A 55,096-nucleotide genomic window follows, 5' to 3' on the forward strand; every position below is an offset into this window, starting at 1 on the left:
ATGTCTCCCTGACGATGGCAATTTGCGCCGGTTGCTATTTCTTGATGTTCGGAGGCTGACATGCATGAATCCAGCCCACAGATCGACTACGTCAAGACCAAGCTCCTGCAGGTGCTCGCCGTCCATAACACAGGCGCAGCGAATGGCGTCAGTGCCCGGATCCTGGCCGCCGTCGTCGGCTGTGACGAGCGCACTTTGCGCAGCGTGATCAGCACCGCGCGCAATGAGGGCATCGCCATCGCGGGCACCCCCAGCACCGGCTACTACATCGCGGAGACGGCCGAGGAGCTGGAGGCCTGCTGCCAGTTCCTGCGGGCCCGCGCCATGCACAGCCTCGGTATCGAAGCACAGCTGCGCCGCATGCCCCTGGCTGATCTGCTGGGCCAGCTGCATTTGCCTACCTAAAGGACAACCATGCCCAAGCCATCCAGAGAACAAGTCTTGAAGGTCGGGGATCGGATCAACGATCTTCTCAATTCGCTTGATGTTCCGCATGAGGCAGTCCTATCGGCTCTGCTCAGCATCTACGTCAGCATCGCCGCCGTCCTGCCGTGCTGCCGGGATTCATGCATCGCCAATCTGGCCCGCGCGAAGAGCATTTTGGAAGCCTCATCCGACGCTCCCATCCATCCAAAACCTCACTGAAAGGAAATCTCATGAGCGAGATCAAAACAGACGTCCCCACTGGCTTCATGCGCGACGCGCAAGGCCGACTGGTTCCCGAGAGCATGGTCAAGCCGATTGACAAGCTGCGCGATCAGACCGTGCGCGACCTCATCGGCAAAGCCCTTGTGATCAACAAGGCGCTTGCTGAGTACAAAGCCCGCGCCTTCGCAGATATCGCCGCAATGGTGATCACCAGCGCCGAGCAGTTTGAAGTGAAGCTGGGCGGCGACAAGGGCAACGTCACGCTGTACAGCTTCGACGGCGAGTTCAAAGTCGTGCGCCAGGTGCAAGAGAACATCAAGTTCGACGAGCGCCTTAAAGCAGCCAAGGCGCTGATCGATGAGTGCATCACCGAATGGTCTGACGGCAGCTCAGACGAAATCAAGGTGCTGATCAATGACGCCTTCCAGGTCAATGCCGAGGGCGACGTCAACACCAATCGAGTATTGGGCCTGCGCCGCCTGAACATCCGCGCGCCCAAGTGGCTGCGCGCGATGGATGCGATTGGCGAGAGCTTCAGCGTGGTGGGCAGCCGCAGCTATGTGCGCCTCTACCGACGCGTCGGGGACACCGACAAATACCAAGCGATCACGCTGGACCTGGCTTCGGTTTAAACCCTCTTCAAACCATAGGAGACTTCGATGGGAACGCGAACAACGGAGATACGCAGGGCCACGCTGGCGGACTTACAGAACGCAGTTGTTTGGTCTGATGAATGCCCTGGACGCTTGCAGTTGGAAGATGTGCATCAGCTGGTTGGCATCACAGCTAAGCGCCTCGGCTTCAACGCTCTGGGCCAGGGCCTGGCCCTGGACCTGGGCAATGGTTTCACCTTGACTTGCACCACCAGCAAAACACCCGAGGTGAAGAAATGATCGCCACCCTCATGGAACAGGTGCGCGCCGCCTTCAAGGCCAGGCCGCCGCAGCCTACGCGAGTGGGCCTGCTCAACACGGGCGAGCTGGTGGTGCTGGACGCCAGCGGCGGCACGCTGGTGTTTGCAGCGCAAACGACACGGCTGATCCGGGAAGCAATCGTCGATTGCGAGTTGGTCCTGGACTTGGACAAAGTGGGGGCTGGCTGCAATGACTAACACGAATCAATCCACTCGCCCTGATTATCGGCTTGAGCTGATCAAATGGATCAGCCCAACAGTCAAGATGCCCCGGCACATGGCGACCGTTGAAATCGCCGTCATGTGCGATGACGGCATTCAACGAAAAGACCGAGGCTGGTACGACTCTGACGCGCGTCAGTGGTTTGACTGGAGCGGTTGGCCGCTGCAATACCCGCCGCTTTGGTGGGCTGATGAGTCCACCGAGCCAGTTTCCTCTGAAGTTCTAAGCGCCCTTGACCAGCTCAAGGTGGCAGTGATTGCCGCAGCGTTTGGTATCAACGCGCTTGATGAGCGAGCGTTGCTGGAGCGCCTGGAGGGACTCTGCCTAGAGGGCGTCAAGATAGGCGTGGCCGCATCAAACCAAGCGTTCGGAAAGATCCATGCCGCACGTGCCGAGGTGCCAGCGTGAGCCCCGCTGTACAGGCCACGACGGTGGTCAAAGTGTTCGACCGGTCCGGTGCTTACGTGACGGCCACGGTGCGCGGCAAACGGGCCAGCTGCACGGGTGGTGCCGTGGCAGCAGGTATGGCCCTGGCATGCAAGCTCTGGCCCGATCCGGGCAAGCGCCAGGCTGAGGCCCTGCCCGAGCACCGCGTGCCCGGCGAAACCCTGGTGCGGCTGACGTATGAGAGCGAGGCCCGCTCATGAATGCCGTGCGCGCCGCAAGGCCAGCGCAAAGCCGCAACAGCGGCCTGGCGCAAATCCACATTGCCAAGAAGCAGCTGGGCTGGGATGACGACACCTATCGCGCCGTGCTGTGGGCGCAGGCCCGTGTGAAGAGTTCGGCCGAGCTGGACCACGCGGGTCGCTCCAAGGTGCTGGCCTACATGGCAGCCAGCGGTGCCGTGCTGGGTCATGCCGCAGGCAAGCCAGGCAAGCACCCTGGCCGCCCCGCAAAGCCGCCTGCTGACCGCGCGGCACAGGTCGGCAAGGTAGAGGCGCTGCTGGCCGACGCAGGCCGCCCCTGGGCCTATGCACATGGCATGTGCAAACGCATGTTCAAGGTCGACCGAGTGGAGTTCGCCAACGCTGAGCAGCTGCAAAGCCTCATCGCGGCGCTGATGTACGACCAGAAACGGAGGCAAGAGAAATGAAGCCCCAGCAACCCAGCACCCCAGCACCCCGGCCGCCTGACCCCTCCGACGATGCCTACACCCACGCGGCCGGGGACGCGGCTAACAAGCGGTCGCAAGAAGATGCGCGCGCCCGTGGCAAGGCCTGGCCCTTTCCTTTTTGAGCCGAGGAACCATATGGCAACCCGACAAACCAAACCGCTGTGCTGCCTGACTATTGGTGGCATTGACGAATTCATCATGCCCGCCGAACTTGGCATGAAAGTGGCCCAGTTGCTGCAGCAAGCGCAAAAGGCCACCCGTAACTACGCTGGGGCTGGGGCCTATCTCTACACCTTGACTGGTGAAGTGGAAGTGAGTTGGGCCAGCGTCAAGCCTAGCCAAATTCGAGCCCCTCTCGCCGAGCCTGATGGCAAGTCCAGCCGTACCAAGCGCGTCGCCTTGACTGCCCCGGAGGCCCCATGATGCAGCTGACCTGCCCTTGCTGCCATGCCCACCTCCCGCTTGAGGCTGCACTACAAGATGATGCCGGTCGCGAACTGATCGGCATGATGGCGGCAATGCCCGCTGAGCTGGCTCGGCCGCTTGTTCATTACTTAGGTTACTTTCGACCGGCGAAGCAGCAGCTCGGGTGGGGTCGGGCCTTGCGGATGGCCCGTGAAGTACTTGCCCTGGAGTCCGATCAAGGGGCGCTGGCATTCGGCCTGCTCGAAGCTGCACGGGGCCTAGATGAAAAACGGGCTCAGGCGGGCTGGAAGCCTCTGGGTAACCACAACTACCTGCGCCGTGTTTTGGAGAGCACTGCAGGCCGATTTGAGGCCATGCCTGCCCCCCAGCAAGCAAAGGTCAGCAAGGTACCTCAAAGCAAGACTGGCAGCGCCCTGGTTGCGCTGGAAGGCATGCGCAAATGAGCAGCTGCAGCACCGAGGCGCCAGCCTGGTTTCACAACCGCATCGTGGATGGTTTGCAGATGCTTTACGCACTGAGTCTCCAAGGCTGCCCATCTGCTGAGGTGCTGCCTCTGACCTTCGTGAGCTGGGTTCAGGTTTTGTGGGCTGGTCGGCCCTGGGTTGAGGAGCTTGATAGCGAGAGGCTTCCTGCGGCCTTCATTGAATTGGCTCGCCGTGCTGAGCGTTGGCCCGCTCCCGGTCAGTTGGTTGGCCATCTTCCGCCCAGACCGCCTGCACTGAAGCTGCCAGAGCCACAGCGAGCCGCATCGGCTTCAGTGCGTGCGCCAACGCTGGCGGCGCGCGATCGCATCAAAGCGCGGGCGTGGAACAAAGGCGACAAGTTTCCGATTGCAAAGTCATCGGATGGCGAAGGAGTTTGATGTGAAAAACACCAAATCAAAGGTAATAGTCACCATCAGGGATTTGGAAGGGGTCAGGTCTTGCTTGTCCCATTTCAAATCAAACAAAGGCTGCGTGAAAAGTACCGAGCCAGCCAAAAATAATGTAGGAGGTATAGACCATGAATAAGGAGCTGCCGCAAAGCCAGGGGTTGCTTGTGTCCCAATCGGCAACATCAATCAAACCTTTGAGTTTGGATGCCGACTATCCCCCGCTTTTGCGCGAGCTGGCCGAGGTTGTTGAGGGTGAGCTGAAGAATATCGGTATCGAACTTAACTACGCCTCTGCAGTCGCGGAAACGGTAGCCGAGCATGTGCGCGAGCGATTTGGCGGCCAACCAAACTACTGGCCCAAGGGCAACACCCTGCGCCAGCGCCAACGCCGAGCAGCGATGTGGGCCGACTTCACCGGCAACAATCACGTTGAACTCGCAACGAAGTACGGGGTATGCGTTCAGCAGGTTTACCGGATGCTGGCGACCGCCCGAGCTGAGTCGACCGCCAGAACTCAACGTGGCCTGTTTGAAGACGAGGCGGGCTAGACTCCTGCTTTGGAGGGCTGCAACATGCCGAATCGCTTCATACCGTTTGCTCTAGCCCTGGCTATTGCCGGGCCTGCCTTGGCCGCTGGTGAAGACTTGGCAGCTTGTCGCTGGGCTAACGGCGCACCTATAGACCCGGTCGTTTGTGATGGTCTGCGCGAATTAGCCGCCCGGGATGCCGAGAAGGCCAAGCGCGACGCTGACACAAGGGCGAGAGGCGAGCGAGACGAGGCTTCACGCGAAGCCCAGCAGCTTGCGCTGAAGGCCGAAGCCGAGGAGCGTATGCAGGCCGCCAAGGCACGCAAAGAAGGTGATGCCTACTGGCTGCAGCAAGGCAATGAAAAGATGGCTGCAGAGCAAAAGAAGTACGACAGCCAGCTGGCCGAGCAAGCACGGCAAGACAAAACACGGCGCCAGGTGTGCGGCGCGGACTATGCAAAGCCCACCGTTGGCATGCCGCTCGCCAGGGCGCGCAGCTGTGTGGGTGAGCTGACGCTGGTGAGCCAGGTGAATCGCAATGACGGTGTGGCCTCGGTCTACCGCGCCGGACGTTTGCAGCTCGTGGTGATGAACGAGAAGGTAGTCGCCTGGCAGCGCTGGTGATCTAATCTCGGGGCGAGCGAATCACCCAGATTCAGCCCCTTCAAACGACCTTTGAGGCCCACAAATGTGGGCCTTTTTGTTTTCGCACAAGCGAAAAGACATTGCAGGGTGCGGCGGCCAACATGGCCGACATGAACCGCATCAAGTCATCCCTCGCATTTGTTGTCGCCTCAGCTGGCTTGCTAGGCGCAAGCATCAGCCTACAGGTCGGGAATAGTCTGCAAAGACTCTCGCACGTTTCTAACGGGCAGGTACTCCCGGCAGACCAGGCTGCAGCGAAGCCGTTCAAAGGCCCAGGCAGCAGCTTTGAAAAGCGTCTCGACCGCCTGATCGGCGGTGGCGGTGGCTTCAGGCGCAGCTTCAACTACCCCGCACCTGGTTGGTCCGTTGCGCATGACCGGCGCCAGGCCCGCAAGCGGCGCAATCAACTGCGCAACAAGCGCGCACATCGGAGCTGAGCCATGCTGCCCCTACTGCCTATCGTTATGGGCCTGGCCCAGTTTGCGCCGAGCTTGATGCGCTACTTCGGCGCAGGTGCAACCAGCACGGCCGTTGCCGAACAAGTGGTGGGCATCGCCCAGGCTGTGTCGGGCGGGAAGACGCCCGAGGAAGCACTGGCCGCGATCAGGCAAGACAGCGAAATGCAGCTCGCATTTCAAGCGAAGGTCTTGGCGTCGAACGATGCGATGGAACAGGCCTACCTAGCCGACGTCCAAAACGCCCGGGCCCGGGATACGGAGTTCATCAAACGCGGCATGCATAACGTTCGCGCTGATGTGATGGTGGCAATGGATGTGGTTGGGCTGATCGCTTGCTTGGCTGTCCTGACTTTCTTCAGAAAGGACATTCCTGGCGAAGTGGTCGGGCTGCTGTCCACCATTGCCGGGATCTTCGGGCTGTGCCTTCGTGATGCCCACCAGTTTGAGTTTGGATCCTCTCGCGGTAGCCGCGATAAGGACCAGATCCAGGCAGAGCAGCTGAAGCAGCTGCGTGGCCCTGCAGCATGAGCGACCTCATCGACCGCGCCAACGATCAAAGCGAAATGTTGCTGCGCCTCGCCCTCGAACACCAGCGTCGGACTTCTGAGAGAAACCGACGGCCAGCAACTGGGGGCGGACGAATGGTCAGCGCCGAGACCTGCACAGGCGACCGTTGTGGCGAACAGATACCCGAAGAGCGCCGCCGCCTTTTGCCAGGCGTGCAGCTTTGTGTTGACTGCCAGGCCCGCCTGGAACTTTTGGAAAAGGGCCAAGGCCATCATGAAGTTTGAACTTGACGCATGGCAGCTGGTGCTCATGTTTTCGATGATCTGCGGCGCGTTCTGGGGCATCGCCAAGATGCTGATGGCCGCGACGCAGAAGAGCATCGACGAGAAGTTCCAGGCTGTCTCGCAGGGGCTGAAAAGCCAAGACGAAACAAACCGGCGCTTGGAGCGCGACTTGATGGAGTTGAAGGCCGAGCTGCCCCGCGACTACGTGCGGCGCGAGGACTACACGCAGGCCATCGCCACCATCATGACCAAGATTGACCACGTGGCGATGCGCATGGAGCAGGCTATTCGTGAGGCCTACACCAGCAGCAATAACAAGGGGAGCAGCAGCAAATGAGCGCTGAGATGGAAATGCAGATGGCTCGCCTGCGGCGAGAACAAATTCGCTGGTACTTGCTGGTTGCGCTGAACGTGGCCCGGCCTGCTGGGGCAGTGAGCCCAATGCTTTTGTCGGTGATCCAGGCGACCTATCCTGACGCGACAGAGAAGGAGATTCGGCGCGAGCTGGACTACCTGCTGGACCGCGTTCTGGTGACGATCAGCAAGAGCCCCACCGATGTTTGGCACTGCGAGCTAACGCGCTATGGCGTTGACGTCGTTGAGTACACGGTAGACGTTCAGCCTGGCATCGCTCGGCCCAAGTTCTCTGCAGGCTGAGCGGACCTATGGGCGAGCGCAGCAAGATTTTGGACTTGCCTGAAAGCACCCGCCAGGCGCTGGACCAGCGCCTGATCCAAGGTGGATTCAGCGGCTATGTGGAGCTGGAAGCCTGGCTGCGTGACCAGGGCTATGAGGTGGGCAAGAGCAGCATTCACCGCTACGGCAGCCAAATGGAGCGCCGCCTGGCCGATCTGCGCCGCAGCACCGAAGAGGCTCGCGCCCTGGTCGCCGCCGCGCCTGATGACACAGACGCGATGGCCAGGGCCACGATGCAGATGCTGCAGCAGCGTCTGTTTGGCTTGCTGCGGGACATGGACGATATCGACCCGGAGAGCGTCGATATCGCAAAGATTGCCAAGGCGATGGCGCCGCTGGTTCGGGCCAGCATCGCGCAGCAGCAGTTCATGCGTGAAGTGGCGGAGCGCGCCCAACACGCGGCCGAAGCGGCAGACCGCATCGCACGAACAGGCGGCCTCTCGGCCGACTCAGCGGCTGAGATTCGCCGGGCTATTTTGGGCATTGCCCAGTAATTGATTCGCCCAAATCCCATGCCTTGCCGACGCCCCTCAACCAATAAGGACTGACATGAACGACCAAGCCATTGAACAAGAAATTCAGACCAAGGGCCTGACCGCGCCCCGCGTCACAAAGGAACATATCGACTTCATGATGGGGCGAGTTACCTATGTCGGAGGCCGTGTGGAGCAGACCACCAGCACCGTCGTGCATGCATTCTTGGACGGTAACTTCCTGCTGGCTAGCGGGCAAAGCGCGTGCGTGAGCCCCGAGAACTTCAATGCCGAACTGGGCTTCAAGATGGCGCAGGCCCAGGCCGAGGCGAAGGCCCGGGATCAGCTTTGGCTGCTGGAAGGGTATGCCCTGCGCACCCGGCTGGCTGGCCCTACGCAGGAGCAGGTCAGCCGCTTCCTGACCTGGCCTGTTCCGGCGCATGTCCACCCGGACGGTGCGTCTGGCCAGCCAGGCCGCACGGGCACCAACCTGCTGGATGCGCCTACCGCTCAGGCGATGCTGCAGCACGTCCTGCACGGCTGATTTCCGAGCCCCTGCTGGTGATGATCGAACTTGCCCCAAAAATTCCAAACACAGCGGGCCTGAATGTGCCCGCTGTTTTGCTGCCCTATCAGCAGCGGTGGATTGCCGATCAAAGCGCCTTCAAGGTCGCTGAAAAGAGCCGCCGCACGGGCCTGACCTGGGCCGAGGCTGCCGACGATATTTTGACGGCGAGCAGCTCGCGTGAAGCGGGCGGCCAAAACGTGTACTACATCGCCTACAACCAGGACATGACGATTGAGTACATCCAGGCCTGCGCGATGTGGGCCAAGGCCTTCAATCGGGCGGCGGGTGAGATTGAAGAAGGCTTTTGGGAAGAAGCCGACGAAGACAAGAACATTAAGACCTACACGATCCGTTTCCCGGGAAGTGGGTTTCGCGTCGTCGCGCTGAGCAGCAGGCCCAGCAATTTACGCGGTCGCCAGGGCATCATCGTGATTGACGAAGCGGCCTTCCATGATCAGCTGGACGAGTTGCTGAAGGCAGCGATGGCCATGCTGATTTGGGGCGGCAAGGTGCGGGTGATCAGCACGCACAACGGGGTGGAGAACGCGTTCAACACGCTCAAGACGGATATCGCGGCAGGCACGCGCAGCGGCACGGTGCACCACATCCCCTTCCGCCAGGCCGTGGCTGAGGGCTTGTATGAGCGGGTGTGCCTGCGGCTGAGCAAGCCTTGGGTGGAGGCCGAGCAGACAGCCTGGGTGGACTCGGTCTATAGCTTTTACGGCGCGGGGGCGGAAGAAGAGCTGGATTGCGTGCCTGCCAATAGCGGCGGCACCTGGTTGAGCCGGGCCTTGATTGAGGCGCGCATGGTAGACGGCCAGGTGCTGCGCTGGAAATGCCCCAAGGGATTTGAAACGCTGCCTGATCATATCCGCTGGGCAGACTGCCAAGACTGGATCATTGCGCAATTGGCGCCTGAGCTGGCGCGGCTAGACCCATCGCTGGAGAGCGGCATGGGTGAAGACTTTGGTCGAACTGGTGACCTGACTGTGCTGAGCCCCTGGCAATTGACTCAGCAGCTGAAGCGTAGGTTCCCTTTCATGGTAGAGCTGCGTAACGCACCCTTCAAGCAGCAAGAGCAGGTAGTTTTCTATCTGCTGGACCGCCTGCCGCGCTTCCGCAAAGCAGCCTTTGATGCGCGCGGCAATGGTCAGTACTTGGCCGAGGTAGCGATGCAGCGTTACGGCACCCAGCGCATTGAACAGGTGATGCTGAGCGAGAGCTGGTACCGCGAGAACACGGCCCCCTTCAAAGCCGCGTTTGAAGACGCCACGATTGAGCTGCCCCGCGATGCCGAGGTGTTAAGCGACCTGCGTGCGTTTGAGGTGGTCAAGGGTGTACCGCGCATTCCTGACAAGCGCAGTACCGATGCTGAGGGTGAGAAGCGTCACGGTGATGCGGGCGTTAGCTTGCTGCTAGCCCACTACGCAAGCCGAGCGGACTTCGCGCCCATCGAGTACGAGTCGCTTGGCGTTGAACGTGTGTCATCCGGCCTAGACGGCTGGAGCGGTGACACCTGGCATGGCCTCAACACCGGCCGCATGGGGTACTGACAATGATTTTGGATAAAGACGGCGAACCGATGACGCAAGAGATTGCGAGCATCACACGCGACCCGCACCGCGTCTTCTTTGGTGGCGTGCAGTTCAACGAAGACGACACGATCAAGGCGCGTGGCGGCTCCAAAGGCCTGAAGATTTATCAGGAGCTGAAGCGTGATGCGCACGCGGGGGCTGTGCTCGCCAAGCGCAAGCTGGCCGTGACCAGTCGCACTTGGGTAGTGAACGCAGCGAGTGAGAAGCCAGCCGATAAGGCGGCGGCCGAGCTGGTGACCAAGGCACTGCAACACCTCAAGTTCAACAACATTTGCAAGCGCCTGCTGGAAGCAAACCTGAATGGCTTTCAACCCAGCGAGATTTTGTGGGAGGTACGTGACGGCCTGGTATTGCCCAAGACGATCAAGGCGCGCGACCCACGCCGCTTCACCTTCGGCCTGCAGGATGAGCTGCGCCTGCTGACCCGAGAGAACCTGCTGCAAGGCGAGGTGATGCCTGCACGCAAGTTCATCGTGCATCGCAGGGGTGCCGACGATGACAGCCCCTTTGGCGCAGGGCTGGGCTCCATGCTGTATTGGCCCGTGTTCTTCAAGCGCAATGGCATCACGTTCTGGCTGACCTTCGCCGATAAATTCGGTGCCCCAACAGCCCTGGGCAAGTATCCGGCTGGCGCGCAGAAGGATGAGCAGAAGAAGCTGCTGGGGGCTCTTGCTGCGATCAGCCGGGATGCGGGCGTGATCATTCCCGAAGGGATGGCGATTGAACTGATTGAAGCCTCGCGCAGTGGCTCGGTGGATACCTATGAAAAGCTGGTCCGCTATATGGACGAGCAGATCAGCAAGGCCGTGCTGGGCGAGACGATGAGTACCACGGCCGCGAGCGCGGGCTTGGGCTCTAACCAAGCCAACGTGCAGAACGATGTGCGGCTTGAAGTGGCGATGGATGACGCCAATGAGCTGGACGAGACGCTGAACGACACCTTGGTTCGTTGGATCGTTGAATACAACATGCCGGGCGCTGGCCTGCCCAAGTTGGAGCATGTGTTTGATGAGCCCGAAGACACGGCCAAGCTGGCCGAGCGGGATTCAAAGCTATTTCAAATGGGCTTTGAGCCCAGCGAGCAGTACATCACCGAGACCTATGGCGAGGGATGGACGCGCAAGGCACCGCCATCTGTGTTAACTGCGCCTGTTCAGACCCAGGGTTACGCCGTTGACGCAGCGTTGGAAGCGGGCGCGGAAGACGAAGACACCAGGGGCGCCCGAGCCGATGACCCGGCAACCGCAGGTTTCGCTGAAGGATTGCCGCTTGGCAAGGCCTCCGCTCAACGGGCATTCAACCAGGCCCGGCAGGAAGCGATCCAAAGCGGTGCCGAGGAGCTGGCGGCCCAGTGGCAAGCGCTGATGCGAAAGCCGATGGAGGACTTGGTGAACCTGCTGGATGAAACGGGCGACCTGGTGCAGTTCCGTGAGCGACTCACTGGCCTGCTGCATGCCAAGCCTGATCCGGCCACGGTGGAGACGATTGCGCGGGCAACGTTTGCCGGGCATGTGATGGGGCGAGGGTTGGCGAAGCCGGTGGCAAAGAAGCCGGGCTTGATGGCCCGAGCCGTGAAAAAGCTGCTTGGAGACCAATAAGCATGAGCTATCGAGAAACCGACGAAGAGTGTCCAGGATGTGGAGCCAGTTCGGCTGACCGAAAGGGTAACAAGCCAGACGCTCCCCAAGGCCTGAGCGAGTGTCCTTGGTGTGGCGTTGAAAAGTGCTGCATGTGCGACATGGGCGATGACGTGGAGTGCGGGTCTTGCGACCTGGACGACGCATAGCGCCGAACGACTTGAACAAAGGATCCTCTTGATGCTATTCCGAATGAAACCAATCACCGTTGAGGCTGTACGCATCGCAGATGCGATGCAGCACTCACGAGTTAGTTGGAGCAAGCTGCCCGGCTGGGTGCGTAAAGCCTATGAGGCGGGCAAGATTATTTTTGCGTCCAATGCCATCTCTATCGCGACGCCGCAAGGTCGCCTGGTGGGCCTGCGAAACGATTGGCTGATTCGGGGTATTGAAGGCGAGCTGTACCCTTGCAGCGCCGAAGTGTTCGCTCAAACATATGAGCCGGTCGAAGCCGAGGCCAGCGAGGTTTGACGCATGAGTGCCGAGCTGCGCTTTGACCTGGACCCGAAGAAGGCGATCGCCTTCTTTCGTGGCAAGGGTTACAGCACCTCGTTTGCCTGGCAGGAAATCTGGCAGTACGAGCACGACGCCGCCTTCACGGTCGCCAAGATGATGAACGTCGACTTGCTACGCGATGTGCGAGCAGCGGTAGACAAGGCATTGGCCGAGGGCCAGACGTTTCATCAGTTCAAAGACGCTTTACAGCCCCGCATGCTGGAGGCCGGATGGTGGGGCCGAGCTGAGATGCCCGACCCGGCAACGGGTGAACTTAAAGAAGTGGAGCTGGGCAGCCCGCGCCGCCTGCGCACGATCTTTGAGACCAACATTCAAACCAGTTATGCGGCAGGTCAGTGGGCAGAGATTCAGCAGACAAAGGCAGATGCGCCCTACCTGATGTATGACGCCGTTCATGACGCACACACACGGCCAGAGCATGCGGCCTGGGACGGCACGGTGTTGCCTGCGGATGACCCGTGGTGGGAGACGCACTACCCACCGAACGACTGGGGTTGCCGTTGCGGTGTGATCCAGCTGAGCGGCGATCAGGTCAAAGCGTTGGGCAAAGAGGTGGCTGACAAGGCCCCGCCGATGAAGATGCGTGAGTACACGAATCCGGCCACTGGTGAAGTGAGCCAGGTGCCACAAGGCATTGGCCCAGGTTGGGGTTATGCGCCCGGCTCAAGTCGAACGGATCTGGACCGCGACCGCGAGCTGCTGGTGCAGAAAGAAAAGGCCTTCCGCGATGGCAAGTAGCGATGGCGTGAAGGTGGTCGACTCCGGCGTGCAGGCGGCGCTTGAAAAGCTGCGTCTGGGCCTGCCCTTGGGTGGGCGAATGAAGCCCACGTTTGAAGCAATGGGGCGTGTTCTGAAGACGGGTGCCCAGCTGCGGTTTCGGACTGCGACCGGGCCGGACGGAAAGGCCTGGGAGAAGAGCTGGCGGGCGAAGAACGAAGGTGGGCAAACGCTGAGTTTGACCAGGCGTCTTCGCAACTCGCTGGCCTATCAAGCGACCGAGAGCAGCGTGGCCGTTGGAACGAATGTGATCTATGCCGCGATCCACCAATTTGGTGGCGTGATTCGGGCCAAGGCTGGACCGTTCTTGTCGATCCCGGTGACGCCTGCGGCGCGGGCTGCTGGGAGCCCGCGAAACATGACAGGCCTGCACGTCGTTCAGTCGCTCAAAGGTCAGTTCATGTTGGTGGATGACAAGGGTGTAACGCAGTACCTGCTCAAGAAGCAGGTGACGATTCCGGCACGGCCATTTTTGGGCGTGTCGGATGGCGATCAGAAAGAGCTACTCAGCATCGCTGAGAAGCACTTGCAAGCAACCTGGAAAAGATAATGCCTGACGTTGTTATTTCTGCTGAAAAGCTGCTGAAGTTTGCGCCTCGAATTCGGAATCCTTCGCTGCACGCGCAGGCACTGGAATCGGCACGGCTGGCAAGTTCGGTGACGACACCCAGGCGGCTGTGGCACTTGATGGGCCAAGTGTTTGTGGAGACAGCTGGCTTTACATCCTTTGAAGAAGACCTCAACTACAAGACACCGCAGCGCCTGCTGGAAATGTTCCGTGCTGTGCGTGATTTGAAGGATGCCGAGGCTCTGATCGCGCGCGGGCCTGAGGCGATTGCTAACCGGGTCTATGCCAACCGCCTGGGCAACGGCCCGGAGGACAGCGGTGATGGTTGGTGGTATCGCGGATCAGGCTATCTGCAGCTGACCGGCCAGGACAATTTCTGGGCGATTGGTTTGGCCGTTGGTATGCCACTGGTGGAGAAGCCTGATCTGGCGCGCGATCCTCCAACGGCTGCTGTAGTCGCGCTTAGGTTTTGGGACAGCAAACGGTGTTCGGCATTGGCTGACCGAGATGACTCGGCTGGGATCACACGCTTGATCAATGGTCCCAAGATGGTGGGCGCCAAGGAACGCCGGGCAGCAACGCTGCGGGCGATGGAGGTGTGGCTAACCCAATAAAAAAACAGGGCGACTTGCAAGGATGCGCTAACACCCTTGCAAGCCGCCAATCCGCTGATTGCGCAGCGAACCAACCAAGGCCCTGCTACCTCCCGGGAGGCGGGGCGAGTCTAACCGGATTGAGTTCGTGCAAATGGCAAACCCAGTAATTCCTTGGATTGGTGGCAAGCGCCGCCTGGCAGACAAGATCCTGCCGCTGCTCGGTCAGGCCGAGCACAGTTGCTACGTTGAGCCCTTCTGTGGCGCAGCAGCTTTGTTCTTTATGAGAGAGCACCGCGTGAAGGTCGAGGTGCTCAATGACATCAATGGCGATCTGGTGAACTTGTATCGCGTGGTTCAGCACCACTTGGACGAGTTTGTGAGGCAGTTCAAATGGGCGTTGTCGAGCCGCCAGCTCTACGAGTGGGCGCAGATGACGAACCCCGAGACGCTGACCGATATCCAAAGGGCCGCACGGTTCTTCTACCTACAGAAGCTTGGCTTCGGTGGCAAGGTGCAGGGCCGAACGTTTGGCACGGCGACCACAACACCGGCCAGGCTGAACTTGCTGCGGATCGAGGAGGATCTGAGTGAGGTGCATCTGAGGCTTAACGGTGTCTTTGTGGAACACCGAGCCTGGGACAAATGCGTGGTGCAGTACGACCGGCCGCACACATTCTTCTTCATGGATCCGCCTTACTTCGGCACCGAAGGTTATGGCGTGGAATTTGGCTTGGAGCAGTACGACCGAATGGCCGAGCTGATGCGCACGATGAAGGGCCGGGCTGTGGTGACCGTCAACGACGTGCCGGAGATGCGGGCGGCATTCAAGGGTTTTGTGATGCAGAGGGTGGGGATCACCTACTCGGTCGGCCAGGCCGCCAAGCGCAAGCCAACCGGGGAACTCATCATTCAGAACTGGCGCTGATCGGCGGGAAATTCGCCCCGTGGCGCGTCGAAAGCGGGGGGTAGCACCTCCTGCCTTGCCAGGGTGAAAAAATTGCCCTGGTGGGCGTTCTAAGAGGTCGCCCTTGGCACCTGAACCGTTGCGACGCGCCACAGTTGGCGCAACGGTTCAGTTTTTTGCTGGTTTGGCCTCTTCATGGGCAGCCATACGCCTTGGGCATCTAAAACAGCAACACTTCGTCGCAACACTTCAGCGGCAACTGTCCTGAGGTGACAAACTCGCTGCAAATCGCCATTCATGGCGATTCGTTGGGGCTTTGGGGCTGGTTTGAACCTCGCAACAGTTACCGCATCGGTGCCGAAGTGTTGCGTCAGACCAATTGGCGGCGAAGTGTTGCGCTTTACTTCACCTCTAATCCTGCTAAGTCCCTGATTCTTTTGGCCTTCCCGGGCCTTCCCACCTTTTCCCGGCCCTTCCCATATCCCCCCTAGACCATGTGCTGGTTCACAGTAGGTGGGCTCGGCCTGCTCAGTCTTGGCGATACGCAGATTGGCGCGGTGCTGGCTGTTGATGTTCCAGTCCAACTTCAGCAGGTAGTCCTTCACCGTCACTTCGGTGCCGGTGGCCTCGGAGTTGCCGATGTCGATGCCGTAGCCTTTGGCCACGGCCTGGGCCGCAGCGATCTGGGCGGGGGTGATGCCCACATTGGTCATGGCGCTGCCGACAGGGCCGAAGGTGGGGGCCGCGCGGGTGCTCTTGAAGTCTTCGTAGGAAGCGAAGAAGAACAGCTTGTCCTTGATGATGGGGCCGCCCAGGGTGAAGCCCTTGGTGTCTTCCTTGAACGCCGGTGCGTCGTAGTAGCTTTCGTCGGTGCGATTGAAACGCTTGCCCGAGAGCTTGTCGTCACGGTAGACGTAGTAAACACTGCCCTTGATCTCGTTGGTACCCGACTTGGTCACGGCGTTGATATTGGCGCCGGTATAGCCTTGTTGGGTGACGTCGAAGTTAGACAGGTTCACCTGCACGGCTTCGATGGCATCGATGGAGATCGGCTGCTTGATGGTGGGCAGGTTGTTGCCCTCCAGGCCGAAGGTGTCGTTGGTACGCACACCGTCGATCGTGATGGTGTTGAAGCGAGCGTTCTGGCCCAAGGCCGAAATCTCGCCGCGTTCCTTGTCGGTCTGCGCCAGGCGGGGGTCGATACGAGCGTAGTCTTGCAGGCTGCGGGCAATCGAAGCGTAGGCGTCCAGCTCCTTGCGGCTGACCGCCGTGTTGGCACCCATATTGCCGTTATTGATCTTCAAGCCTGCCGAGTTGGTGCCGGTCACCACCACGGTAGACAGCACATTGGCGCCCAGGGTGATGTCCAGGCTGAGGCTTTCTGCCAGCTGCAAATAGATGTCGTTGCGCACATCCTTTTCTGCGCCCTTGCTCACCGTGACGGTGTAGGGGCCGCCCACGCGCAGGCCGCGGGTGGAGTAACGGCCTTCGTTGTCCGTCACCAGATTGTTCACCGAGCCCGACTCGCGGTGCAGGATGGTGACGCTAGCGCCAGCCACCGGCTTGCCCTCGGCCGTCAACACGCGGCCGCCGATGGCGGCCGTGGTGTTCTGTGCCATCGCGGGTGCGGCCGCAACAATGGCGACCGCCACGCTGAGCGCGGTTCTAGAAAAAATTGAAAACCCTGAATCGTGCCTGTTCATGTCGAATGCTCCTCAAAGCGAACACGTAAAAACGCCAAAACCAAAACTTCTGATCCCAGCGCAAGGGGCAAACGTTTGCCGTCCGCCATCTCTGCGCTGAAAACCTACAAACTGCGCTGCGCTCAAATTGCCAAGCGCGCTCTCGATGTTTTTGTCGAAACTCTTCAAAAGCACTCTCCACCCCTGGCGCCAACGTTTGCGGGCGTTGGCTTCAAGGCAAAAACAGGTGCGAATCTCGGGAGTTTTTTGTCTCAGGTCGCCGGGCGGGGCAGGTGAGCAGGGCATTTTTTGACTGGCTCGCCTGTTGTTTCGCTCGACTTCCACTGGCTTACTTTAGGGCGGGGGTCAATCTTTCTGACCCCGTGCTTTACCCAAGCGACACCAAATGAAATCTGGACATTTGTAATTTTCATTTAGGAATATGCAAGTTCGGTGACACATTCGAGGCCGGATGAGGGTTGTCGCGCCAAGGCGACAGTCAAGCCCTGAGCACGGGCTTGAGGGCTTGGCAAGGCGGGCGACAGGTGCTTTCTGCCAGCGTTAAGATCCGCCGCCCCTTGCCATCGTCGGCCCCAGCCCCTCGGAGATTTCTGTGTCGCAACTGCCGAAAAACCGCCCGTTCCCGCGCGTCCAAACCCTCTTCAGCCTCGCCTTGCTGTCCTTGTTGGCCGCTTGTGCCAGCCGCCCCGAAGCCACGGGTGCGAGCAGCGCACCCGCCGTGGCGCGTGAGCTGAGCATTTTTTCGATCAATGATTTCCACGGCCATATCCAGCCCAAATCGCCCACGCCCCTGATGCCCCGCCTGCCGGATGCGCAGACTGGCGAAATCAAGCCTCAGGCCGCCGGCGGTGTGGCCTATCTCGCCAGCGCCATGCAAAAGCTGCGTGCGGGGCGTGAGAACTCGGTGTTTGTGGCGGCGGGTGATTTGATCGGCGCCTCGCCCCAGCTCTCATCGCTGCTGCGCGATGAGCCCACCTTGTCCGCCATCGGCGAGCTGGATCTGGTGGCCAGTGCGCTGGGCAACCATGAGTTGGACTCCGGCCTGCCGGAGTTGCTGCGCAAGGCGCGCGGCGAATGCCCGAGCGAGGGCTGCGCCTGGCCTGGCTTCAAGGGCCCAGGCTTTCCCTATCTGGCCGCCAATCTGCTCGATGCCAATACCGGCAAGCCCTTGCTGGCCACCCATGTGATCAAGGAGGTGGGGGGTGTCAAAGTCGCTTTTGTGGGCGCCATCACCCGTGACACGCCCTCGGTGGTGGTGCCTCGCAGCATCCAGGGCCTGCGCTTTGCCGACGAGGCCAACACCCTCAACGCCTTGATTCCCCAGCTGCGCGCCCAAGGTGCCCAGCTGCTGGTGGCGGTGATGCACGAGGGCGCCACCCACCAGGGTGCGGCCAACGATCCCAGCTATGCCTGCCCCGGCCTGCAAGGCCGTGGTGTGGACATCGCCAAGCGGCTGGACCCCGCTTACGCACTCATCATCAGCGGCCATACCCACCAGGCCTATACCTGCAAGATCAATGGCCGCTTGCTGGTGCAGGCCGGCAGCTATGGCGGCTGGGTAACCGAAAGCCGCCTGAAGTTGGACGCCAGCAATCAGGTGATCTCCGCCGAGGCTGTGAACCACCCGGTGCTGCAATCGGCCTATGCCCCCAACCCGGCTTTTGTGGCCTTGGTGCAGCGCGCTGCGGACTTGACAGCCGCGGTGCGCAACAAGCCCGTGGCCCAGCTCAGCCAGGGGGCAGTGCGCGGTGCCAAGGCGCCGTTCGGCGATTCGACCATGGGCAATCTGATTGCCGACTCCCAACTCGCCTACGCCAAAAAGCGCGGCCAGGCCGATCTCGCCTTGATGAACCCCGGCGGCATCCGGGCAGACCTGGTGGTGGAGGCCGACCGCCCGGTGACGATGAGCGACCTCTTCGCCATCCAGCCCTTTGCCAATGAGCTGGTGGTGATGACGCTCAGCGGTGCCCAACTGCGTGAGTTGCTGCAGCGTCAACTGCCCAAGGGCGATGCGCCGCCGCGCTTTTTGCAGGTTTCCAGCAGCTTGCGCTATCGCTGGCAAATTGGCCCCGAAGGCGTGGCCCAGCTGCAAGACGTCAAGATCGACGGTCAGCCCTTGGACGACGCCAAGACCTACCGCCTGGTGGTCAATAACTTCATGGCCGATGGCGGCGATGGCCACAGCGTGCTGCGCCAAGGCCGCGACCGCGTCAGCCTGGGTGTGGACATCGACGCCATGGCCGAATGGCTGACGGACAACCCGGCCGCGGTGAAGCAAATTCAGCCGGGGCGGATTCAACAACTGCCTTGAGTCTGCTGTAAGGCCTTAGCCAAACAGCAACGCCTCCTGACCTTGCGGCCAGGAGGCGTTTTCGATTGGAGCGGGTGATGGGGATGCTCGCTACAGGCTCTGGCCTGTTGCTCGGCCTCGGGGCTAGCCCTCGGCCCGCTGCTGCGCAGCGTCCAAGACATGCCACTGGCATGTCTTGAGCGAACCCAGGTGGGTCTCTACCCAAACACCCGCTCCAAACGGCGACGCCCCCCGACCTTGCGGTCAGGGGGCGTCTTCGATTGGAGCGGGTGATGGGAATCGAACCCACGTTATTTGCTTGGGAAGCAAGAGTCCTACCATTGAACGACACCCGCGTTTGGCGCGGATTATAGGGCGCGCTCCTCGGCTTGCTGCAGTGCCAAACTCAGGCGCTGGGCCAGGGGGCCGAAGGCGTAGGCGTCCATGGCCAGTGAAGCAAAGGTAAGGCTGGCGTGCAGGCGCTCGGCAGGCTCGCTGCGACCACCCGCACCGGCGGCGATGAAGAAGGGCAGCAGGTGCTCGTCGCTGGGGTGCATGTCTGCACCGTGCGGCGCCAGGCTTCGGTAAGCCTGCAGGCTTTGCCAGTCGCCGGCAGCGGCGCGGGCCCGCATCCATTCGCGGAATTGTGCGGAGGCCGGGATCTCCGCAGCGTCGATGGCGGGCGGCCGACCCTGGCCGAAGACCAGGCCCAGATTGTGGGTGAGGCTGCCGCTGCCCATGATGAGCACGCCTTGCCGAGCCAGGGGCGCCAGCAACTCGCCCAGGGCGTATTGCTCGGCCGGGCCTTGTTTGGGGCTGAAGGCCAGGGGCAGCACGGGCACATCGGCCTCGGGGTAGATGTAGCGCAGCGGCGTCCAGATGCCGTGGTCCAGCCCACCCTGCATCAGCTGATGCATGGGCTGACCGGCCTGGGCGGCCAGCGCCATGATTTCTTGAGCCAGCTCGGGCGCGCCTGCGGCGTCGTAGCGCAGGGTTTGCAGCTTGGGGTCGAAGCCACCAAAGTCGTAGACGGCATGGTGTTGCGGCCCGGCCAAGAGCACGGGGGAGCGCGACAAGCTGTGCGCCGACAAGGCCAGCACGGCACGGGGTCGGCCGAACGATTCGTCCAGAGCCCGACCCAGGCGCTGCATGAAGTGGCCGGCTTCGCGGGGCTCCAGCGCGGTCATGGGGGAGCCGTGGGAGATGAAAAGCGGGGGGAAGGAGAGGGGATTTTTTGTCATGGCCCCATGATTGGACTCCGCGGGCTTGTGCGATGGGTGGCATTTGCCTGAATACGGCGTTCAGGCTTTTTGCATGATGGCGGGCTGGACGGCTGGGAGTCGCTACAGTGCCGGGCATGAATCCATCCAATGCTGCGGCTCCTGCCGAACCGAACACCCCTCCTGGCGTCATTCGCATCGCTTGGCGTCAACTGTGGCGAGACTGGCGGGCCGGTGAGTTGCGGCTCTTGATGCTGGCCGTGGGCTTGGCGGTGGCGGCCTTGTGTGCCGTGGGTTTTTTGTCTGACCGTATGGATGGCGGCCTGCGTCGCGATGCGGCCCAGCTCTTGGGCGGCGATGCGGTGTTGGTCAGCGACCAGCCGACGCCCGTCGAGCTGAGCGGCTTGGCCTCGGACCTGGGCCTCAGGCAGGCGCGCATGGTCAACTTCCCCAGCATGGCGCGTGCGCCGGAGGCGGCAGGCGGGCAGAGCCGCTTGGTCGCCATCAAGGCGGTGGGCGGGGCCTATCCCCTGCGCGGCAGTTTGCTATTGGTGGACGGGCGCAAGGTCGGCGCACCCAAGCCAGGCGAGGTCTGGGCCGACGCCCAGGTCTTGGAGAGCTTGAATCTGCAGTTAGGCCAACAGATTTTGGTGGGAGACGCCAGCCTACGGGTGGCCGGTCTGATCGCCAGCGAGCCCGATCGGGGCGCGGGCTTCCTGAACTTTGCGCCGCGCCTGATGTTGGCGGACCAGGATTTGCCGGCCACCGGCCTGATTCAACCGGCCAGCCGGGTCAGCTATCGCCTGGCCCTGGCGGAGCAGGAGGGGCGGGGAGCCAAGGCCGTGCCGCGCTTTGTGCAGCAGGCCAATGCCTTGATTGAAAAGTCGGGTTGGCGCGGCGTGCGCCTGGATTCGCTGGAAACCGGCCGCCCCGAGATGCGCCAGACCTTGGACCGCGCCACCAAGTTTTTGAAGCTGGTGGCCATGCTGTCGGCCTTGCTGGCCGCGGTGGCGGTGGCCTTGGCGGCGCGTGATTTTGCCGCGCGGCATCTGGATGATTGCGCCATGCTGCGGGTTTTGGGTCAGCCGCAGCGCCGCATCGCCTGGGCCTATGGCCTGGAGTTCGCCACCGCCGGCTTGGCGGCCAGTGTGCTGGGTGTGCTGGCCGGCCTGGGCCTGCACTACGCTTTTGTGGCCTTGTTGTCCGGCCTGTTCAACGTCAGCCTGCCGGCGCCGGGCTGGCAGCCCGCGCTGATGGGCATGGGCTTAGGGCTGAGCCTTTTGCTGGGCTTTGGCCTGCCGCCGATTCTGCAGCTGGCCTCGGTGCCAGCCTTGCGGGTGATACGGCGCGATCTGGGCGGCTTGAAGGCGGGCTCGCTATTGGTGCTGCTCGCCGGCGTGCTGGGCTTTGCCGCCATCTTGGTGGTGCTGGCGGGTGATGCCATGCTGGGCTTGATCGCCGCGGGCGGTTTTGCCCTGGCCGTGGCCTTGTTCGCCCTGCTGGCCTGGGCCGCCGTGCTCTTGCTGCGCCGCCTGGTGCCGCTGAGTGTGAACGGCAATGGCGCGCCGCGCTGGCTCTTGCTGGCCACCCGCCAGGTGGCGGCGCGGCCCAGCTTTGTGGTGGTGCAGGTGTCATCCCTGGCCGTCGGCTTGCTGGCGCTGGCCCTGCTGGTTTTGCTGCGCACCGATCTGATCGACAGCTGGCGCAGCGCCACGCCCAAGAATGCGCCCGATCGCTTCGTCATCAATATTCAGCCCGATCAAGGGCCCCTGTTCCAGGCCCAGCTCAAGCAACATGGGGTGGAGACCTATGACTGGTTTCCCATGATCCGCGGACGCTTGCTGAGCATCAACGGCCAAGAGATCAAGCCGCAGTCCTTCAAGGAAGACCGTGCCCAACGCTTGGTGGAGCGCGAGTTCAATCTGAGCCATAGCGCCACCTTGCCGGAGCAAAACCAGCTGGCCCAAGGGGCTTGGCTGCCGGATGAGGCCGAGGGTCTGAGTGTGGAAGAAGGCCTGGCCCAAACCCTGGGTCTGAAGCTCGGAGATCAGCTCACCTTCGATGTGGCCGGCGTGACGGTGGGCGGCCGCATCAGCAGCTTGCGCAAGGTGGATTGGTCATCGATGCGGGTGAACTTCTTCGTGCTGTTCCCGCGTGCGGCCATGCCCGATCTGCCCAGCACATATGTGGCGGCCTTCCGCACGCCCGCGGGGCCAGCCGGTCAGGCGCTGGATCGCGATCTGGCGCGTGAGTTCCCGAACATCACCGTGGTCGATGTCTCGGCCCAGCTGAACCAGGTGCAGGCGGTGCTGGATCAGGTCATCCAGGCGGTGCAGCTGTTGTTTGCCTTCACCCTGGCGACCGGCCTGCTGGTGCTGCTGGCCTCGGTCAGCAGCACGCGCGAAGCGCGTACCCGTGAATTCGCCTTGATGCGAGCCCTGGGTGCCAGCGGCCAGCTGCTCGCCCAGGTGCAGCGGGCCGAGCTGCTGGGGGTGGGGGCATTGGCGGGCTTTCTGGCCGGCGCGGTGGCGGTGGGCCTGGGCGCGGCCCTGGCGCATTTTGTCTTCGGCTTTGCCTGGAAGCTGAACCTTTGGGTGCCCTTGCTGAGCATGGTCTGTGGCGCCTTGCTGGCCCAGCTGGCGGGCTGGTGGAGCTTGCGAGGCGTTTTGCAAAGGCCGGTGATGCAGTCGCTGCGCGAAGCCAGCTGAGCCAGCAGAGGCCAATGAAAAGAGCCGCTGGCGGCGGCTCTCTTGCTGGTACGGTCCTTGGGCTCGCTCAGGCGCTTAGAAGGACTGCCAGTCGCCCTCATCGTCGTCCTTGCCCGCAGCAGCCGTGACCGGGGCCGGTGCCGGAGCGGCTGCCGCCTTGGGGCTGGGCGCTGGCTTGGGCGGGCTGGCTTTGGCTGGGGAGGCCTTGAAGCCGCTGGGCTTGAAACTCTTGGCGGCCGCGGGAGTCGCTGTCGAGGCTGCGGAGCCTGCCGCGGCCGATGAGGGCGATGGTGCCGGGCGGCTGAGCGAGCGTTCATCGTTGCCCAGGCGGAACACCGAGACCACCTCGGTCAGGCGGCGGGCCTGGTCTTTGAGGCTTTCGGCGGCGGCGGCGGATTGCTCCACCAGGGCCGCGTTTTGCTGCGTCATCTGGTCCAGATGCACGACCGCGCCATTGACCTGGCCGATGCCATCGCTTTGCTCGCTGGCGGCGGCAGTGATCTCACCGATGATGTCGGTGACCCGCTGCACGCTGGCGACGATGTCCGTCATCGATGCGCCTGCGGCCTCGACCAGCTTGGAGCCGACCTCGACCCGGTCCACGCTGGCGCCGATCAGGCCCTTGATTTCTTTGGCGGCCTCGGCGCTGCGCTGGGCCAGGCTGCGCACTTCCGATGCCACCACCGCAAAGCCACGGCCCTGCTCACCCGCGCGGGCCGCTTCCACGGCCGCGTTCAGGGCCAGGATATTGGTCTGGAAGGCGATGCCATCGATGACGCCGATGATGTCGTTGATCTTCTTGGAGCTGTTGTTGATCTCGTCCATGGTGCGGACGACTTGGTTGACCACATCGCCACCCTTGGCCGCAGCCGAGGAGGCCGAGGAGGCCAGCTGATTGGCGGTCAGGGCCGCGTCGGCGGTCTGGCGCACGGTGCCAGTCAGCTCTTCCATGCTGGAGGCGGCTTCTTCCAGATTGGCGGCCGTTTGCTCGGTGCGCTGTGACAGGTCTTGCGAGCCAATCGCGATCTCGGTCGAGGCGGTGGTGATGGAATTGCTGGCCGAACGCACGTCCAGCAGGATGTGCTGGATCTTCTCGGCAAACAGATTGAAGGACGCCGCGATACGCGCCAACTCATCGCGACCCACCTCGGGCAGGCGTTGGGTCAGGTCACCGCCACCGGCGCTGATCTCGTCCAGCGCGGCGCGGATGCGGTCGATGCCGCGCATCAGAGTGGCCACCACCGTCGTCATCAGCACCACGGCCAGCACCAGCACCACCAGCAGCACGACGGCGGCGGCGCGCAGCAAAGCGCTCAGAGACTGGAGGGCTTCGGACTTGTCGGCCGCGGCCACCAGCACCCAGTCGGTGTTGGGGATGGCCACGCCGCGCAGCAGGAAGTCGCCGTCGCCGATACGGGCTTCTTGCCAGTTGGCGCCGCTTTCCTGGAGTTGCTTCAAGGCCTTGGCGTCCAGGCCTGCGGCCAGTTCGGTGACGGGCTTGAGCGAGAGCTTGCTGTCTGGATGGGCAATGATGACGCCCTTGTTGGAGACCAAAAAGGCAAAGCCGTTGGGTGTGGGCTTGATGGCTTTAACCGTGTTCACCACCTCGTTGAGGAAGACATCCGAGGCGACCACGGCCTTGGTGCTGGCGCCATCTTTGACGGCGAGCGCAAAGGTCACGACCAATTGGTTGCGCGAGGCGTCCATATAGGGTTCGGTCAGCACCAGGCTATTGCTCGCCGCAGCCAGCTTGTACCAGGGGCGGCTGGTGGGATCGTAGTCGGGGGGCAGCGATTCCTCCGCATTGAAGTACATGCGCTTGTCGGCATGGCCGACATAGGCCGACTGCAGCTCACCTGATTTAGCAGCCTGGATCAGCTGGGGCTGGGGGTCCGTCATCGCGGCCGTAGGCAGGATGGCGTTGACGATATTGCGCTGGGTGTTGATCCATTGGGCGATGGTCGCGCTGCGCGCCGAGGCCAGCTCGTTCAGGCTGGACAGAACCTGGCTTTGGGTATGGTTGCGAACAATGATGTAGTTCGCGGCGGTAGCTGCCAATAAGGTGAACACCACGACGGCGATGCTCAGGCTGATCAGCCGGGTCTTGATTGAGTCAAACATCAGCGACTCCAATTGCTGGGGAGGTTTTGAGGAGGAGGTGGGGGAAGGGGAGCTTGGGTTCTTGATGACAGGGTTTAAAAGCTTTCCCAATCGCTTTCACCGGCCGCCGCACTGGACTTGCTGGGGCTTGTTTGCGCTTCGGGGGCTGAGGTAGGGCGTGCGGCGGCGGCCGGGCTTGGGCGCTGCGCCGCCTTGCGTATGACTTGGGCGGCCTTGTGGGCCGGTGAGCTGGGCTTTGTCGCAGCTTTGGCCTGGCTGTTGGCGCTGCTCTCACCATGGGCCTTCTTGCTGCTGGGCTTGGCCGTAGACGTGGAGACTGCTTGCTTGATCTGGTGATCGGCGGCCAGATGGAAGATGCTCACCGCCGAGACTAGGCGTTGTGCTTGTTCCTTCAGGCTCTCGGCCGCTGCGGCGGACTCTTCCACCAGCGCGGCGTTTTGCTGGGTCATCTGATCCAGTTGCACGACCGACTGATTGATCTGGGCCAGGCCATCGCTTTGGTCGGCAGTGGTGGTGGTGATCTCGGCGATGACGTTTTGCACCCGCTGCACGCTGCTGACGATGTCGGTCATGGACGCGCCCGCCACCTGCACCTGGCGCGAGCCGGCTTCCACGCTTTCCACACTGGCGCTGATTAGGGTTTTGATCTCCTTGGCCGCGGTGGCGCTGCGCTGGGCCAGGGAGCGCACCTCGTTGGCGACCACCGCGAAGCCGCGACCTTGCTCGCCAGCGCGCGCCGCTTCGACGGCCGCATTCAAGGCCAGGATATTGGTCTGGAAGGCAATGCCATCGATAACGCCGATGATGTCGTTGATCTTGCGCGAGCTGCTGTTGATCTCTTCCATGGTGGCCACCACCTGGCCGACCACTTCGCCGCCCTTGGCGGCAGCCTCGGCCGCGGTGCTGACCAATTGATTGGCGGTACGCGCCGAGTCGGCCGTCATGCGCACGGTGCTGGTCAGCTCGCTCATGGAGCCCGAGGCCACTTGCAGGCTGGCGGCAGTTTGCTCGGTGCGCTGGCTCAGATCAAGATTGCCCGAGGCGATTTCGGTGCTGGCCGTGCCCACCGAATCGACCGAGTGGCGCACCACGCCAATGGTGTCGGCCAGGCGGCTGCGCATGGATTCGGTTTGCTGGATCAGCAGGCCGATCTCGTCATTGCGTTCGCTGTGCACGGCCTGGGAAAGATCACCTTGGGCAATCGCGCTGATGGCGGCGTTGAGCTCATTCAGCGGTTTGGCCACCCAGTTGCGCATCATCCAGAACAGGCCCATGCCCAGCCCGGCGGTGGTCAGCAGCAACATGCCCCAGAAGGGCACCAAGGTCGCCCAATGCGAGGCCATGGCTTCGCTGCGGGACACTTGCGCCACGACCCAGTAGCCCGTCTTGCCGCTCTTGCGTAGCACGGCGAAGTTGTCGTTGCGCGGTGTGCCCAGCACATTGGGCGCGTCGGCCCAATAGGCTTCTTCGAGATTGCCATGCTCGGCCAGCAGCTTGTCCAGGCCCGGCATGGCCTCGCTCACCAGCTTGCCCTTGGCGGTGGGGTGGGAGACGAAGACCGCCTTGGCGGGGTCTTTGTCCATATCGACCACATAGGTGCCGCCGTTGTCAAAAAACTTGGCGCGGCTGGCCATGGCGTCAATGGCGCGCTCGAAGGCGTTCAGCTCAAAGCCCACGAACAAGAGGCCGACGATCTTGCCGCCATCGTTCTTGATGGGCTCGTAGTAGGTCATATAGGGATGACCAAACAAGACGGCCCGGCCGGAGTAGGCCTTGCCGCTGGAGACGGTGGCGTAGGCCGGGTGCTGTTTGCCCAGCAGGGTGCCGACGGCGCGTTCGCCCTTGGCATTCTTCAGCGAGGTGGTGATGCGCTCGAAGTCATCACCCTTGGCCGCAAACACCGTGGCCACGCCACCGGTGTTGCCGAAGAATTTGTCGACCTGGGTGGTGTTGCCGTTGAGCTTGGGGCCCCAATCGCGCAATTCGCCGGTGGCCTCGTCGAGGGTGAAGCTGGGGCCGAATTCCTGGCGGAAGGACCCATAGTTCTTTTCCACCAGGATGCGGGAGGTCTCGTCCATGGCGTGCATGGCATCGACCAGGGATTCCGCCTTGTCGCCCACCCAGGTCACCACCCGTTCATGGGCTACACGGGTCAGTAGAACGCCGACGACGGCGCTGACGGCCAAGAGAACCGATGCCAGGGCCACGAAGCCGGTGACGGAAACGCGGCGGGCAATTGAGCTTGCACCTGATGCCATGAAGAAGTCCCAATCCGACGAATCATTGCGCGGCCCTGGACTGTGGGCCTGGTACAGATGTACGGAAGAATGCCCGCTCCATCCTGGAGCGGGAGGCACCGGCGGGGAAGGGGATCAGAGACTCAGCGAGTCCATCAAACCCATGTCGGCGCTGCTCATCAATCCTTCGATATCCATCAGAATCAGCATGCGGTCGCTGACCGTGCCGATGCCGGTGATGAAGCTGGTGTCAACGGCCGCCGAGCTGAGCTCAGGCGCGGGGCGGATCGCATCGCGATTGAGCTCCAGCACATCGGAGACCGAATCCACCACGGCACCGACCACACGGCTCTTGACGTTCAGCACGATCACCACGGTGAAGCTGTTGTACTCGGCGCTGGGGCAGCCCAGCTTGAGGCGCAGGTCCACGATGGGCACGATGACGCCACGCAGATTGACCACGCCCTTGATGAAGTCGGGCGCGTTGGCGATTCGGGTGGGCGGCTCGTAGGAGCGGATTTCTTGCACCTTCAGGATATCGATGCCATATTCCTCAGCACCCAAGCGGAAAGTCAGGTACTCGCCGCTGGAAGGCGTGTGGCCCTTCAGCGTCAGGTTGGCAACTTCCTGGCGGATTGCCGGCACGTTTTCTCGAACGGTTTCCATGGCTTACCTCTTTTGTGTGCGGGATGGAAGGAGAAGGGGGAGTGAGCGGGTGATCAGAAGGATTCCCAGTCGCCTTCGGCCTGCGGGGCCGGGGCACTGCGGGCGACGGGTTCGGACCTTGGGGGGCTGGGCGGCACCGCGCTGCTGCTGCGTGCAGGTTTGGCGGCCGAATAGTTGGGCTTGCCCGCGGCTGGGGTGACTTTGCTGGCCTGGCTGTTGTGGCTGGGCTTGGTCGTCGCGTGGCCGCTGGATGCGCTGGTGCTGCTGGCTTTGCCGCCCTGGTAGGGCGCAGAGCTGGCCGCCGGGCGCGAGGCCGTGCTGCTGCCAAAGCTGTGCTTGGCGGCCGCGTTGCTGGCGCTGCTGCTATTGATCTTGAACTTGTCGACCGCCTCGGCCAGGCGCTCGGCCTGATCCTTGAGGCTTTCGGCCGCGGCGGCGGACTCTTCCACCAGGGCCGCGTTCTGCTGCGTCATCTGATCGAGTTGCAGCACCGATTGGTTGACCTGGGCAATGCCATCGCTTTGCTCGCTAGCGGCGGCGGTGATCTCGCCAATGATGTCGGAGACACGCTGCACGCTGGTGACGATGTCCGTCATGGACTCGCCGGCCTCCTGCACCAGGCGGGAGCCGGTTTCCACCCGCTCGACGCTGGCGCCGATCAGGGTCTTGATCTCGCGGGCGGCCTCGGCGCTGCGCTGAGCCAGGCTGCGAACCTCGCTGGCCACCACCGCAAAGCCACGGCCTTGCTCGCCGGCACGGGCGGCCTCAACCGCTGCATTCAAGGCCAGGATATTGGTCTGGAAGGCGATGCCGTCGATGACGCCAATGATGTCGTTGATCTTCTTGGAGCTGGTGTTGATCTCGTCCATGGTTGAGACGACCTGACCCACCACATCGCCGCCCTTGGCCGCCGCGCTGGACGCCGAGTTGGCCAGTTGATTGGCGGTACGGGCCGAGTCGGCGGTTTGCTTGACCGTGCCGGTCAGCTGGGTCATGGATGACGCAGCTTGCTGCAGATTGGAGGCGGTCTGCTCGGTGCGACCGGAGAGATCCTGGTTGCCGGTGGCAATCTCTACCGAAGCGGTGCGAATGCTGTCGGCCGAGGTGCGCAGCTGGCCCACCAAGTTTTGCAGTGCGTGCTGCATATTCTGCAGGGAGCGCATCAGATGCGAGGCCTCATCCTGGCCTTCGACCGGGATGGCAATCTTGGTCAGATCGCCTGCCGCGATGGCCTGGGCCAGGTCTTCAGCGTCGGCCAGGGGCTTGCAGATGCTTTGCATATTCAGCAGCGTCAGCGGGATGACCACCACGGCGCTGATCAGCAAAATGGCCATAAAGGCCGTCATCACCCGATCTTCGGTGAGCTGCGCTTTGGCCAGGGCGCTGTTGGTGTTGGCATCGAGCTGTTTGGAGAGCTCGTCCACCAACTGCTGGGCGGCATGGATGTCCGCCTTGGCGCCTTCCAACTGCTTGTTGGCCGCAGCAATGTTTTCCACATGGCCGCCGGCGATTTCCTTGAAAACCGGCCCGGCCTTGCTCGCGTAGGCGTCCACCAGCGTGTTCATCTTGTCCAGAGCCAGGCTCTTGGACTCGGGCTGCTTGCTTGCCAGTTCCTTCGAGGCCTTGCTGAATTGCTGCAGGGTTTGGTCCCAGCGCTGGCGATAGGCGACCGCCGTGTCGGGCAACTGATAGGCAATGAGAATGTCTTTCTCAAAACGCCGCAAGTCACCGATGGACTGCACCAAATTATTCATTTGGTGGCTGGTCTGGATGGTCTATTCCTTGAACTCCTGCGTCAGGTCATGCATGGACTTCATGCCAAGCAGACCGACGCTACCCACCGCCAACAGCAGCGTCAGCACCATCGCAATCGCACCAATCATGCGAGTGCGGATGCTGAACTGCCGGAGCATTGCGCTCATATTCATCAAAAACCTCTATTCCCTGGATTCATAGTTTCTTTAGCGGCGGGGTTCAATGCCTGGAGCGACGCACCAGACTGCCCACGTCCAAGATCAGTGCCACGCGGCCATCACCCATGATGGTGGCGCCGGAGACGTCGGTGACCTTGCGGTAATTGGCTTCCAGGTTCTTCACCACCACCTGTTGCTGGCCCAGCAACTCGTCCACCAGCAGGGCGACGCGGCCGCCTTCGGCCTCCACCACCACCATGATGGAAGAGACATGTTCGAAGTCGAAGCGCGGCACATTGAAGATGTGCTCAAGGCCAATCACCGGCATGTATTCGTCACGCACCTCGACCACGCGGCCAGAGCCGGCCACGGTCTTGATGGTGTCGGACTGCACCTGGAAGGATTCGACCACCGAGGACAGGGGCAGGATGTAGACCTCTTCGCCGACGCCCACACTCATGCCGTCCATGATGGCCAGGGTCAGGGGCAGTCGCACCGAGACCTTCATGCCATAGCCCTCGGCGGAGTCGATCTCCACCGTGCCACCCAGGGAGGTGATGTTCTTCTTCACCACGTCCATGCCCACACCGCGGCCGGACACATCGGTCACCACCTCGGCGGTGGAGAAGCCGGGCGCGAAGATCAGGCCCCAGACCTCGGCATCGGTCATGGAGTCGGGCGCATCAATACCTTTCTCGCGTGCCTTCTGGATCAGCTTGTTGCGGTTCAGGCCCTTGCCGTCGTCGCGCACCTCGATCACGATGGAGCCGCCTTGGTGTGAAGCCACCAAGGTGATGGTGCCTTGCTCGGGCTTGCCGCGAGCCAGGCGCTCGGCCGGCATTTCAATGCCGTGATCGCAGCTGTTTCTAACCAAGTGGGTCAGCGGATCGGTGATCTTTTCAACCAGGCTCTTGTCCAATTCGGTGGCTTCACCTTGGGTGACCAGTTCCACCTTCTTGCCCAGCTTGGCGGCCAGATCGCGCAGCATGCGGGGGAAGCGGTTGAAGACGATGGACATCGGAATCATCCGGATGGACATCACCGATTCCTGCAGATCGCGGGTATTGCGTTCCAGATCGGCCAGGCCTGAGGCCAGCTGCTGGTAAAGGCCCGGGGCCAGATCGCGGCTGTTCTGTGCCAGCATGGCTTGGGTGATCACCAGCTCGCCGACCAGATTGATCAGCTGGTCCACCTTTTCGATGGACACGCGCAGGGTGGATTGATCCATGCCTGCAGCGGCTGGCTTGGGCTCGACCTTGGCGACAGGCTTGGCCGCGACGGCCACGGGTTTGACCTCTTCGCTGGCCTGCACCTTGAGTTGGGTGCCGGCAGGGGCGACCTCGGGGTTGCCCGGGGCGTTGTCAAAGAAGCCGTAGCCAGGATCCTTGCTTTCCGGCTGAGCCTCGGGAGCGCCAGGCGCGCCGTCGTGGAAGCCGAAGCCGGGGCCAAAGGGCAGCAGCTTGACCTGCTCGCGGGCCACGTGGAAGGTGAACAAATCCAGCAGATCACTGTCGGTGCTGCTGGTCAAAACCTTGAAGCGACGCACGCCGTCCGCCGACATGCCGGCGTCCAGGGGCTCGATCGTGCCTAGATCGGTGATTTCTTTGAAGAGCTCGACCAGGTTGTCGGCCAAGCTCATATCGGTCAGCGGGCCGACTTGCAGTTCCAACACGCGTGCGGCGGGCTTGCCTGGCTTGGGCGCGGGGGCCGGTGCGGCTTCGACTGGGGCCGAGGCCACCGGGGCCGGAGCGGCAGGCGCCGCAGCGACTTGCTCGCCGTCGACGAAACCTCGAATGCTGACGAGCAGGTCCGAGGTGTCAACCGGGGCAGCGCCCGAGCCTTGATGGCGGCCCAGCTGGGCGCGCAAGGCGTCGCCCGACTGCAGCAAGGTGTCCACCATGGCGGAGTTTGGGGCCAGCTCGTGGCGGCGCAGCTTGTCCAGCAGCGTTTCCATCTGGTGGGTCAGCTCGGCCACATCACTGAAACCAAAGGTCGCGGCGCCGCCCTTGATGGAGTGGGCGCAGCGGAAGATGGCGTTCAGCTCTTCGTCGTCGGCGGTCTCGACGTTCAGGTTCAGCAGCAGCTGTTCCATATTGTCGAGGTTCTCGCTCGCCTCCTCGAAAAAGACTTGATAGAACTGGCTCAGGTCAATCCCTGCGCTCAGGCTTGCGCCTTCGGAAGTCATTTCTCCCATGCCTTACTCCAATTTGAGTCTAGATGCGCGCAAAAACGCCTTAACGAATGACCTTGCCAATCACCTCGATCAGCTTGGCCGGATCGAAGGGCTTGACCAGCCAACCCGTGGCGCCGGCGGCACGGCCGGCTTGCTTCATCTGATCGCTGGACTCGGTGGTCAGGATCAGGATGGGGGTGGTCTTGAACTTGGGGTTGTCGCGCAGCTTCTTGGTCAGGCTGATGCCGTCCATGCGGGGCATGTTCTGGTCGGTCAGCACAAGATCGAAGTCACGGGTGCTGGATTTCTCCAGGGCATCTTGCCCGTCCACCGCTTCAACGACGTTGAATCCAGCGTTCTTGAGCGTGAAGGAGACCATTTGGCGCATCGAGGCCGAATCGTCCACAGCAAGAATTGAGTGCATTGTTATCTCTCCGGGTATCAAGCTGATTTCGGTAAATTTCTTAGGCTCTTTAGAACAATTCGATGGAGCCTGCGTCCATTTCGTCCTGGGTCACGGGGTTAGGGCGAAGCGGCGCGATCTCGACCACGACGGTTCCGTCCTCATCGTCACCAAACGTGTCGCGCGCCAGCTGGTCGGCGCAGTTGCGCAGGCGTTGGCTGGTGTGTGCGATCAGTTGCGTGGCCATGTCCTGGAACTGCAAGGCCGTGATGGCGCTGGCGATGTGTTCCATCGCCTTTTGCAGGATGGCGCCGTCGGCGCTGGATTCTTCATCGGCCCGGCGCTTGAGCGTCGAGACGTGGTTGGAGGCGCTGTAGAAATGCTCGGACAGCGCCTCACCTGCATCGTCCAGCAGACGCTGCAGGCGTTCCAAATCGTTGGTGACCGTCATCAGATGATCTTGGATCTCCGCTGCGGCGAGCAACGGAAGCATCCCTTGATCGGGAGGTTCCTGCGTTTCATTCATCAGCATCTTTGCTCCACGCCTCTTGGACCGATGTCGGACCTGTGTTGGACCTGTGACCTTCAAGCCATGCCCCGCGGGACGGGCAGCAGCAGGACAGATATCGATTGACCATTTGCTGTATGGCATCTTCGGCATTTCTGCCTCAGCTGTCGACAAGACAAAGCAGGCAGAACCGGCCTATTTGTGTGATTCGACCGAAGTATCGAGTTAGCGCTCCGGGATAACCCCTCGAATCGATGGTGTTTTGGCTTGCTTTTCTGGAGGGCGTGGTTTCCATGCAGTGCTGCCTTCACGCAACACCGGCATACTTCTCACCATGTCGAGCCCTAGCACCGAGCGCAAATTGCGCATATTGCATATTGAAGATTCCGAGCTGGATCACCAATTGATCATGGCCCAGCTGCGCCGAGCCGGCCTCAATCTAGAGCTGGTCCGCATGGACGCCCTGGCCGAGATCGGCGCCGCCCTGGACCAGCCCTGGGACGCCATCATTTCAGACTACAACCTGCCCGGATTTTCGGGGCTTGTGGTGCTGGACATGCTCAAGGAAAGCCGTCGTTTGCTGCCCTTTATCCTGGTTTCAGGGGAAATTGGCGAGGACACGGCCGTCGCGGCCATGCGCACCGGAGCCTCGGACTACCTGCTCAAAAAGGATCTGGCGCGCTTGGCGCCGGCACTTTTGCATGCGATTGAGGCCAGCGAGTCCCAGCGGGCTCGTATCGAGGCGGACCGCGAGTTGCTGAAGTCCAAGCAGCGCCTGCATGAGTTGGCCGGGCATTTGCAGACCAGCATCGAGATGGAGCGCGCGGCCATCGCCCGCGAGATCCATGACGATGTGGGCGGCTCGCTGACGGCCCTGAAGTTCGACCTGGCCTGGATCAATCGGCATTCCAAAGATGCGGCCGTGCTGCAGCGGGTGCAGTCGGCCCTGGAGACGGTGACCTCGGCCATCGAGGCCAGCCAACGCATCATGCACAACCTGCGCCCGGCCATTCTTGAGCAGGGCCTGGTGGCGGCGGTGCAGTGGATGGCGGCACGTTTTGAGCGCCGCACCGGCATCGTCACCACGGTGCGCACCAGCCATGAGCAGATGCAATTGCCGCCCGGTGTGCCTTTGGTGGCCTATCGCACGGCCCAGGAGGCGCTGACCAATGTCTCCAAACATGCGAATGCCAGCCGGGTCGATATTGAGTTGAGCGTGGACTCGGGGGTTTTGACCCTGGAGCTCAGTGACAATGGTCAAGGTATTGCGCCCGGTGCTCTGGCAAAGGCGCGCAGTTTTGGAATTCGCGGTCTGCACGAACGCGCGGCAACGGTAGGAGGTTGGGTGGACTTGAGCACGAACAACAAGGGCGTCAGCCTGATTCTTTCCGTCCCTCTTCAGGACCAAGGGCTGGACGCTAGCGGCCTGGACGATGGGGCCGAGGCCACCCATGATCCTTCCGCCTGGGGGCAACTATGATCAAGGTCATTCTGTGCGATGACCATGCTTTGATCCGGCGCGGCATCCGCGACACGCTCTCGGACGTGGCCGATATCGAGGTCATCGGCGAGGCCGGCGACTACGGCGAGTTGCGCAGCCTGCTGCGCGATCTCGGCCCCAATGCGGGCTGCGATGTGCTGGTGCTGGACATCAATATGCCGGGCCGCAGCGGTCTGGATGTCTTGCATGTGCTGAAGGACGAGGGCACGAGCATCCGCACCTTGATCGTCTCCATGTACCCCGAAGACCAGTACGCCATCCGCGCCCTGCGCGCCGGGGCCTACGGCTATGTCAACAAGGGTGGCGACCCGCAGGTGCTGGTGCAGGCCGTGCGCACCGTGGCCCAGGGCCGCAAATATGTGACGCCCGAGATCGCCCAGATGCTGGTGGAAAGCCTGACCGCCCCGGCGGCCGAGCAAGCGCATCAAAAGCTCTCCGACCGTGAGCTGCAAACCCTGGTGATGATCGCCTCGGGCAAGCGCTTGTCCGATATCGCGGAGGAGTTGATGCTCAGCCCCAAGACCGTCAGCGTCTACCGCGCCCGGGTGCTGGAAAAACTGGCCTTGGCCAACAACTCTGAATTGACGGTCTACGCCATCCGGAATGGCTTGGTCGCGAGCTGAAGCTGGCTACAGTGGGCTTGAGCGGAGCTCAGGTGGCCTCAGATCACTAGGCTCTGGGCCTGCGCAGCCTCCCAGCCCAGCACATCGCGCACAAAGGCCGTCAGCGCCGCGGCGCTCCCCGTGGTTTGCAGGGTGGGAGGCGGGGCGGTCTGGCTTGAATCCTGGCCCCCGAGTTCGAGGCGCTGCCACAACCTGGCCGCCTGCTGAGCCACGGCCGATTCGATATTGAGCAATTGCACCGACTCACCCAAGGCCTGCTGCAGCGGGCCCTGAATCAAGGGGTAATGGGTGCAGCCCATCAAGACGGTGTCGACCCCAGCGGCTTTCAGAGGGGCGCAGAGCTGGCCCAGCAATTGATGCAGGGCCGGTGTGTCCAACTCGCCGCGCTCGATCAGCTCCACCAAGCCGGGGCAGGCCTGGCTGAAGACCTGCACCTCGGGGGCATGCCGCTTGATCAGATCGGCAAAACGTGCGCTGGCGATCGTGGCCGGCGTGGCCATGACGCCGATGCGGCCGTTGCGTGTGCTGGCCACGGCCGGCTTGATGCCTGGCTCGGTGCCGACGATGGGGATGTCGGGCCAGCGCTGTCGCAAGGCTTCGATCGCGTGGGCGGTGGCTGTGTTGCAGGCCACCACCAACAAGCGGGCGCCACGTTCAATCAAATACTCGCTGACCGCCAGGCTGCGCTGGATCAGGGATTCTGGCGTGCGCAGGCCGTAGGGCGCGTAGCCCGCATCGGCGACGTAGTGCATGGGCACTTGCGGCAGTACCCGGCGCAACTCGCGCAAGACCGTCAGGCCGCCGACGCCGGAGTCGAAGACGCCAAGGCTGGCCGGCATGCCGTGAGGGGAGGGGAGCGTGGGGGCTGGGTGCGTATTCATTGAGTGCGGCAGTCTAACTATTGTCCGCACAAGCCTGCGCCGTGGCGGCGATTTCATGCCTAAAATAGAACGATCGTGCTATTTTTTCTGCACACAGCTCGCGGAATCGGCTGCGCCGCCCGTAGAATCTGATTAACGTTAACGTCAATTAGCCTTGGAGTACTTCGATGAAGGTTCTGGTTCCTGTCAAACGAGTGGTCGACTACAACGTCAAAGTGCGCGTCAAGAGCGACGGCACGGGCGTGGACATCGCCAATGTCAAGATGTCGATGAACCCCTTTGATGAGATCGCCATCGAAGAGGCGGTGCGCCTGAAAGAGAAGGGCGTTGCCACCGAGGTGATCGCCATTTCCTGCGGCGTCACCCAATGCCAGGAGACCCTGCGTACCGCCATGGCCATCGGTGCCGACCGCGCCATCCTGGTCGAGACCGATGCTGACTTGCAGCCCCTGGCCGTGGCCAAGCTGCTCAAGGCCCTGGTCGACAAGGAACAGCCCGGCCTGGTGATCCTGGGCAAGCAAGCCATCGACGACGATTGCAACCAGACCGGCCAGATGCTGGCTGCTCTGAGCGGCCTGCCCCAAGGCACTTTCGCCAGCAAGGTGGAAGTGACGGGCGAAGAAGTCGCCGTGACCCGTGAGGTCGACGGTGGCCTGGAAACCGTCAAGCTCAAGCTGCCCGCCGTGGTCACCACCGACCTGCGCCTGAATGAGCCGCGCTATGTGACGCTGCCCAACATCATGAAGGCCAAGAAGAAGCCGCTGGAAGTGATCAAGCCCGCCGATCTGGGCGTGGACGTGAGCCCCCGCATCAAGACCCTGAAGGTCGAAGAGCCGCCCAAGCGCAGCGCCGGCATCAAGGTGGCCGATGTGGCCGCCCTGGTCGACAAGCTGAAGAACGAAGCCAAAGTCATTGGCTGAGCCCCAATCAGAAGAAATCGGAGAAAACACAATGACTGCTCTCGTTATTGCCGAACACGACAACGCGTCCATCAAGGGCGCCACCCTCAATACCGTGACGGCCGCACTGGCCACCGGTGCTGATGTGCATGTGCTGGTGGCCGGCCACAACGCCGCCGCCGCCGCTGCCGCCGCCGCTCAGATCGCTGGCGTCACCAAGGTGCTGCATGCCGACGCCGCCCAGCTGGCCGATGGCCTGGCCGAAAACCTCGCCGCCCAAGTGCTGGCCGTGGCCTCGGGCTATAGCCACATCCTCTTTCCCGCCACCGCCTCGGGCAAGAACGTGGCGCCGCGCGTCGCCGCTTTGCTCGACGTGGCTCAGTTGAGCGATGTGACCAAGGTCATCAGCGCCGACACCTTTGAGCGCCCCATCTACGCCGGCAATGCCATCGCCACCGTGCAAAGCACCGACGCCACCAAGGTGCTGACCGTGCGTACCACCGGCTTTGACGCCGCCGCCGCCAGCGGTGGCAGCGCCGCCGTGGAAGCGCTTGCACCGGTAGCCGACAGTGGCAAGTCCACTTTTGGCAGCCGCGAAATCGCCAAGAACGACCGCCCCGAGCTGACCGCCGCCAAGATCATCGTCTCCGGTGGCCGCGCCCTGGGCTCGAACGACAAGTTCATGGAAGTGCTGACGCCCCTGGCCGACAAGCTGGGCGCCGCCCTGGGCGCCTCGCGCGCCGCCGTCGATGCGGGTTATGCCCCCAATGACTGGCAGGTGGGCCAGACCGGCAAGATCGTCGCCCCCCAGCTCTATATCGCCTGCGGCATCAGCGGCGCGATCCAGCATCTGGCCGGCATGAAGGACTCCAAGGTGATCGTCGCGATCAACAAGGATGCCGAAGCCCCCATCTTCAGCGTGGCCGACTACGGCCTGGAGGCCGATCTGTTCAACGCTGTTCCCGAACTGGTGAACGCGCTCTGATCGAGACTCGCAGCAACGCTTGATTTCAACAGGCGCCCGACTTCACGGTCGCGGCGCCTTTGTTTTGTCTGAATCAACAAACATACAGACCGGAGACCCTCATGCCTTACCGCGCCCCCGTCAAAGACATGCTCTTCAATATGCAGGAGCTGGCTGGCTTGCAAGCCCTCAACAAGATCCCTGAGTTTGCCGACTTCGACATCGACACCGCCCAGGCCGTGTTGGAAGAGTGCGCCAAGCTCAATGAAGACATCATCGCCCCCTTGAATTTCGAGAGCGACAAGAACCCTTCCTATTTGAAGGACGGCCAGGTCTACACCACACCCGGCTTCAAGGAAGCTTTCCGCCAGTTCGCCGAAGGCGGCTGGCAAGGCCTGCAGCATCCCACGGCCTTTGGCGGCCAGGGCATGCCCAAGACCATTGGTGCGGCCTGCGGCGAGATGATGAACAGTGCCAGCATCAGCTTCGCCCTGTGCCCCTTGCTGACCGACGGTGCTATCGAGGCCTTGCTGACGGCCGGCAGCGAGGAGCAGCGCAACACCTTCATCCCCAAGCTGATCGACGGCAGCTGGACCGGCACCATGAATCTGACCGAGCCCCAGGCCGGCTCCGATCTGGCCCTGGTGCGCACCCGCGCCGAGCCCCAGCCCGACGGCACTTACAAGATTTTCGGCACCAAGATCTTCATCACCTACGGTGATCACGATATGGCCGAGAACATCGTCCATCTGGTGCTGGCCCGCGTGGCCGGTGCGCCGGAAGGCGTCAAGGGCATCAGCCTTTTCATCGTGCCCAAGTTCTTGGTCAATGCAGATGGCTCATTAGGTGCCCGCAATGACGCGCACTGCGTCTCCATCGAGCACAAGATGGGCATCAAGGCCAGCCCCACGGCCGTGCTGCAGTTCGGTGACCACGGCGGTGCCATCGGCACCCTGGTGGGTCAGGAGAACCGCGGCCTGGAATACATGTTCATCATGATGAACGCCGCCCGCTTCGGCGTGGGCGTGCAAGGCATTGCGATCGCCGAGCGGGCCTACCAAAAAGCCGTGTCCTACGCCCGCGATCGGGTGCAGAGTCGGCCGGTCGATGGCTCGGTGGCCGGCAGCGCCGCCATCATTCATCACCCCGATGTGCGTCGCATGCTGATGACCATGCGCGCCCTGACCGAAGGTTGCCGCGCCATGGCCAGCGTGGCCGCTTCGGCCTACGACGCCGCCCACTACCATCCGGACGCCGACACCCGTAAGCAAAACCAGGCCTTCTACGAATTCATGGTGCCCCTGGTCAAGGGCTATAGCACCGAGATGAGCCTGGAGGTCACTGACCTGGGCGTGCAAGTGCATGGCGGCATGGGCTTTATCGAGGAAACCGGTGCGGCCCAGCATTACCGCGATGCCAAGATCCTGACCATTTACGAGGGCACGACCGCCATCCAGGCCAATGACCTGGTGGGTCGCAAGACCAGCCGCGACGGCGGCCAGATGGCCCGTGCCTTCGCCGCCAATATCGAGGCAACCGAAGGCCTGCTGGCCCAGCGCGACAGCGCGGCCGCCAAGTCCATGCTCAAGCGCCTGAGCGCTGCCCGCCAGGCCTATCTGGACTCAGTGGACTTCATCGCCGCCCAAGGCAAGAGCAACCCCAATGCGGCCTATGCCGGCTCGGTGCCTTATCTGATGTTGGCCGGCAATCTGGTGGCCGGTTGGCAGCTGGCGCGGGCCCTGCTGGTGGCCGAAGACAAGCTGGCCGCGGGCGAAGACCTGGCCTTTATGAGCGCCAAGATCGCGACGGCCCGCTTCTACGCCGAGCACATCCTGGCCCGCGCGGGTGGTCTGCGCGACGCCATCGTCGAAGGTGCCGACAGCGTTACGGCCCTGCCGCTGGACGCCTTCTGAGTTGCTGGACCAAGAACGGAGATTTTTGTGACCCTGCCCCCTATCCTGAAAAACGCGCCCCTGCCCATCATCGGCTCGCCGCTCTTCATCATCAGCAATCCCAAGCTGGTGATCGCCCAGTGCAAGGCCGGTGTGATCGGCTCCATGCCCGCGCTCAACGCCCGCCCGGCCGAGCTGCTGGACGAGTGGCTGAACGAGATCACCACCGAGCTGGCCGCTTACAACAAGGCCAACCCCGACAAGCCGGCCGCGCCTTTTGCGATCAACCAGATCGTGCACAAAAGCAATGACCGCCTGGAGCATGACCTGGCCGTGTGCGCCAAGTACAAGGTGCCCATCATCATCACCTCGCTGGGCGCGCGTGAAGACGTCAACCAGGCCGTGCATGCCTGGGGTGGCATCGTGCTGCACGACATCATCAATAACAAATTCGCCAAGAAGGCGATCGAGAAGGGTGCCGACGGCCTGATCGCCGTGGCGGCCGGTGCCGGTGGCCATGCTGGGGTGAAGAGCCCGTTTGCGCTGATCCAGGAGATCCGTCAGTGGTTCGACGGCCCCTTGGCCTTGTCGGGCTCCATCGCCTCGGGCGATGCCGTGCTGGCGGCCCAGGCCATGGGCGCGGACTTCGCCTATATCGGCTCGGCCTTTATCGCGACCGATGAAGCGCGCGCGGCCGAGGGCTATAAGCAGATGATTGTCGAGAGCAATAGCGATGACATCGTCTACAGCAATCTCTTCACTGGCGTGCACGGCAACTATCTGCGTGGCTCCATCGTCAACGCCGGCATGGACCCCGACAACTTGCCCGAGAGCGACCCCAGCGCGATGAACTTCGGCGGCGACTCCAAAAAGGCCTGGAAGGACATCTGGGGCTGCGGCCAGGGCATTGGCAACGTCAAGGCCGTGGTGCCTGCCGCCGAGTTGGTGGCCCGCCTGGTGCGTGAGTACCAAGCTGCACGTCTACGCCTCAGCCTGGCCTGAGACCCGCGTCAACTGGCAGATGAAAGGCCGCTCTTGGAGCGGCCTTTTTGCTTTGTTCCTCTGTTTTCTTTGGCACTAGCAAGACCTGACCCCGCCCTTTTTGAAGCGTGCCACTTCGGTGCATTCAGCGTCACTCAAGCGCACTGGCTTGGCGCATCGCTGGCACTTTTCCACGCCGCTGCCAGGCACTCGTGTTTCTTCTGGTGCATGGCCTCAGCTCGCTGGTCTTGCGTCCGACAAGGCCAGGACAGGCGAGGCAAGAAGGGCGCGCGAGTCGCCCCATTTGTTCGAGTGGAGTGCCGAAGAATGAAGTCATTGAGGGGTATTTTGTGGGTCCTGGTGCTGGCGGGCTTGGGCATGTCCGGCATCCTCACCTTGAGCGCGGTGCTGGGAGGGCAGCGCGCGGAACTGGCGGTGCAGAAAAGCTTTGACGCCAAGGATTTGACGGCCGACATCCTGCCGCCGCCGCTTTATCTGATCGAGCTGCGCTTGCTGCTTTCGCAAGCGTTGGACGGCACGGTGGCGCTGGACAAGGCGCGGTCGGAGTTCCAGCGTCTGGACAAGGAATACAAAGAACGCGTGGCCTACTGGCAAGCACACCCGCCCTACGGTCTGGAGCAGCAGTTGCTGGGAGCGCAGCACAAGGCCGGGCAGCAGTTTTTGCAGGTGGCGGGGCAAATGCTGGATGAGCTTGCCGCAGGCCATGCCGAGCAAGCGCGGCAGCAACTGCCCCAGGCTCAGACCTTGTATGTGGAGCACCGGCGAGGGGTGGATGCCACCGTCAGCGCAGCCACGGCCTTGGCCGAACACAGCATTGCCGATTACGAGCAGACCTTGGCTTGGGTGAGCCGCCTGCGCTGGGCGGTGATGTTGGCAGCGGCCTTGCTGCTGGTGCTGCTAGGCGCCTGGGCCAAGCGCACGGTTTGGGCCGCCACCGGCGGCGAGCCGCGCGCGGCGGCCGCCATCGCGCAGGCGGTGGCCCGGGGTGATCTGTCGCGCCCGGTGCGGGTGCGGGCGGGCGATCAGTCTAGCGTGCTCTCGGCGATGGCACAGATGTGCGCCGGCCTGTCGGCCCTGGTCAGCAGCGTGCGAGCCAGCAGCGACAGCATCGCCACCGGCTCCAGCCAGATCGCCGTGGGCAATGCCGATCTCAGCCAGCGCACCGAGCTGCAAGCCGGCCATCTTCAGCAAACCAGCGCGGCCGTGCTGAGCCTGGCCGAGGCGGTACAGCAAAACGCGCAGTCGGCCGCCCAGGCGACGGCGCGCGCCCAGGCCGCCACCGAGGTGGCCGGGCGCGGCGCGGCCTTGGTCGGCGAGGTGATCCTCACCATGAATGCGATGGCACGCGGCGCCAAGCAGGTGAGCGAGCTGACTTCGCTGATCGACGGCATTGCCTTCCAGACCAATATCCTGGCCTTGAATGCGGCGGTGGAAGCGGCGCGAGCAGGCGAGCGCGGGCGGGGCTTCGCCGTGGTGGCCGACGAGGTCAGGCAGCTGGCGCAGCGCGCGGCCGCGGCCTCCAAGGACATCGGCGCGGTGATCAGGGCCAGCAACAGCCAGATCGAGCAGGGCGCAGGCCTGGCCCAGGCCACCGGCAGCACCATGGACGAGATCGTGGCCGAGGTGCGCCAGGTGGCGGGCTTGATCGGCGAGATCACCTCGGCCAGCCAAGCCCAGGAGCAAGACATCGCCCGAGTCAGCCAGGCCATTCACCATATCGACGCCTCCACCCAGCAGAATGCCGCCTTGGTGGAGGAGTCGGCGGCCGCGGCGCAAAGCCTCAGCCAGCAGGCTCAGCAACTGGTCAGCACCGTCAGCGTGTTCGCCTTGGCGCGGGTTTGACGGTGGCGACCACTCCCGGGCTTAGCGCAAGGTCGTCAGGCGCGGCTCGGGTTTGTCGTCCGCGCGGTGCAAGGTCTCCACATTGCTGCGCATGGCCCAGGGGCGTACCTGGTGGTGCACCGGGATGAAGAGGAACTCATCCCGCACCCGCTGCAAGGCCTCGCGCACCTGGGCGCGGCGTTTGACCGGATCGGTTTCCACCTTCATGGCCTGCACCAGTTCGTCCACGCGGGCATCGCTGATGCGCGAGTAGTTGCCCTTGCCGTCCACGCCCTTGGTGCGGGAGTGGACGATGTCTTGCAAGGTGTACTGGGCATCAAAAGTCGTCACGCCCCAGCCGTAAAGGTAAAGCGGCGACTCCAGGCGCTGCAGCAACTGGGAGTGTTGGGACATGGGGCTGGTGCTGAGCTTGGCCTTGATGCCGATCTTGGTCCACATGGCCACCACCGCCTGGCAGATTTCTTCGTCGTTGACGTAGCGGTCATTGGGGCAGTTCAGCGGTACCTCGAAGCCTTCCGGGTAGCCCGCCTCGGCCAGCAGCTTCTTGGCCTTCTCGTAGTCGGCCTTCAGCGGCACGTCGAGGTCGGGCGCATGGCCGTCCACGCCCGGCGCCACCATGATGCCGGCCGGCACCGAGAAGCCGCGCATCAGGCTGCGCTTGATGGCTTCGCGGTCCAGGCCCAGATTCATGGCCTCGCGCACGCGCTTGTCCTTGAAGGGGTTCTTGCCCTTGATATTGGAGCCGCGCAACTCATCGCTGCCCAGGTCCATGGCGAAGAAGATGGTGCGGTTCTCGTTGCCGTCCATCACCTTGAGTTTGGGGTCGGCGCGCAGCTTGGCCACGTCTTGAGTGGGCAGGTCGGTAAGCAGGTCCAGATCGCCCGAGAGCAGGGCCGCCACCCGGGTGGCGTCGCTCTTGATGGGCAGATAGGTCAGCTCGGTGATATTGCCCTTGTTCGTGTCCCACCAGTCCTTATTGGCCACCATGCTGATTTTCTGGTCGGGCTGCCAGGCGGTGATCTTGTATGGGCCGGTGCCCATGGCATTGCGGGAGGCGTAAGTGTCTTCCTTGGCCTTGTAGTCCTGGGTGTTGAGCGATTTGTTCTTCTCCGCCCAGGCCTTGCTCATGATGCGAAAGCCGGTCAGATTGCGCAGCAAGACGGGGTTAGGGCCTTCCAGCAGCAGATCGATGGTGTGGGCATCGATCTTCTTGATCTCCTTGATGCCGGTGACATAAATCTGCATATTCGCCTGCGGCTGGCGCACGCGATTGAAGGAGAAGATCACGTCATCGGCCGTGAAGGGCGTGCCGTCCTGAAACTTGACGCCGCGCCGCAAGTCGAAGCGGATCTGCGTGGGGCTGATCTGGGTCCATTTGCTGGCCAAGGCCGGCTCGGGCTGGAACTTCTCGTTGTAGCGCGTCAGTCCCTCGTAGACATAGCTGGAGATGGCGCTGGTGGCCGCATGATTCTGCGAATGCGGGTCCAGGGTCTGGATATCGTTCTGCGCGGCCCAGCGCATGCTGGCCGCCTGCGCGGAGTCGCCCAGCCCCAGCTGCAGGCCCAGGCCCAGCAGGCCGGCGCACAGGGCGTGATTGAGTTTTTTGAAGCGGAATTCCTTGGCTTTCATCTGTCCTCCCAAATGTTTTATTGAATCAATCGACGGCTTACTTCAATGTCGTGAAGCGGGCCTCCGGCCGGTCGTTGGAGCGATAAGAGGTCTCGACATTGCTCTTCATGGCCCAGGGGCGCACCTGGTGGTGCAGGGGGATGAAGAGGTGCTCATCGCGCACCCGCAGCAAGGCCTCGCGGATCAGGTTGTTGCGCTTGGCCACATCGGTCTCGAACTTCATCGCGTCGATCAGCTGATCCAGCTTGGCGTCGCTGACATGCGAGAAATTGAAGCTGCCGTCTGCCCCCGTGCTCTTGGTATGGGCCAGGGCTTGCAAGGCGTATTGCGCATCGAAGGTGGCCACCCCCCAGCCCAGCATATAAAGCGCCGCCTCGCCCTTTTGGAAGGCCTGGCTGTGCTGGGACATGTTTTGCGCGATCAGCCGAGTCTTCAGGCCGATGCGGGCCCACATGGCCACCACCGCCTGGCAGATTTCCTCGTCATTGATGTAGCGGTTATTGGGGCAGTGCAGGGGCACCTCAAAGCCTTGCGGGTAGCCGGCCTCGGCCAGCAGCTTCTTGGCCTTCTCCACATCGGGTTTGAGAGGGCGATCCAGCTCCGGTGTGTTGCCGTTGACGCCGGGCGCCACCATCAGGCCGGCCGGCACCGACATGCCGCGCATGATGCTGCGCTTGATCGCTTCGCGGTCAATGGCGATGCTCATGGCCTCGCGCACCCGCACATCCAGGAAGGGGTTCTTGCCCTTGATATTGCTGCCCAACAATTCCTTGCTGCCCAGATCCAGGGCAAAGAAGATGGTGCGGGTCTCATTGCCGTCCATCACCTTGAGCTTGGGATCGCTGCGCAGCTTGGCCACATCCTGGGTGGGCAGATCGGTCAGCAGATCCACATCGCCCGAGAGCAGCGCCGCCACCCGGGTGGGTTCGGACTTGATGGGCAGATAGACCAGATCGCTGATATTGCCTTTGTTGCTGTCCCACCAGTCCTTGTTGGCGACCATGGTGATCTTCTGATCAGGCACCCAGGCGGTGATTTTGTAGGGGCCGGTGCCCATCACATTGCGGGCTGCGTAATGGTCTTCCTTGGCCTTGTAGTCCTGCACCTGGGTGGCCTTGTTCTTATCCGCCCAGCTCTTGCTCATGATGCGGAAGTCCACCAGATTGCGCAGCAAGATGGGGCTGGGGGCGTCCAGCAAGAGGTCGACGGTGTGCTCGTCGATTTTCTTGATCTCCTTGATGCCGGTCACATAAATCTGCATCGTGCCCTGGGGCTGGCGTACCCGGCCGAAGGAGAAGATCACATCGTCGGCCGTGAAGGCGCCGCCGTCATGGAACTTCACGCCGCGGCGCAGCTCGAAGCGCACCTGGGTGGGGCTGATGTAGGTCCATTTGCTCGCCAGTGCCGGCTCGACCTGGAACTTTTCGTTATAGCGAGTCAGGCCCTCATAGGCATGCTGCAAGATGCTGCTGGTGGTGGTGTGGTCTTGTGAGTGCGGGTCCAGCGTTAGCACATCGTTCTGTGCTGCCCAGCGCAGGCTGGCCGCGTGACCGGAGCCACCAGCGGCCAAGAGCGTCAGGCCTAAGGCTAGACCGGCCACCAGCTTCGTGTAGCTCAGCTTTGTCGTGCGCATCATCATCGGTCCCCTTGCGTGTGAACAATGTGGGGCGATGCTAGCCCGGGCCTTGCGCCTCCCGGCTAGTGGCTTGCCCGGAGCTGGGCGATTGGGGGAGCAGCTCGCAGTCGCAACCTTGGCCTGCGGCAATCCAGCGGCGCAGCAGCGGGCGCAGCCAGGCTTGCAGGCTGCGACGCCAGCTCGCTGCAGACTCGGGCTCGGCAAGCAGGCCGCAGACATAGCGGCCAGACGCATCGGACCAGCGCAAGGCCTGACATTGGCCCTGGCGCTTGCGACTGATCAGCATGCCGATGGGGCAGGGCTCGCTCAGGCAGCAGATGCCGCAGCCATTGCAGATCGCCCCCACGGCTGGCTTGGCCGGCGCCCTGGGGTGGATGTGAATGATTTGCTGTGAGTCGCTGGGTCTCACAAGCAAGGGTCAGGTCTTGACGCCCAACTCGCGCAGGCGCTCTTGCAGATAGCTGTGGGCCGTGTGGCGGTCCGACAGCACCACCTCGTTGCGTGGGTGCAGGAACAGCGGCAGCGAGACGCGGCTGCGGGTGGCACCTTGGCCCGTGGGATTGACCACCCGGTGTTGGGTGCTGGGGTAATAGCCCTGCGAGGCTTCTTCCAGCATGTCGCCGATATTGATGATGAGCATGCCGAAGTCGCAAGGCACATCAAACCAGGCGCCGTCCATGCCTTGGACCTGCAGGCCGGGTTCGTTAGCGGCTGGCAGGATGGTCAGCAGATTGATGTCGCCGTGGGCGGCGGCACGCAGGGCGCCGGCGGGCTCATTGCCGGTCAACGGGGGGTAACGCAAGACCCGCAACAGGGTCTGTTGGCTGTCCTTAATCATTTTTGACAGAGGCTCGCGATAGTGCTGTGCGATCTCCGGCGGTGTGAATTGCTCCACCCAACCCAGTAATTCGGAGGCCAAGGCATTGGCCTGTGCGTAGTAAAGATCGGCGTCGGCTTTGAGCGCCGCAGGCACCCGGCCCCAGGGGTAGATGTGGTAGTACTCCTTGATGTCTTTTTGGCTGCTGCCCTTGGCCGTCTCGGAGATTTCGGTGGAGAAATAGCCGTCCTGCTTTTCCTTGGAGAAGGGGAATTGATGCTTCTCCTCGGTATTGAAGAAGGCCAGCCAGTCGGCGTAAATCTTCTCCACCAGGCCTTGCTGGATGGGGTGATTGACCAGCACGCCAAAGCCGGTGTCGTGCAGGGACTGGGTGAAAAGGCGGGCGGCGTCAGGGGCGCGGTAGTCGACGACTTGGACTTGCATCTTGTTTCCTGGACTTTTTTGCTTGCAGGCTGTCAGTTTAGGCCAAGCAGGGGCGCTTACCCTGCGCGCGCAGAGTGCTTCAATTTGGCTGCAGAATCAGCTGTCGCAAATGCAGCACTTCGCCCATACTGGTGCTTGTTGTATCGGTTTGGGGCAGGGCGAGCACCTGTTTGGGGCTTTGAGAATTTTGAAATTGGCGGCTCCGTCCGCCTCAAAGTCGCTTCAGAAATGCCTTGTAGTTCCGATACTGCGACAGTCCGCCCGGTCCCCGCGGGTGGCCTATTAAGACAAAAGTGCTACAGTGCCCCCTGTTTTTTTTAGACTTAGGTCCTTCCCGTCCCCTTTTCTGGCAACAGCGAAGGCGGGTCGCAATCCGCCAACCGGTCGAGCCGTGTCGCGGAAGGTTTATCAACCAGCCAATGCCCTGGAAGCCGGGGTTAGAGGTGAGCGAAGATGATGCAGCAATACAGGTCCAACTCCTACCTGTTCGGGGGCAATGCCCCTTATGTCGAAGAGATGTACGAGGCCTACCTCGACAACCCGGGCTCCGTGCCCGACAACTGGCGTGCGTATTTCGACGCCTTGCAGCATGTGCCTGCCACCGACGGCAGCGATGCCCGCGATGTGGCCCACCTGCCGGTGATCGAATCCTTCGCCCAGCGCGCCAAGGCCAATGCCTTTGCCACCAAGGCTTCCAGCGCCGATCTGGCCGTGGCCCACAAGCAGGTGCATGTGCAAAGCCTGATTGCGGCCTACCGCTTCCTGGGTAATCGCTGGGCCGAGCTGGACCCGCTCAAGCGCGCGGAGCGCCCCAAGATCCCTGAACTCGATCCGGCCTTTTATGACCTGAGCGAGTCCGATATGGACATCAATTTCTCGGCCGCCAATACCTATTTTGGTGGCGAGACCATGAGCTTGCGCCAAATCGTGCAAGCCTTGCGCGAGACCTATTGCAGCTCGGTCGGCTCCGAGTTCATGCACTGCACCGACCCCGGCGAAAAGCGCTGGTGGCAGGAGCGGCTGGAAAAGGCGCGCGGCAAGCCCACCTTCACGGCCGAAGAAAAGCGCCACATCCTGGACCGCCTGACCGCTGCCGAAGGCCTGGAGCGTTATCTGCACACCAAGTATGTGGGCCAGAAGCGCTTCTCGCTGGAAGGTGGTGAGAGCTTTATCGCTGCCATGGACGAGCTGATCCAGCGCGCCGGCCAGCGTGGCGTGCAAGAAATCGTCATCGGCATGGCCCACCGTGGCCGCCTGAACGTGCTGGTCAACACCCTGGGCAAGATGCCAGCCGACCTGTTCGCCGAATTCGAGCACAAGGCCGCCGAAGACCTGCCCGCTGGCGACGTGAAGTACCACCAAGGCTTCAGCTCGGACGTGAGCACCAAGGGTGGCCCGGTGCACCTGTCGTTGTCCTTCAACCCCTCGCACCTGGAAATCGTCAACCCGGTGGTGGAGGGCAGCGTGCGCGCCCGCCAAGAGCGCCGTGGTGACAAGGACGGCAGCCAGGTGCTGCCCGTGCTGGTGCACGGCGACGCCGCCTTCGGTGGCCAGGGCGTGGTGCAGGAAACCCTGTGCATGGCCCAGACCCGTGGCTACGGCACCGGCGGCACGGTGCACATCGTCATCAACAACCAGATCGGTTTCACCACCAGCGACCCGCGCGATCTGCGCTCCACCACCTATTGCTCCGACGTCGTCAAGATGATCGAAGCCCCGGTGCTGCACGTCAACGGCGACGATCCGGAAGCGGTGGTGTGGGCCATGCAACTGGCCATGGACTACCGCGCCGAGTTCCGCAAGGACGTGGTGCTGGACATCGTCTGCTTCCGCAAGCTGGGCCACAACGAGCAGGACACCCCCTCGCTGACCCAGCCGCTGATGTACAAAAAGATTGCGCAGCACCCCGGCACCCGCAAGGTCTACGCCGACAAGCTGGCCGCGCAAAAGGTGGTGGATGCCGCCGGTGCGGACGAAATGGTCAAGGCCTACCGCGCCGCCATGGACGAAGGCCGCCACACGGTGGACCCGGTGCTGACCAACTTCAAGAGCAAGTACGCCACCGACTGGTCGCCCTTCCTCGGCAAGAAGTGGACCGACAGCTGCGACACCGCGCTGCCGGTCTCGGAGTGGAAGCGACTGTCTGAGAAGCTGACCACCTTGCCCAAGGATCTGGTCGCGCACAACCTGGTGCAAAAGCTGTATGCCGACCGCGCCGCCATGGGCCGGGGCGAGATCAATGTGGACTGGGGCATGGGCGAGGCCATGGCCTTCGCCTCCCTGGTGGCCAGCGGCTACCCGATCCGCCTGTCGGGCGAGGACGCAGGCCGTGGCACCTTCACCCACCGCCACGCCGTCATTCACGACCAGAACCGCACCAACTGGGACGAAGGCGCCTACATCCCGCTGCAAAACGTGGCCGACGGGCAGGCTCCGTTCGTGGTCATCGACTCCATCCTCAGCGAAGAGGCGGTGCTGGGTTTTGAGTACGGCTATGCCGCCGCCGAGCCCAATACGCTGACGATCTGGGAAGCGCAGTTCGGCGACTTCGTCAACGGCGCCCAGGTGGTGATCGACCAGTTCATCGCCTCCGGCGAGGTCAAGTGGGGCCGTGCCAACGGCCTGGTGATGATGTTGCCGCATGGCTATGAAGGTCAGGGCCCCGAGCACAGCTCGGCCCGCCTGGAGCGCTTCATGCAGCTGGCTGCCGACAACAATATGCAGATCGTCCAGCCGACCACGGCTTCGCAGATCTTCCACGTGCTGCGTCGCCAAATGCTGCGCATGTTCCGCAAGCCCTTGGTCATCATGACCCCCAAGAGCCTGCTGCGCGCCAAGGATGCGACCTCGGCCCTGGCCGAGTTCACCAAGGGCGAGTTCCGCACCGTGATCGGTGAGCAGGACGCCGCCATTGCTGCCGACAAGGTCAAGCGCGTGATCGTCTGCTCGGGCAAGGTCTACTACGACCTGGTGCGCAAGCGCGAGGAAAAGAAGTCCACCGACGTGGCCCTGATCCGCGTGGAGCAGCTGTACCCCTTCCCGCACAAGGCCTTTGCGGCCGAACTCAAGAAGTACCCGAACGCCACCGAAATCGTGTGGTGCCAGGACGAGCCGCAAAACCAAGGCGCCTGGTTCTTCGTGCAGCACTATGTGCACGAGAACATGCTGGACGGGCAAAAGCTCGGCTATGCCGGCCGCCCGGCCTCGGCCTCGCCGGCTTGCGGCTACGCCCATCTGCACCAGGATCAGCAAAAGTCCTTGTTGGAGCAGGCCTTCGCCAAGCTCAAGGGTTTCATCCTCACCAAATAAGGTTATTGCGGACGCCGTTGGCGCCGCAGTAACTCGGCTCGTTCGAGCGGCCAGAGCCGCTCAACTCACCGGCTCGTAGAAAGAACACATCATGGCAATCATCGAAGTCAAAGTCCCCCAGCTGTCTGAATCCGTCGCCGAAGGCACCTTGCTGGTCTGGAAAAAGAAGCCCGGCCAGGCCGTGGCGATTGACGAAATCTTGGTCGAAATCGAGACCGACAAGGTCGTGCTGGAAGTGCCCGCGCCCAGCGCCGGCGTGATGGCGCAAATCGTCAAGAACGACGGCGAGAGCGTGGTCAGCGAAGAAGTCATCGCCCGCATCGACACCGACGCCAGCGCCCAAGTCAGCCCGCTGGAAGTCAAGGCTGTAGTCGCCGCTCCGGCAGCAGCTGCTGCTGCAGCTCCCGCCGCCACCGGTGGCAGCAAGGGCGATGTGGCCATGCCGGCCGCCGCCAAGATCCTTGCCGAGAAGGGCCTGGCCGCCAGCGATGTGGCCGGCTCCGGCAAGGACGGCCGCGTGACCAAGGGCGACGCCCTGGCCGCGTCTGCCAAGCCCGCCGTGGCTGCGGCCATCGCCGTGCCCGCCGCGCCCGCCGTGGCCAAGCCCCTGCCCGCCGTGGCTGCCCCGCTGCAGAATCTGGGCGACCGCCCCGAGCAGCGCGTGCCCATGACCCGTCTGCGCGCTCGCGTGGCCGAGCGTCTGCTGCAATCGCAGTCCACCAACGCCATCCTGACCACCTTCAACGAGGTGAATATGGCGCCGGTGATGGAGATGCGCAAAAAGTTCCAGGAAAAGTTCGAGAAGGAACACGGCGTCAAGCTGGGCTTCATGAGCTTCTTCGTCAAGGCTGCCGTGGCAGCCCTGAAGAAGTTCCCGGTGCTGAACGCCTCGGTGGACGGCAATGACATCGTCTACCACGGCTATTTCGACATCGGTATCGCCGTCGGCTCGCCGCGCGGCCTGGTGGTGCCCATCATCCGCAATGCCGACCAGCTGAGCTTTGCCGATATCGAGAAGAAGATCGCCGAGTTCGGCCAAAAGGCCAAGGAAGGCAAGATCTCGCTGGACGATCTGACCGGCGGCACCTTCTCCATCTCCAACGGTGGCACCTTCGGCTCCATGCTGTCGACCCCCATCATCAACCCGCCCCAGTCGGCCATCCTGGGCGTGCACGCCACCAAGGATCGCGCCGTGGTCGAGAACGGCCAAGTGGTGGTGCGCCCGATCAACTATCTGGCCATGTCTTATGACCACCGCATCATCGACGGCCGCGAAGCCGTGCTGGGTCTGGTGACCATGAAGGAAGCGCTGGAAGATCCGGCTCGCCTGCTGTTCGACATCTAAATCCGTTTTCGGCGCAATGACTCAAACCACGGCCTGGATTTACCTGCTGCTGGCAGGTGTCTGTGAGATCGGCTGGCCCCTGGGCTTCAAGCTCTCGCAGCAGGCCGAGTACCGTGTTACCGGCATCGTCGGTGCCATCGTGTCCATGGGTTTGAGTGGTTGGCTGTTGTGGATGGCGCAGCGCGAAATCCCGATCGGCACGGCTTACGCCGTCTGGACGGGCATAGGCGGCGCCGGCACTTTTTTGATCGGGGTGATGTTCTTTGGCGATGCCGCCACGCTGTGGAGATTCCTGGGCGTGGCCATGATCGTCGGCGGAGTCGTCACCCTTAAGCTCGCCCACTAAGAGCGTGGGCGCTGGAGCATTTGATGAGCACAAAACAATTTGACGTCGTCGTGATCGGTGGCGGCCCTGGCGGCTATATCGCCGCTATCCGCGCAGCCCAGCTGGGTTTTAACGCGGCCTGTATCGACGAGTGGAAGAACGAGAAGGGCGGCCCCGCACCTGGCGGCACCTGCACCAATGTGGGTTGCATCCCGTCCAAGGCCCTGCTGCAATCGTCGGAGCATTTCGAGCACGCCAAGCTGCACTTTGCCGACCACGGCATCACGGCCGACAACGTCGCCATCGACGTGGCCAAGATGATTGGCCGCAAGAACACCGTCGTGAAGCAAAACAACGATGGCATCTTGTACCTGTTCAAGAAGAACAAGGTCTCGTTCTTCCATGGCCGCGGCTCCTTTGTCGCAGCCAAGGACGGCCTGTATGAGATCAAGGCCGGCGAGGAAGTCATCCTGGCCAAGCACGTGATCCTGGCCACCGGCTCCAATGCCCGCCAGCTGCCCGGTGCGCCCTTTGACGAAGTCAATATCCTGTCCAACGACGGCGCGCTGAACATCGCCGATGTGCCGAAGAAGCTGGGCGTTATTGGCTCCGGCGTGATCGGCCTGGAAATGGGCTCGGTCTGGCGCCGCCTGGGCGCGGAAGTCACCGTGCTGGAAGGTCTGCCGACCTTCCTCGGCGCTGTGGACGAGTCCGTCGCCAAGGAAGCCGCCAAGCTGTTCAAGAAGCAAGGTCTGAAGATCGAGCTGGGCGTCAAGATTGGCGAAGTGAAGTCGGCCAAGGACGGCGTCACCGTCGCCTACACCGATGCCAAGGGCGCAGCCCAGACCCTGGCCGTGGACAAGCTCATCATCTCCATCGGCCGCGTGCCCAACACCATCGGTCTGAACCCCGAGGCTGTGGGCCTGAAGCTGGACGAGCGCGGTGCCATCGAGGTGGACGGCGACTGCAAGACCAACTTGCCCAATGTCTGGGCGGTGGGCGATGTGGTGCGCGGCCCCATGCTGGCGCACAAGGCGGAGGAAGAAGGCGTGGCCGTGGCCGAGCGCATTGCCGGCCAGCATGGTCATGTCAACTTCAACACCATCCCCTGGGTTATCTACACCAGCCCCGAAATCGCTTGGGTCGGCCGCACCGAGCAGCAGCTCAAGGCGGACGGCGTCGAGTACAAGGCCGGCCAGTTCCCCTTCCTGGCCAATGGCCGCGCGCGTGCCCTGGGTGACACCAATGGCTTCGTCAAGTTCCTGGCCGATGCCAAGACCGACGAGATCCTGGGCGTGCACATCATCGGCCCCATGGCCTCGGAGTTGATCTCCGAAGCCGTGGTCGCGATGGAGTTCAAGGCCTCGGCCGAGGACATCGCTCGCATCTGCCACGCTCACCCGAGCTTGAGCGAAGCCACCAAGGAAGCGGCCCTGGCCGTGGACAAGCGGACCTTGAATTTCTGATTCGCCGCGATAAGTGTTGAGTGAAGGGGCGGCCAAGGTCGCCCCTTTTACTTTGGAATCCGTGCATGACAAGCCCTATTCAGGTTACTGAGCTCTACCGTCAAACCCTGCAAGAACGCGGCTACACGGCCGACCCGGCCCAGCTGCGTGCCGTGGCCGCCCTGCAGCGCTGCCAGGATGAATGGGCGGACTACAAGGCGCGGCGCAGCAATGCCGTCACCAAACTCCTGCGTCGGCCCGAGCTGCCGCGCGGTGTGTATATGTTTGGCGGGGTGGGGCGGGGCAAGAGCTTTTTGATGGACTGCTTCTTCCAGGCGGTGCCGCTAACGCGCAAAACCCGCCTGCACTTTCACGAGTTCATGCGCGAGGTGCACCGCGAGCTGCAGGAACTCAAAGGCATGGCCGACCCGCTGGATGAGTTGGGTCGCCGCATCGCCAAGCGCTTTCGGCTGATCTGCTTCGACGAGTTCCATGTGGCCGACGTCACCGACGCGATGATTCTGCATCGCTTGCTGGATGCGCTGTTCCGCAACCGCGTCTCCATCGTCACCACCTCCAACTTTCACCCGGACGGGCTGTATCCCAATGGCCTGCACCGCGACCGCATCCTGCCCGCGATTGAGCTGCTCAAGCAAAAGCTGGAGGTCATCAATGTGGACAACGGCTTTGACTACCGCCGCCGCACCCTGGACCATGTGGAGCTCTACCACATGCCCCTGGGCGATGCGGCCGAGCAGGCCTTGACGGCGGCCTTCGAGTCCCTGGCCGAGGCGCGCGAGGAAAGCCCGGTGCTGCACATTGAGCACCGCGAGATCCGCGCCCGGCGGCGGGCCGGTGGCGTGGTCTGGTTTGACTTCAACGCCTTGTGCGGCGGCCCGCGCTCGCAGAACGATTACCTGGAACTGGCCAGCCAGTTCCACACCTTGATTCTGTCCAATGTGCCGGAAATGCCGCCTCGTTTGTCCAGCGAAGCGCGCCGTTTCACCTGGCTGGTGGACGTGCTCTACGATAGACGGGTCAAACTGATTATGTCGGCGGCCGTGGCGGCCGAGAGTTTGTACACGGAAGGGCCGCTGGCGCATGAGTTCCCGCGCACGGTGTCCCGTTTGCAGGAAATGCAGTCTTCGGAGTATCTGGCGCTGGATCGCCGCGATGTCGATACCTCGCTGACTTGAGAGGAAGGGACGAGCGCATGCCTTTTGTTGCGATGCCCCGCGCGTGGGGCCAGGGTTTGCGCCCAGGGCTTGGCTTGGCGCTGAGCATCTGTGTGCTGGCCAGCTTGCTCGGCCCAGCGGCCCAGGCCGCCGAGCCTGAGGCCGAGCGAGCCCAGCTCAGCCGTGCCCGCCAGGAGATCGAGGCCCGCTTCGCCCGCGACAGCCAGGTCTGTGAATCGCGCTTTTTCGTGACCTCCTGCCTGGACGAGGCGCGGGCCCACAAGCAGGCCGATCTACGCCCATTGCAGGCGCGTGAAGACGCGCTCAATACCGCCGAGCGCCGTGCCCGCGCCCAGGCGCAGCGCGAGGATGTGCTGCGCCGTCAGCGTGAGTTCGCCAACGACGAGGCGCGACGCCGTACCGAGGCCTTGCTTGCGCCAGCCCCGGCGGCCAGCCAGGCCGCGCGCGAATTGCGC

58 protein-coding genes and 1 tRNA gene (2 of these 59 only partly in view) are annotated in these 55,096 nt (G+C 62.6%); 43 read left to right on the plus strand and 16 right to left on the minus strand.

Features of this window, described 5'->3' with window-relative positions:
• From DBR47_RS24515 to DBR47_RS00875, 28 genes are all read left to right on the plus strand, one after another.
• Positions 1-59, plus strand: the 3' end of a protein-coding gene (locus DBR47_RS24515; RefSeq protein ID WP_156089031.1) for a hypothetical protein. The gene continues 91 nt to the left of window position 1, outside the view; the window shows 59 of its 150 coding nt (coding positions 92-150); the start codon falls outside the window, past its left edge; the stop codon is at positions 57-59.
• 1 nt (position 60) lies between these two features.
• The gene (locus DBR47_RS00745) at positions 61-405 is read left to right on the plus strand and encodes a hypothetical protein (RefSeq protein ID WP_124446095.1); all 345 of its coding nucleotides are present in this window, start codon (positions 61-63) and stop codon (positions 403-405) included.
• Positions 406-414: 9 nt separating this feature from the next.
• The gene (locus tag DBR47_RS00750) at positions 415-645 is read left to right on the plus strand and encodes a hypothetical protein (RefSeq protein ID WP_124446096.1); all 231 of its coding nucleotides are present in this window, start codon (positions 415-417) and stop codon (positions 643-645) included.
• An 11-nt stretch (positions 646-656) separates the two neighbouring features.
• Entirely contained in the window at positions 657-1,280 is a 624-nt protein-coding gene (locus DBR47_RS00755) for a DUF3164 family protein (RefSeq protein WP_124446097.1), read from the plus strand.
• Between the two features lie 27 nt (positions 1,281-1,307).
• Positions 1,308-1,541, plus strand: coding sequence for a hypothetical protein (locus DBR47_RS00760; RefSeq protein WP_124446098.1), 234 nt, complete (start codon positions 1,308-1,310; stop codon positions 1,539-1,541).
• Positions 1,538-1,759 (plus strand): hypothetical protein, encoded by a 222-nt coding sequence (locus DBR47_RS00765; protein ID WP_124446099.1) that lies wholly within the window; start codon positions 1,538-1,540, stop codon positions 1,757-1,759. Before DBR47_RS00760 ends, DBR47_RS00765 begins: the two co-directional genes overlap by 4 nt.
• The gene (locus DBR47_RS00770) at positions 1,752-2,192 is read left to right on the plus strand and encodes a hypothetical protein (RefSeq protein ID WP_124446100.1); all 441 of its coding nucleotides are present in this window, start codon (positions 1,752-1,754) and stop codon (positions 2,190-2,192) included. Before DBR47_RS00765 ends, DBR47_RS00770 begins: the two co-directional genes overlap by 8 nt.
• Positions 2,189-2,431, plus strand: coding sequence for a hypothetical protein (locus tag DBR47_RS00775; RefSeq protein WP_124446101.1), 243 nt, complete (start codon positions 2,189-2,191; stop codon positions 2,429-2,431). Before DBR47_RS00770 ends, DBR47_RS00775 begins: the two co-directional genes overlap by 4 nt.
• Positions 2,428-2,877, plus strand: a complete 450-nt coding sequence (locus tag DBR47_RS00780) for a gp16 family protein (RefSeq protein WP_124446102.1) — start codon at positions 2,428-2,430, stop codon at positions 2,875-2,877. Before DBR47_RS00775 ends, DBR47_RS00780 begins: the two co-directional genes overlap by 4 nt.
• Positions 2,874-3,020 (plus strand): hypothetical protein, encoded by a 147-nt coding sequence (locus tag DBR47_RS24520; RefSeq protein ID WP_156089032.1) that lies wholly within the window; start codon positions 2,874-2,876, stop codon positions 3,018-3,020. Before DBR47_RS00780 ends, DBR47_RS24520 begins: the two co-directional genes overlap by 4 nt.
• Before the next feature lie 13 nt (positions 3,021-3,033).
• On the plus strand, positions 3,034-3,321 hold the full coding sequence (locus tag DBR47_RS00785) for a hypothetical protein (protein WP_124446103.1): 288 nt from the start codon (positions 3,034-3,036) through the stop codon (positions 3,319-3,321).
• Positions 3,318-3,767 (plus strand): hypothetical protein, encoded by a 450-nt coding sequence (locus DBR47_RS00790; protein WP_124446104.1) that lies wholly within the window; start codon positions 3,318-3,320, stop codon positions 3,765-3,767. Before DBR47_RS00785 ends, DBR47_RS00790 begins: the two co-directional genes overlap by 4 nt.
• Positions 3,768-4,326: 559 nt before the next feature.
• The gene (locus DBR47_RS00795; protein ID WP_124446105.1) at positions 4,327-4,746 is read left to right on the plus strand and encodes a Mor transcription activator family protein; all 420 of its coding nucleotides are present in this window, start codon (positions 4,327-4,329) and stop codon (positions 4,744-4,746) included.
• Between the two features lie 24 nt (positions 4,747-4,770).
• A complete protein-coding gene (locus DBR47_RS00800) occupies positions 4,771-5,349 on the plus strand; it encodes a hypothetical protein (protein WP_124446106.1) in 579 nt (192 codons plus the stop codon).
• A gap of 122 nt (positions 5,350-5,471) precedes the next feature.
• A complete protein-coding gene (locus DBR47_RS00805) occupies positions 5,472-5,807 on the plus strand; it encodes a hypothetical protein (RefSeq protein ID WP_124446107.1) in 336 nt (111 codons plus the stop codon).
• A gap of 3 nt (positions 5,808-5,810) precedes the next feature.
• Positions 5,811-6,356: a hypothetical protein gene (locus DBR47_RS00810; protein ID WP_124446108.1), complete on the plus strand. Its 546-nt coding sequence runs from the start codon at positions 5,811-5,813 to the stop codon at positions 6,354-6,356.
• Positions 6,353-6,619, plus strand: coding sequence for a TraR/DksA C4-type zinc finger protein (locus DBR47_RS00815; RefSeq protein WP_124446109.1), 267 nt, complete (start codon positions 6,353-6,355; stop codon positions 6,617-6,619). Before DBR47_RS00810 ends, DBR47_RS00815 begins: the two co-directional genes overlap by 4 nt.
• Entirely contained in the window at positions 6,609-6,956 is a 348-nt protein-coding gene (locus DBR47_RS00820) for a hypothetical protein (RefSeq protein WP_124446110.1), read from the plus strand. Before DBR47_RS00815 ends, DBR47_RS00820 begins: the two co-directional genes overlap by 11 nt.
• On the plus strand, positions 6,953-7,276 hold the full coding sequence (locus DBR47_RS00825) for a hypothetical protein (RefSeq protein ID WP_231512061.1): 324 nt from the start codon (positions 6,953-6,955) through the stop codon (positions 7,274-7,276). Before DBR47_RS00820 ends, DBR47_RS00825 begins: the two co-directional genes overlap by 4 nt.
• A 35-nt stretch (positions 7,277-7,311) precedes the next feature.
• Positions 7,312-7,809 carry a DUF3486 family protein gene (locus DBR47_RS00830; RefSeq protein WP_197046795.1) on the plus strand — a complete coding sequence of 166 codons (498 nt, stop codon included), beginning with the start codon at positions 7,312-7,314 and terminating at the stop codon, positions 7,807-7,809.
• Positions 7,810-7,864: 55 nt separating this feature from the next.
• Positions 7,865-8,332 (plus strand): Gp49 family protein, encoded by a 468-nt coding sequence (locus DBR47_RS00835; protein ID WP_124446112.1) that lies wholly within the window; start codon positions 7,865-7,867, stop codon positions 8,330-8,332.
• Positions 8,333-8,352: 20 nt separating this feature from the next.
• The gene (locus DBR47_RS00840; protein WP_124446912.1) at positions 8,353-9,909 is read left to right on the plus strand and encodes a hypothetical protein; all 1,557 of its coding nucleotides are present in this window, start codon (positions 8,353-8,355) and stop codon (positions 9,907-9,909) included.
• A 2-nt stretch (positions 9,910-9,911) separates the two neighbouring features.
• Positions 9,912-11,549: a DUF935 domain-containing protein gene (locus DBR47_RS00845; protein WP_124446113.1), complete on the plus strand. Its 1,638-nt coding sequence runs from the start codon at positions 9,912-9,914 to the stop codon at positions 11,547-11,549.
• Between the two features lie 231 nt (positions 11,550-11,780).
• The gene (locus tag DBR47_RS00855) at positions 11,781-12,059 is read left to right on the plus strand and encodes a hypothetical protein (RefSeq protein WP_124446115.1); all 279 of its coding nucleotides are present in this window, start codon (positions 11,781-11,783) and stop codon (positions 12,057-12,059) included.
• Positions 12,060-12,062: 3 nt separating this feature from the next.
• Entirely contained in the window at positions 12,063-12,842 is a 780-nt protein-coding gene (locus DBR47_RS00860; protein ID WP_124446116.1) for a phage minor head protein, read from the plus strand.
• Positions 12,832-13,431 (plus strand): phage virion morphogenesis protein, encoded by a 600-nt coding sequence (locus tag DBR47_RS00865; RefSeq protein WP_197046796.1) that lies wholly within the window; start codon positions 12,832-12,834, stop codon positions 13,429-13,431. Before DBR47_RS00860 ends, DBR47_RS00865 begins: the two co-directional genes overlap by 11 nt.
• Positions 13,431-14,063 (plus strand): glycoside hydrolase family 19 protein, encoded by a 633-nt coding sequence (locus DBR47_RS00870; RefSeq protein WP_124446118.1) that lies wholly within the window; start codon positions 13,431-13,433, stop codon positions 14,061-14,063. The genes DBR47_RS00865 and DBR47_RS00870 overlap by 1 nt, the downstream gene beginning before the upstream one ends.
• Positions 14,064-14,196: 133 nt before the next feature.
• Entirely contained in the window at positions 14,197-14,970 is a 774-nt protein-coding gene (locus DBR47_RS00875) for a DNA adenine methylase (protein WP_124446119.1), read from the plus strand.
• A gap of 89 nt (positions 14,971-15,059) precedes the next feature.
• On the opposite strand, the gene DBR47_RS00880 is transcribed toward DBR47_RS00875, so the two are convergent.
• Positions 15,060-16,652, minus strand: a complete 1,593-nt coding sequence (locus tag DBR47_RS00880) for a TonB-dependent receptor (RefSeq protein WP_124446120.1) — start codon at positions 16,650-16,652, stop codon at positions 15,060-15,062.
• A gap of 592 nt (positions 16,653-17,244) precedes the next feature.
• Here DBR47_RS00880 and DBR47_RS00890 point away from each other — a divergent pair.
• Positions 17,245-18,963: a bifunctional UDP-sugar hydrolase/5'-nucleotidase gene (locus DBR47_RS00890; protein WP_124446122.1), complete on the plus strand. Its 1,719-nt coding sequence runs from the start codon at positions 17,245-17,247 to the stop codon at positions 18,961-18,963.
• Between the two features lie 261 nt (positions 18,964-19,224).
• Here the strand turns inward: DBR47_RS00890 and DBR47_RS00895 are convergent.
• A tRNA-Gly gene (locus DBR47_RS00895) sits at positions 19,225-19,298 on the minus strand.
• Positions 19,299-19,310: 12 nt separating this feature from the next.
• Positions 19,311-20,183, minus strand: coding sequence for a dioxygenase (locus DBR47_RS00900; RefSeq protein ID WP_124446123.1), 873 nt, complete (start codon positions 20,181-20,183; stop codon positions 19,311-19,313).
• 116 nt (positions 20,184-20,299) lie between these two features.
• Here DBR47_RS00900 and DBR47_RS00905 point away from each other — a divergent pair, with 116 nt between their 5' ends.
• Positions 20,300-22,870, plus strand: a complete 2,571-nt coding sequence (locus tag DBR47_RS00905) for an ABC transporter permease (RefSeq protein WP_124446124.1) — start codon at positions 20,300-20,302, stop codon at positions 22,868-22,870.
• Positions 22,871-22,945: 75 nt separating this feature from the next.
• On the opposite strand, the gene DBR47_RS00910 is transcribed toward DBR47_RS00905, so the two are convergent.
• The 8 genes from DBR47_RS00910 to DBR47_RS00940 form a co-directional block, all read right to left on the minus strand.
• Complete coding sequence (locus tag DBR47_RS00910; protein WP_124446125.1) at positions 22,946-24,991, minus strand: methyl-accepting chemotaxis protein; 2,046 nt, start codon at positions 24,989-24,991, stop codon at positions 22,946-22,948.
• Between the two features lie 74 nt (positions 24,992-25,065).
• Positions 25,066-27,249, minus strand: a complete 2,184-nt coding sequence (locus DBR47_RS00915) for a methyl-accepting chemotaxis protein (protein ID WP_124446126.1) — start codon at positions 27,247-27,249, stop codon at positions 25,066-25,068.
• A gap of 114 nt (positions 27,250-27,363) precedes the next feature.
• On the minus strand, positions 27,364-27,894 hold the full coding sequence (locus DBR47_RS00920) for a chemotaxis protein CheW (RefSeq protein ID WP_124446127.1): 531 nt from the start codon (positions 27,892-27,894) through the stop codon (positions 27,364-27,366).
• Between the two features lie 53 nt (positions 27,895-27,947).
• Entirely contained in the window at positions 27,948-29,648 is a 1,701-nt protein-coding gene (locus DBR47_RS24795) for a methyl-accepting chemotaxis protein (RefSeq protein ID WP_305037008.1), read from the minus strand.
• Positions 29,649-29,669: 21 nt separating this feature from the next.
• Positions 29,670-29,816, minus strand: coding sequence for a Tar ligand binding domain-containing protein (locus tag DBR47_RS24800; protein ID WP_231512062.1), 147 nt, complete (start codon positions 29,814-29,816; stop codon positions 29,670-29,672).
• Between the two features lie 52 nt (positions 29,817-29,868).
• On the minus strand, positions 29,869-32,001 hold the full coding sequence (locus tag DBR47_RS00930; RefSeq protein WP_124446128.1) for a chemotaxis protein CheA: 2,133 nt from the start codon (positions 31,999-32,001) through the stop codon (positions 29,869-29,871).
• A gap of 40 nt (positions 32,002-32,041) precedes the next feature.
• Positions 32,042-32,404: a response regulator gene (locus DBR47_RS00935; protein ID WP_124446129.1), complete on the minus strand. Its 363-nt coding sequence runs from the start codon at positions 32,402-32,404 to the stop codon at positions 32,042-32,044.
• 49 nt (positions 32,405-32,453) lie between these two features.
• The gene (locus DBR47_RS00940) at positions 32,454-32,834 is read right to left on the minus strand and encodes a hypothetical protein (RefSeq protein ID WP_231512063.1); all 381 of its coding nucleotides are present in this window, start codon (positions 32,832-32,834) and stop codon (positions 32,454-32,456) included.
• Positions 32,835-33,225: 391 nt separating this feature from the next.
• Here DBR47_RS00940 and DBR47_RS00945 point away from each other — a divergent pair, with 391 nt between their 5' ends.
• A complete protein-coding gene (locus DBR47_RS00945) occupies positions 33,226-34,371 on the plus strand; it encodes a response regulator (protein WP_197046797.1) in 1,146 nt (381 codons plus the stop codon).
• Entirely contained in the window at positions 34,368-35,015 is a 648-nt protein-coding gene (locus tag DBR47_RS00950) for a response regulator transcription factor (protein WP_124446131.1), read from the plus strand. Before DBR47_RS00945 ends, DBR47_RS00950 begins: the two co-directional genes overlap by 4 nt.
• Before the next feature lie 38 nt (positions 35,016-35,053).
• Here DBR47_RS00950 and murI read toward each other — a convergent pair whose 3' ends face one another.
• The gene (gene murI / locus DBR47_RS00955) at positions 35,054-35,854 is read right to left on the minus strand and encodes a glutamate racemase (RefSeq protein WP_231512064.1); all 801 of its coding nucleotides are present in this window, start codon (positions 35,852-35,854) and stop codon (positions 35,054-35,056) included.
• 209 nt (positions 35,855-36,063) lie between these two features.
• On the opposite strand from murI, the gene DBR47_RS00960 reads away from it, so the two are divergent.
• From DBR47_RS00960 to DBR47_RS00980, 5 genes are all read left to right on the plus strand, one after another.
• A complete protein-coding gene (locus tag DBR47_RS00960) occupies positions 36,064-36,816 on the plus strand; it encodes an electron transfer flavoprotein subunit beta/FixA family protein (protein WP_124446133.1) in 753 nt (250 codons plus the stop codon).
• A gap of 31 nt (positions 36,817-36,847) precedes the next feature.
• A complete protein-coding gene (locus DBR47_RS00965; RefSeq protein WP_124446134.1) occupies positions 36,848-37,780 on the plus strand; it encodes an electron transfer flavoprotein subunit alpha/FixB family protein in 933 nt (310 codons plus the stop codon).
• 101 nt (positions 37,781-37,881) lie between these two features.
• Positions 37,882-39,672: an acyl-CoA dehydrogenase gene (locus DBR47_RS00970; RefSeq protein WP_124446135.1), complete on the plus strand. Its 1,791-nt coding sequence runs from the start codon at positions 37,882-37,884 to the stop codon at positions 39,670-39,672.
• Between the two features lie 27 nt (positions 39,673-39,699).
• A complete protein-coding gene (locus DBR47_RS00975) occupies positions 39,700-40,653 on the plus strand; it encodes a nitronate monooxygenase family protein (protein WP_124446136.1) in 954 nt (317 codons plus the stop codon).
• Positions 40,654-40,959: 306 nt separating this feature from the next.
• Positions 40,960-42,495: a methyl-accepting chemotaxis protein gene (locus DBR47_RS00980; protein WP_148090407.1), complete on the plus strand. Its 1,536-nt coding sequence runs from the start codon at positions 40,960-40,962 to the stop codon at positions 42,493-42,495.
• A gap of 21 nt (positions 42,496-42,516) precedes the next feature.
• On the opposite strand, the gene DBR47_RS00985 is transcribed toward DBR47_RS00980, so the two are convergent.
• Genes DBR47_RS00985 through DBR47_RS01000 form a run of 4 tightly spaced genes read right to left on the minus strand, consistent with a single transcriptional unit; the run spans position 42,517 to position 47,021 of the window.
• On the minus strand, positions 42,517-44,124 hold the full coding sequence (locus DBR47_RS00985) for an ABC transporter substrate-binding protein (RefSeq protein ID WP_124446138.1): 1,608 nt from the start codon (positions 44,122-44,124) through the stop codon (positions 42,517-42,519).
• 37 nt (positions 44,125-44,161) lie between these two features.
• Positions 44,162-45,760: an ABC transporter substrate-binding protein gene (locus DBR47_RS00990; RefSeq protein WP_231512065.1), complete on the minus strand. Its 1,599-nt coding sequence runs from the start codon at positions 45,758-45,760 to the stop codon at positions 44,162-44,164.
• A gap of 37 nt (positions 45,761-45,797) precedes the next feature.
• The gene (locus DBR47_RS00995) at positions 45,798-46,169 is read right to left on the minus strand and encodes a hypothetical protein (RefSeq protein WP_124446918.1); all 372 of its coding nucleotides are present in this window, start codon (positions 46,167-46,169) and stop codon (positions 45,798-45,800) included.
• Positions 46,170-46,178: 9 nt separating this feature from the next.
• Positions 46,179-47,021, minus strand: coding sequence for a 2OG-Fe(II) oxygenase family protein (locus tag DBR47_RS01000; protein WP_124446139.1), 843 nt, complete (start codon positions 47,019-47,021; stop codon positions 46,179-46,181).
• Positions 47,022-47,474: 453 nt separating this feature from the next.
• Between DBR47_RS01000 and DBR47_RS01005 the strand changes: the two genes are divergently transcribed.
• The 6 genes from DBR47_RS01005 to DBR47_RS01030 all read left to right on the plus strand — a co-directional run.
• The gene (locus tag DBR47_RS01005) at positions 47,475-50,330 is read left to right on the plus strand and encodes a 2-oxoglutarate dehydrogenase E1 component (protein ID WP_124446140.1); all 2,856 of its coding nucleotides are present in this window, start codon (positions 47,475-47,477) and stop codon (positions 50,328-50,330) included.
• Positions 50,331-50,421: 91 nt separating this feature from the next.
• Positions 50,422-51,675, plus strand: coding sequence for a 2-oxoglutarate dehydrogenase complex dihydrolipoyllysine-residue succinyltransferase (odhB, locus tag DBR47_RS01010; RefSeq protein ID WP_124446141.1), 1,254 nt, complete (start codon positions 50,422-50,424; stop codon positions 51,673-51,675).
• A gap of 16 nt (positions 51,676-51,691) precedes the next feature.
• Entirely contained in the window at positions 51,692-52,021 is a 330-nt protein-coding gene (locus tag DBR47_RS01015; RefSeq protein ID WP_124446142.1) for a multidrug efflux SMR transporter, read from the plus strand.
• Between the two features lie 23 nt (positions 52,022-52,044).
• Complete coding sequence (gene lpdA / locus DBR47_RS01020) at positions 52,045-53,466, plus strand: dihydrolipoyl dehydrogenase (RefSeq protein ID WP_124446143.1); 1,422 nt, start codon at positions 52,045-52,047, stop codon at positions 53,464-53,466.
• Between the two features lie 65 nt (positions 53,467-53,531).
• The gene (gene zapE / locus DBR47_RS01025) at positions 53,532-54,641 is read left to right on the plus strand and encodes a cell division protein ZapE (protein ID WP_124446144.1); all 1,110 of its coding nucleotides are present in this window, start codon (positions 53,532-53,534) and stop codon (positions 54,639-54,641) included.
• Between the two features lie 17 nt (positions 54,642-54,658).
• A protein-coding gene (locus tag DBR47_RS01030) for a hypothetical protein (RefSeq protein WP_124446145.1) crosses the window boundary here: on the plus strand, positions 54,659-55,096 show its 5' portion. It continues 273 nt past the right edge of the window; 438 of the gene's 711 nt are visible here — the first part of the coding sequence; its start codon is at positions 54,659-54,661; the stop codon falls past the right edge of the window.

This window comes from Paucibacter sp. KBW04, from assembly GCF_003852425.1.
In the GTDB taxonomy this organism is placed as follows: Bacteria; Pseudomonadota; Gammaproteobacteria; order Burkholderiales; family Burkholderiaceae_C; genus Paucibacter_A.

Excerpts from the sequence above, each read along its gene's own strand:
- DBR47_RS00745 (WP_124446095.1), top strand. The coding sequence starts at position 61 with ATGCATGAATCCAGCCCACAGATCGACTACGTCAAGACCAAGCTCCTG.
- DBR47_RS00750 (WP_124446096.1), top strand. The coding sequence starts at position 415 with ATGCCCAAGCCATCCAGAGAACAAGTCTTGAAGGTCGGGGATCGGATC.
- DBR47_RS00755 (WP_124446097.1), top strand. The coding sequence starts at position 657 with ATGAGCGAGATCAAAACAGACGTCCCCACTGGCTTCATGCGCGACGCG.
- DBR47_RS00760 (WP_124446098.1), top strand. The coding sequence starts at position 1,308 with ATGGGAACGCGAACAACGGAGATACGCAGGGCCACGCTGGCGGACTTA.
- DBR47_RS00765 (WP_124446099.1), top strand. The coding sequence starts at position 1,538 with ATGATCGCCACCCTCATGGAACAGGTGCGCGCCGCCTTCAAGGCCAGG.
- DBR47_RS00770 (WP_124446100.1), top strand. The coding sequence starts at position 1,752 with ATGACTAACACGAATCAATCCACTCGCCCTGATTATCGGCTTGAGCTG.
- DBR47_RS00780 (WP_124446102.1), top strand. The coding sequence starts at position 2,428 with ATGAATGCCGTGCGCGCCGCAAGGCCAGCGCAAAGCCGCAACAGCGGC.
- DBR47_RS24520 (WP_156089032.1), top strand. The coding sequence starts at position 2,874 with ATGAAGCCCCAGCAACCCAGCACCCCAGCACCCCGGCCGCCTGACCCC.
- DBR47_RS00785 (WP_124446103.1), top strand. The coding sequence starts at position 3,034 with ATGGCAACCCGACAAACCAAACCGCTGTGCTGCCTGACTATTGGTGGC.
- DBR47_RS00790 (WP_124446104.1), top strand. The coding sequence starts at position 3,318 with ATGATGCAGCTGACCTGCCCTTGCTGCCATGCCCACCTCCCGCTTGAG.
- DBR47_RS00795 (WP_124446105.1), top strand. The coding sequence starts at position 4,327 with ATGAATAAGGAGCTGCCGCAAAGCCAGGGGTTGCTTGTGTCCCAATCG.
- DBR47_RS00800 (WP_124446106.1), top strand. The coding sequence starts at position 4,771 with ATGCCGAATCGCTTCATACCGTTTGCTCTAGCCCTGGCTATTGCCGGG.
- DBR47_RS00805 (WP_124446107.1), top strand. The coding sequence starts at position 5,472 with ATGGCCGACATGAACCGCATCAAGTCATCCCTCGCATTTGTTGTCGCC.
- DBR47_RS00810 (WP_124446108.1), top strand. The coding sequence starts at position 5,811 with ATGCTGCCCCTACTGCCTATCGTTATGGGCCTGGCCCAGTTTGCGCCG.
- DBR47_RS00815 (WP_124446109.1), top strand. The coding sequence starts at position 6,353 with ATGAGCGACCTCATCGACCGCGCCAACGATCAAAGCGAAATGTTGCTG.
- DBR47_RS00820 (WP_124446110.1), top strand. The coding sequence starts at position 6,609 with ATGAAGTTTGAACTTGACGCATGGCAGCTGGTGCTCATGTTTTCGATG.
- DBR47_RS00825 (WP_231512061.1), top strand. The coding sequence starts at position 6,953 with ATGAGCGCTGAGATGGAAATGCAGATGGCTCGCCTGCGGCGAGAACAA.
- DBR47_RS00835 (WP_124446112.1), top strand. The coding sequence starts at position 7,865 with ATGAACGACCAAGCCATTGAACAAGAAATTCAGACCAAGGGCCTGACC.
- DBR47_RS00840 (WP_124446912.1), top strand. The coding sequence starts at position 8,353 with ATGATCGAACTTGCCCCAAAAATTCCAAACACAGCGGGCCTGAATGTG.
- DBR47_RS00845 (WP_124446113.1), top strand. The coding sequence starts at position 9,912 with ATGATTTTGGATAAAGACGGCGAACCGATGACGCAAGAGATTGCGAGC.
- DBR47_RS00855 (WP_124446115.1), top strand. The coding sequence starts at position 11,781 with ATGAAACCAATCACCGTTGAGGCTGTACGCATCGCAGATGCGATGCAG.
- DBR47_RS00860 (WP_124446116.1), top strand. The coding sequence starts at position 12,063 with ATGAGTGCCGAGCTGCGCTTTGACCTGGACCCGAAGAAGGCGATCGCC.
- DBR47_RS00865 (WP_197046796.1), top strand. The coding sequence starts at position 12,832 with ATGGCAAGTAGCGATGGCGTGAAGGTGGTCGACTCCGGCGTGCAGGCG.
- DBR47_RS00870 (WP_124446118.1), top strand. The coding sequence starts at position 13,431 with ATGCCTGACGTTGTTATTTCTGCTGAAAAGCTGCTGAAGTTTGCGCCT.
- DBR47_RS00875 (WP_124446119.1), top strand. The coding sequence starts at position 14,197 with ATGGCAAACCCAGTAATTCCTTGGATTGGTGGCAAGCGCCGCCTGGCA.
- DBR47_RS00880 (WP_124446120.1), bottom strand. The coding sequence starts at position 16,652 with ATGAACAGGCACGATTCAGGGTTTTCAATTTTTTCTAGAACCGCGCTC.
- DBR47_RS00900 (WP_124446123.1), bottom strand. The coding sequence starts at position 20,183 with ATGACAAAAAATCCCCTCTCCTTCCCCCCGCTTTTCATCTCCCACGGC.
- DBR47_RS00905 (WP_124446124.1), top strand. The coding sequence starts at position 20,300 with ATGAATCCATCCAATGCTGCGGCTCCTGCCGAACCGAACACCCCTCCT.
- DBR47_RS00910 (WP_124446125.1), bottom strand. The coding sequence starts at position 24,991 with ATGTTTGACTCAATCAAGACCCGGCTGATCAGCCTGAGCATCGCCGTC.
- DBR47_RS00915 (WP_124446126.1), bottom strand. The coding sequence starts at position 27,249 with ATGGCATCAGGTGCAAGCTCAATTGCCCGCCGCGTTTCCGTCACCGGC.
- DBR47_RS00920 (WP_124446127.1), bottom strand. The coding sequence starts at position 27,894 with ATGGAAACCGTTCGAGAAAACGTGCCGGCAATCCGCCAGGAAGTTGCC.
- DBR47_RS24795 (WP_305037008.1), bottom strand. The coding sequence starts at position 29,648 with ATGAATAATTTGGTGCAGTCCATCGGTGACTTGCGGCGTTTTGAGAAA.
- DBR47_RS24800 (WP_231512062.1), bottom strand. The coding sequence starts at position 29,816 with ATGAGCGCAATGCTCCGGCAGTTCAGCATCCGCACTCGCATGATTGGT.
- DBR47_RS00930 (WP_124446128.1), bottom strand. The coding sequence starts at position 32,001 with ATGGGAGAAATGACTTCCGAAGGCGCAAGCCTGAGCGCAGGGATTGAC.
- DBR47_RS00935 (WP_124446129.1), bottom strand. The coding sequence starts at position 32,404 with ATGCACTCAATTCTTGCTGTGGACGATTCGGCCTCGATGCGCCAAATG.
- DBR47_RS00940 (WP_231512063.1), bottom strand. The coding sequence starts at position 32,834 with ATGACGGTCACCAACGATTTGGAACGCCTGCAGCGTCTGCTGGACGAT.
- DBR47_RS00945 (WP_197046797.1), top strand. The coding sequence starts at position 33,226 with ATGTCGAGCCCTAGCACCGAGCGCAAATTGCGCATATTGCATATTGAA.
- DBR47_RS00950 (WP_124446131.1), top strand. The coding sequence starts at position 34,368 with ATGATCAAGGTCATTCTGTGCGATGACCATGCTTTGATCCGGCGCGGC.
- murI (WP_231512064.1), bottom strand. The coding sequence starts at position 35,854 with ATGCCGGCCAGCCTTGGCGTCTTCGACTCCGGCGTCGGCGGCCTGACG.
- DBR47_RS00960 (WP_124446133.1), top strand. The coding sequence starts at position 36,064 with ATGAAGGTTCTGGTTCCTGTCAAACGAGTGGTCGACTACAACGTCAAA.
- DBR47_RS00965 (WP_124446134.1), top strand. The coding sequence starts at position 36,848 with ATGACTGCTCTCGTTATTGCCGAACACGACAACGCGTCCATCAAGGGC.
- DBR47_RS00970 (WP_124446135.1), top strand. The coding sequence starts at position 37,882 with ATGCCTTACCGCGCCCCCGTCAAAGACATGCTCTTCAATATGCAGGAG.
- DBR47_RS00980 (WP_148090407.1), top strand. The coding sequence starts at position 40,960 with ATGAAGTCATTGAGGGGTATTTTGTGGGTCCTGGTGCTGGCGGGCTTG.
- DBR47_RS00985 (WP_124446138.1), bottom strand. The coding sequence starts at position 44,124 with ATGAAAGCCAAGGAATTCCGCTTCAAAAAACTCAATCACGCCCTGTGC.
- DBR47_RS00990 (WP_231512065.1), bottom strand. The coding sequence starts at position 45,760 with ATGATGCGCACGACAAAGCTGAGCTACACGAAGCTGGTGGCCGGTCTA.
- DBR47_RS01000 (WP_124446139.1), bottom strand. The coding sequence starts at position 47,021 with ATGCAAGTCCAAGTCGTCGACTACCGCGCCCCTGACGCCGCCCGCCTT.
- DBR47_RS01005 (WP_124446140.1), top strand. The coding sequence starts at position 47,475 with ATGATGCAGCAATACAGGTCCAACTCCTACCTGTTCGGGGGCAATGCC.
- odhB (WP_124446141.1), top strand. The coding sequence starts at position 50,422 with ATGGCAATCATCGAAGTCAAAGTCCCCCAGCTGTCTGAATCCGTCGCC.
- DBR47_RS01015 (WP_124446142.1), top strand. The coding sequence starts at position 51,692 with ATGACTCAAACCACGGCCTGGATTTACCTGCTGCTGGCAGGTGTCTGT.
- lpdA (WP_124446143.1), top strand. The coding sequence starts at position 52,045 with ATGAGCACAAAACAATTTGACGTCGTCGTGATCGGTGGCGGCCCTGGC.
- zapE (WP_124446144.1), top strand. The coding sequence starts at position 53,532 with ATGACAAGCCCTATTCAGGTTACTGAGCTCTACCGTCAAACCCTGCAA.